General features: G+C 61.6%; 60 protein-coding genes and 2 pseudogenes (2 of these 62 only partly in view). 50 read left to right on the top strand and 12 right to left on the bottom strand.

What is annotated here, in order from left to right; genetic code table 11:
* The 11 genes in view from BC1002_RS35365 to BC1002_RS35315 are tightly spaced (at most 51 nt apart) and all read left to right on the top strand, a layout consistent with a single transcriptional unit that may run on beyond the window.
* Window positions 1–822, top strand: partial view of a TadA family conjugal transfer-associated ATPase gene (locus BC1002_RS35365; protein ID WP_013094738.1) — the 3' portion only. 225 nt of this gene lie to the left of the window's left edge; the window shows 822 of its 1,047 coding nt (coding positions 226–1,047); its start codon lies off the left edge, out of view; the stop codon is at window positions 820–822.
* Between the two features lie 18 nt (window positions 823–840).
* Window positions 841–1,233 (top strand): hypothetical protein, encoded by a 393-nt coding sequence (locus tag BC1002_RS35360; protein ID WP_013094737.1) that lies wholly within the window; start codon window positions 841–843, stop codon window positions 1,231–1,233.
* A 51-nt stretch (window positions 1,234–1,284) separates the two neighbouring features.
* Window positions 1,285–1,548, top strand: a complete 264-nt coding sequence (locus tag BC1002_RS35355) for a hypothetical protein (protein ID WP_013094736.1) — start codon at window positions 1,285–1,287, stop codon at window positions 1,546–1,548.
* Window positions 1,542–4,004 carry a VirB4 family type IV secretion system protein gene (locus BC1002_RS35350; RefSeq protein WP_013094735.1) on the top strand — a complete coding sequence of 821 codons (2,463 nt, stop codon included), beginning with the start codon at window positions 1,542–1,544 and terminating at the stop codon, window positions 4,002–4,004. Before BC1002_RS35355 ends, BC1002_RS35350 begins: the two co-directional genes overlap by 7 nt.
* 10 nt (window positions 4,005–4,014) lie before the next feature.
* Window positions 4,015–4,749 carry a TrbJ/VirB5 family protein gene (locus BC1002_RS35345; protein ID WP_013094734.1) on the top strand — a complete coding sequence of 245 codons (735 nt, stop codon included), beginning with the start codon at window positions 4,015–4,017 and terminating at the stop codon, window positions 4,747–4,749.
* Between the two features lie 17 nt (window positions 4,750–4,766).
* Window positions 4,767–5,807 carry a type IV secretion system protein gene (locus BC1002_RS35340; RefSeq protein ID WP_238538107.1) on the top strand — a complete coding sequence of 347 codons (1,041 nt, stop codon included), beginning with the start codon at window positions 4,767–4,769 and terminating at the stop codon, window positions 5,805–5,807.
* Window positions 5,804–7,096 carry a TraI domain-containing protein gene (locus BC1002_RS35335; protein WP_013094732.1) on the top strand — a complete coding sequence of 431 codons (1,293 nt, stop codon included), beginning with the start codon at window positions 5,804–5,806 and terminating at the stop codon, window positions 7,094–7,096. The genes BC1002_RS35340 and BC1002_RS35335 overlap by 4 nt, the downstream gene beginning before the upstream one ends.
* Window positions 7,093–8,964 (top strand): conjugative transfer system coupling protein TraD, encoded by a 1,872-nt coding sequence (gene traD / locus BC1002_RS35330; RefSeq protein WP_013094731.1) that lies wholly within the window; start codon window positions 7,093–7,095, stop codon window positions 8,962–8,964. Before BC1002_RS35335 ends, traD begins: the two co-directional genes overlap by 4 nt.
* Window positions 8,965–8,974: 10 nt before the next feature.
* On the top strand, window positions 8,975–9,493 hold the full coding sequence (locus BC1002_RS35325) for a hypothetical protein (protein WP_013094730.1): 519 nt from the start codon (window positions 8,975–8,977) through the stop codon (window positions 9,491–9,493).
* A 22-nt stretch (window positions 9,494–9,515) separates the two neighbouring features.
* A complete protein-coding gene (locus BC1002_RS35320) occupies window positions 9,516–9,731 on the top strand; it encodes a hypothetical protein (protein ID WP_157874897.1) in 216 nt (71 codons plus the stop codon).
* The gene (locus BC1002_RS35315) at window positions 9,721–10,326 is read left to right on the top strand and encodes an IncC plasmid conjugative DNA transfer DtrJ family protein (RefSeq protein WP_013094728.1); all 606 of its coding nucleotides are present in this window, start codon (window positions 9,721–9,723) and stop codon (window positions 10,324–10,326) included. Before BC1002_RS35320 ends, BC1002_RS35315 begins: the two co-directional genes overlap by 11 nt.
* An 84-nt stretch (window positions 10,327–10,410) precedes the next feature.
* Here the strand turns inward: BC1002_RS35315 and BC1002_RS35310 are convergent, their stop codons facing one another.
* Window positions 10,411–10,812, bottom strand: coding sequence for a hypothetical protein (locus tag BC1002_RS35310; RefSeq protein ID WP_013094727.1), 402 nt, complete (start codon window positions 10,810–10,812; stop codon window positions 10,411–10,413).
* Window positions 10,813–11,116: 304 nt separating this feature from the next.
* Between BC1002_RS35310 and BC1002_RS35305 the strand changes: the two genes are divergently transcribed.
* Genes BC1002_RS35305 through BC1002_RS35295 form a run of 3 tightly spaced genes read left to right on the top strand, consistent with a single transcriptional unit; the run spans window position 11,117 to window position 14,408 of the window.
* Complete coding sequence (locus BC1002_RS35305; protein WP_013094726.1) at window positions 11,117–12,004, top strand: hypothetical protein; 888 nt, start codon at window positions 11,117–11,119, stop codon at window positions 12,002–12,004.
* A 13-nt stretch (window positions 12,005–12,017) separates the two neighbouring features.
* Window positions 12,018–13,724, top strand: a complete 1,707-nt coding sequence (locus BC1002_RS35300; RefSeq protein ID WP_013094725.1) for an ATP-dependent helicase — start codon at window positions 12,018–12,020, stop codon at window positions 13,722–13,724.
* A gap of 18 nt (window positions 13,725–13,742) precedes the next feature.
* On the top strand, window positions 13,743–14,408 hold the full coding sequence (locus BC1002_RS35295; protein WP_013094724.1) for a hypothetical protein: 666 nt from the start codon (window positions 13,743–13,745) through the stop codon (window positions 14,406–14,408).
* An 87-nt stretch (window positions 14,409–14,495) separates the two neighbouring features.
* Here BC1002_RS35295 and BC1002_RS35290 read toward each other — a convergent pair whose 3' ends face one another.
* From BC1002_RS35290 to BC1002_RS35275, 4 genes are read right to left on the bottom strand one after another with little or no spacing between them, the layout of a single operon-like run.
* A complete protein-coding gene (locus BC1002_RS35290) occupies window positions 14,496–15,005 on the bottom strand; it encodes a hypothetical protein (RefSeq protein WP_013094723.1) in 510 nt (169 codons plus the stop codon).
* 56 nt (window positions 15,006–15,061) lie between these two features.
* The gene (locus tag BC1002_RS35285; protein WP_013094722.1) at window positions 15,062–15,454 is read right to left on the bottom strand and encodes a bactofilin family protein; all 393 of its coding nucleotides are present in this window, start codon (window positions 15,452–15,454) and stop codon (window positions 15,062–15,064) included.
* A 10-nt stretch (window positions 15,455–15,464) separates the two neighbouring features.
* A complete protein-coding gene (locus BC1002_RS37420; RefSeq protein ID WP_238538106.1) occupies window positions 15,465–16,343 on the bottom strand; it encodes a hypothetical protein in 879 nt (292 codons plus the stop codon).
* Window positions 16,344–16,399: 56 nt separating this feature from the next.
* Window positions 16,400–17,023, bottom strand: coding sequence for a hypothetical protein (locus BC1002_RS35275; RefSeq protein WP_013094720.1), 624 nt, complete (start codon window positions 17,021–17,023; stop codon window positions 16,400–16,402).
* A 634-nt stretch (window positions 17,024–17,657) separates the two neighbouring features.
* Between BC1002_RS35275 and BC1002_RS35270 the strand changes: the two genes are divergently transcribed.
* From BC1002_RS35270 to BC1002_RS35235, 10 genes are all read left to right on the top strand, one after another.
* Window positions 17,658–17,924, top strand: coding sequence for a DUF7696 family protein (locus BC1002_RS35270; RefSeq protein WP_013094719.1), 267 nt, complete (start codon window positions 17,658–17,660; stop codon window positions 17,922–17,924).
* Window positions 17,921–19,324, top strand: coding sequence for a recombination directionality factor (locus BC1002_RS35265; RefSeq protein WP_013094718.1), 1,404 nt, complete (start codon window positions 17,921–17,923; stop codon window positions 19,322–19,324). The genes BC1002_RS35270 and BC1002_RS35265 overlap by 4 nt, the downstream gene beginning before the upstream one ends.
* A 132-nt stretch (window positions 19,325–19,456) precedes the next feature.
* Window positions 19,457–20,875, top strand: coding sequence for a metallophosphoesterase family protein (locus tag BC1002_RS35260; RefSeq protein ID WP_013094717.1), 1,419 nt, complete (start codon window positions 19,457–19,459; stop codon window positions 20,873–20,875).
* A gap of 217 nt (window positions 20,876–21,092) precedes the next feature.
* Window positions 21,093–21,683, top strand: coding sequence for a hypothetical protein (locus BC1002_RS35255; protein WP_013094716.1), 591 nt, complete (start codon window positions 21,093–21,095; stop codon window positions 21,681–21,683).
* Window positions 21,671–23,992 (top strand): nuclease SbcCD subunit C, encoded by a 2,322-nt coding sequence (locus BC1002_RS35250; RefSeq protein WP_013094715.1) that lies wholly within the window; start codon window positions 21,671–21,673, stop codon window positions 23,990–23,992. Before BC1002_RS35255 ends, BC1002_RS35250 begins: the two co-directional genes overlap by 13 nt.
* Before the next feature lie 86 nt (window positions 23,993–24,078).
* Window positions 24,079–24,285: a hypothetical protein gene (locus BC1002_RS37415; RefSeq protein ID WP_013094714.1), complete on the top strand. Its 207-nt coding sequence runs from the start codon at window positions 24,079–24,081 to the stop codon at window positions 24,283–24,285.
* Between the two features lie 61 nt (window positions 24,286–24,346).
* The gene (locus BC1002_RS38255; protein WP_157874890.1) at window positions 24,347–24,505 is read left to right on the top strand and encodes a hypothetical protein; all 159 of its coding nucleotides are present in this window, start codon (window positions 24,347–24,349) and stop codon (window positions 24,503–24,505) included.
* 120 nt (window positions 24,506–24,625) lie between these two features.
* Complete coding sequence (locus BC1002_RS35245) at window positions 24,626–25,645, top strand: hypothetical protein (protein WP_013094713.1); 1,020 nt, start codon at window positions 24,626–24,628, stop codon at window positions 25,643–25,645.
* A gap of 280 nt (window positions 25,646–25,925) precedes the next feature.
* Entirely contained in the window at window positions 25,926–26,414 is a 489-nt protein-coding gene (locus BC1002_RS35240; RefSeq protein ID WP_013094712.1) for a hypothetical protein, read from the top strand.
* Window positions 26,415–26,484: 70 nt separating this feature from the next.
* Window positions 26,485–26,922 carry a hypothetical protein gene (locus tag BC1002_RS35235; RefSeq protein WP_013094711.1) on the top strand — a complete coding sequence of 146 codons (438 nt, stop codon included), beginning with the start codon at window positions 26,485–26,487 and terminating at the stop codon, window positions 26,920–26,922.
* 288 nt (window positions 26,923–27,210) lie between these two features.
* Here the strand turns inward: BC1002_RS35235 and BC1002_RS35230 are convergent, their stop codons facing one another.
* Window positions 27,211–28,656, bottom strand: a complete 1,446-nt coding sequence (locus BC1002_RS35230; protein ID WP_013094623.1) for an IS1182-like element ISBusp4 family transposase — start codon at window positions 28,654–28,656, stop codon at window positions 27,211–27,213.
* A gap of 155 nt (window positions 28,657–28,811) precedes the next feature.
* Between BC1002_RS35230 and BC1002_RS35225 the strand changes: the two are divergent.
* The 21 genes and pseudogenes from BC1002_RS35225 to BC1002_RS37410 form a co-directional block, all read left to right on the top strand.
* Window positions 28,812–29,159 (top strand): annotated as a pseudogene (locus BC1002_RS35225) (SCO family protein); the annotation flags it as partial.
* A gap of 108 nt (window positions 29,160–29,267) precedes the next feature.
* A complete protein-coding gene (locus BC1002_RS35220) occupies window positions 29,268–29,630 on the top strand; it encodes a hypothetical protein (RefSeq protein ID WP_013094709.1) in 363 nt (120 codons plus the stop codon).
* Between the two features lie 89 nt (window positions 29,631–29,719).
* Complete coding sequence (locus BC1002_RS35215; RefSeq protein WP_013094708.1) at window positions 29,720–31,015, top strand: TolC family protein; 1,296 nt, start codon at window positions 29,720–29,722, stop codon at window positions 31,013–31,015.
* A gap of 11 nt (window positions 31,016–31,026) precedes the next feature.
* Window positions 31,027–32,568 carry an efflux RND transporter periplasmic adaptor subunit gene (locus tag BC1002_RS35210; protein WP_013094707.1) on the top strand — a complete coding sequence of 514 codons (1,542 nt, stop codon included), beginning with the start codon at window positions 31,027–31,029 and terminating at the stop codon, window positions 32,566–32,568.
* On the top strand, window positions 32,565–35,771 hold the full coding sequence (locus BC1002_RS35205; RefSeq protein WP_013094706.1) for an efflux RND transporter permease subunit: 3,207 nt from the start codon (window positions 32,565–32,567) through the stop codon (window positions 35,769–35,771). Before BC1002_RS35210 ends, BC1002_RS35205 begins: the two co-directional genes overlap by 4 nt.
* The gene (locus tag BC1002_RS35200; protein WP_013094705.1) at window positions 35,768–36,121 is read left to right on the top strand and encodes a copper-binding protein; all 354 of its coding nucleotides are present in this window, start codon (window positions 35,768–35,770) and stop codon (window positions 36,119–36,121) included. Before BC1002_RS35205 ends, BC1002_RS35200 begins: the two co-directional genes overlap by 4 nt.
* 89 nt (window positions 36,122–36,210) lie before the next feature.
* Window positions 36,211–38,070: a protein-disulfide reductase DsbD gene (gene dsbD, locus BC1002_RS35195; RefSeq protein ID WP_013094704.1), complete on the top strand. Its 1,860-nt coding sequence runs from the start codon at window positions 36,211–36,213 to the stop codon at window positions 38,068–38,070.
* A 3-nt stretch (window positions 38,071–38,073) separates the two neighbouring features.
* Entirely contained in the window at window positions 38,074–38,493 is a 420-nt protein-coding gene (locus BC1002_RS35190) for a hypothetical protein (protein ID WP_013094703.1), read from the top strand.
* Window positions 38,494–38,739: 246 nt separating this feature from the next.
* Window positions 38,740–38,943 (top strand): DUF2933 domain-containing protein, encoded by a 204-nt coding sequence (locus tag BC1002_RS35185; protein WP_013094702.1) that lies wholly within the window; start codon window positions 38,740–38,742, stop codon window positions 38,941–38,943.
* A gap of 95 nt (window positions 38,944–39,038) precedes the next feature.
* Window positions 39,039–39,611, top strand: coding sequence for a PCYCGC domain-containing protein (locus BC1002_RS35180; RefSeq protein ID WP_238538105.1), 573 nt, complete (start codon window positions 39,039–39,041; stop codon window positions 39,609–39,611).
* A gap of 61 nt (window positions 39,612–39,672) precedes the next feature.
* Window positions 39,673–39,990 (top strand): P-II family nitrogen regulator, encoded by a 318-nt coding sequence (locus BC1002_RS35175; RefSeq protein ID WP_013094700.1) that lies wholly within the window; start codon window positions 39,673–39,675, stop codon window positions 39,988–39,990.
* Window positions 39,991–40,074: 84 nt separating this feature from the next.
* Window positions 40,075–41,733 (top strand): multicopper oxidase family protein, encoded by a 1,659-nt coding sequence (locus BC1002_RS35170; protein WP_013094699.1) that lies wholly within the window; start codon window positions 40,075–40,077, stop codon window positions 41,731–41,733.
* Between the two features lie 78 nt (window positions 41,734–41,811).
* Complete coding sequence (locus tag BC1002_RS35165) at window positions 41,812–42,123, top strand: high-potential iron-sulfur protein (protein WP_013094698.1); 312 nt, start codon at window positions 41,812–41,814, stop codon at window positions 42,121–42,123.
* 219 nt (window positions 42,124–42,342) lie between these two features.
* Entirely contained in the window at window positions 42,343–42,867 is a 525-nt protein-coding gene (locus BC1002_RS35160) for a TlpA disulfide reductase family protein (protein WP_013094697.1), read from the top strand.
* Window positions 42,868–43,114: 247 nt separating this feature from the next.
* Window positions 43,115–43,789 carry a c-type cytochrome gene (locus tag BC1002_RS35155; protein ID WP_041736316.1) on the top strand — a complete coding sequence of 225 codons (675 nt, stop codon included), beginning with the start codon at window positions 43,115–43,117 and terminating at the stop codon, window positions 43,787–43,789.
* Between the two features lie 98 nt (window positions 43,790–43,887).
* Complete coding sequence (locus BC1002_RS35150) at window positions 43,888–44,445, top strand: TlpA family protein disulfide reductase (protein ID WP_238538104.1); 558 nt, start codon at window positions 43,888–43,890, stop codon at window positions 44,443–44,445.
* A complete protein-coding gene (locus BC1002_RS35145; RefSeq protein ID WP_013094694.1) occupies window positions 44,438–45,067 on the top strand; it encodes an SCO family protein in 630 nt (209 codons plus the stop codon). The genes BC1002_RS35150 and BC1002_RS35145 overlap by 8 nt, the downstream gene beginning before the upstream one ends.
* Window positions 45,068–45,394: 327 nt before the next feature.
* On the top strand, window positions 45,395–45,775 hold the full coding sequence (locus BC1002_RS35140) for a DUF2946 domain-containing protein (protein ID WP_013094693.1): 381 nt from the start codon (window positions 45,395–45,397) through the stop codon (window positions 45,773–45,775).
* A 106-nt stretch (window positions 45,776–45,881) separates the two neighbouring features.
* Window positions 45,882–46,814 (top strand): hypothetical protein, encoded by a 933-nt coding sequence (locus tag BC1002_RS35135; protein ID WP_013094692.1) that lies wholly within the window; start codon window positions 45,882–45,884, stop codon window positions 46,812–46,814.
* A gap of 2 nt (window positions 46,815–46,816) precedes the next feature.
* Entirely contained in the window at window positions 46,817–47,191 is a 375-nt protein-coding gene (locus tag BC1002_RS35130) for a copper resistance CopC family protein (protein WP_013094691.1), read from the top strand.
* 417 nt (window positions 47,192–47,608) lie between these two features.
* On the top strand, window positions 47,609–48,103 hold the full coding sequence (locus BC1002_RS37410; RefSeq protein ID WP_049870344.1) for a CopD family protein: 495 nt from the start codon (window positions 47,609–47,611) through the stop codon (window positions 48,101–48,103).
* 271 nt (window positions 48,104–48,374) lie between these two features.
* Here the strand turns inward: BC1002_RS37410 and BC1002_RS35120 are convergent, their stop codons facing one another.
* From BC1002_RS35120 to BC1002_RS39965, 4 genes are read right to left on the bottom strand one after another with little or no spacing between them, the layout of a single operon-like run.
* On the bottom strand, window positions 48,375–49,151 hold the full coding sequence (locus BC1002_RS35120; RefSeq protein WP_013094690.1) for an HvfC/BufC N-terminal domain-containing protein: 777 nt from the start codon (window positions 49,149–49,151) through the stop codon (window positions 48,375–48,377).
* A complete protein-coding gene (locus tag BC1002_RS39520) occupies window positions 49,135–49,407 on the bottom strand; it encodes a DUF692 domain-containing protein (RefSeq protein ID WP_260327100.1) in 273 nt (90 codons plus the stop codon). The genes BC1002_RS35120 and BC1002_RS39520 overlap by 17 nt, the downstream gene beginning before the upstream one ends.
* A gap of 1 nt (window position 49,408) precedes the next feature.
* Complete coding sequence (locus BC1002_RS35115; protein WP_260327101.1) at window positions 49,409–50,035, bottom strand: MbnB/TglH/ChrH family RiPP precursor modification enzyme; 627 nt, start codon at window positions 50,033–50,035, stop codon at window positions 49,409–49,411.
* A 7-nt stretch (window positions 50,036–50,042) separates the two neighbouring features.
* On the bottom strand, window positions 50,043–50,300 hold the full coding sequence (locus tag BC1002_RS39965) for a BufA1 family periplasmic bufferin-type metallophore (RefSeq protein ID WP_013094689.1): 258 nt from the start codon (window positions 50,298–50,300) through the stop codon (window positions 50,043–50,045).
* Window positions 50,301–50,612: 312 nt separating this feature from the next.
* Here BC1002_RS39965 and BC1002_RS37405 point away from each other — a divergent pair.
* Window positions 50,613–50,762: pseudogene (locus tag BC1002_RS37405) on the top strand (peroxiredoxin); the annotation flags it as partial.
* Window positions 50,763–50,915: 153 nt separating this feature from the next.
* The gene (locus tag BC1002_RS35105; protein ID WP_013094688.1) at window positions 50,916–51,533 is read left to right on the top strand and encodes a class I SAM-dependent methyltransferase; all 618 of its coding nucleotides are present in this window, start codon (window positions 50,916–50,918) and stop codon (window positions 51,531–51,533) included.
* Between the two features lie 878 nt (window positions 51,534–52,411).
* Here BC1002_RS35105 and BC1002_RS38250 read toward each other — a convergent pair.
* Window positions 52,412–52,735, bottom strand: coding sequence for a hypothetical protein (locus BC1002_RS38250; protein WP_041736314.1), 324 nt, complete (start codon window positions 52,733–52,735; stop codon window positions 52,412–52,414).
* Between the two features lie 309 nt (window positions 52,736–53,044).
* Between BC1002_RS38250 and BC1002_RS38600 the strand changes: the two genes are divergently transcribed.
* Complete coding sequence (locus BC1002_RS38600) at window positions 53,045–53,512, top strand: deazapurine DNA modification protein DpdA family protein (RefSeq protein WP_184144026.1); 468 nt, start codon at window positions 53,045–53,047, stop codon at window positions 53,510–53,512.
* Window positions 53,513–53,570: 58 nt separating this feature from the next.
* Here the strand turns inward: BC1002_RS38600 and BC1002_RS35090 are convergent, their stop codons facing one another.
* The gene (locus BC1002_RS35090; RefSeq protein ID WP_013094686.1) at window positions 53,571–54,038 is read right to left on the bottom strand and encodes a hypothetical protein; all 468 of its coding nucleotides are present in this window, start codon (window positions 54,036–54,038) and stop codon (window positions 53,571–53,573) included.
* Between the two features lie 304 nt (window positions 54,039–54,342).
* Between BC1002_RS35090 and BC1002_RS35085 the strand changes: the two genes are divergently transcribed.
* Entirely contained in the window at window positions 54,343–55,014 is a 672-nt protein-coding gene (locus BC1002_RS35085; protein ID WP_013094685.1) for a tyrosine-type recombinase/integrase, read from the top strand.
* A gap of 109 nt (window positions 55,015–55,123) precedes the next feature.
* Window positions 55,124–55,197, top strand: partial view of an AbrB/MazE/SpoVT family DNA-binding domain-containing protein gene (locus BC1002_RS35080; protein ID WP_013094684.1) — the 5' end (the start) only. Its footprint extends 175 nt past the window's final position; 74 of the gene's 249 nt are visible here — the first part of the coding sequence; it begins with the start codon at window positions 55,124–55,126; its stop codon lies beyond the right edge, outside the window.

Below are 55,197 nucleotides of genomic sequence, written 5' to 3'. Positions count from 1 at the left end.
GCGCTGGCGGCATCGGTCGACAAGTCGGCGGTCGCTGGCACCGCGCAGGGGATCATCAACGCAGGACACAAGAACCTGCGTATCGCATCGGTGATGCGGCCCACCGCGATCGACGGCAACGCGCTTTCGATACGCAAGCATCGCGACAAGCATCTCTCGCTGCACGACTACGTGGACATGGGTGCATTCTCGCTCGTGAACGCCCGCAAGGAAAAGGAACTCGATCTCTTCCCTCCGGGCATCCAGGACGATGCCTTGCGCGAGGCCCTGAGCGCGATGGTTCGGGCACGCCGCAATGTCCTCGTCGCCGGCGGCACGTCGTCGGGCAAAACCACGCTGCTCAACGCGCTCAATGCGCAGATCCCTGAGGACGAACGCGTCATCACGGTCGAAGACACGATGGAACTGAAGCTGACCGCGCCGAATCGCGTACGGCTTCTGTCGAACCCCGACAAGGGTGTCACGACCCAGCTGCTCGTCGCCCTGTGTCTGCGCTTCCGGCCCGACCGCATCATCGTCGGCGAAGTGCGAAGCGGCGAGGCCTATGACTTCATCCAGGCGCTGAGTACCGGTCACGACGGTGGTATGGGCTCGATCCACGCCAACGACGCGCGTGGCGGCCTTAGCCGCCTCGAAAGTCTCGCGATGCTCGGCGTGCCGCCTGGCAGCCGGTGGGAACTGGCAGATATGCGTAAGGCGGTGGCCGACTGCTTCCACTACGTCATTCATCTTCGCCGCACAGGCGAGCTGCGTCACGTTTCCGAAATCCTCGAAATCAAGGGTTTCAGGGACGGCGACTACGTTCTCAACCGCGTTTTCTAACCAATCGGAGTGCATTGAATGAAGAAGTATCTGTCTGAGTTTCTCGCTACCACGCGCGAGCGCACGCGAGCGTTGAGCCGCCTTATCTGGACGCGCTTCCTCACCCGTCGTGAGCTGCGTTCGACCGTCGTTGCTGCTTCGCTCGCCGCATTCGCGCCGTTCGCCTCGGCCGTCGACCTGACCGACCTCGGCTCCGCGACGGACGTCATCTGTCTGATCTCGTCCTACATTAGTGGCCCGTGGCTTTACGGCATCGGCATCGTGCTGATCATCGTCGGCGCGGTCGCGATCGGCAATTCGGAAAGCACCATCGGCAAGATCATTTCGACGGTCTTCGTCGGTCTCGGCCTTGCGGCGTGTGCGATCCCGATCGTAAAGAACCATCTCCACATCAACTACACATGCGCGTGAGCCGTGCGTAAGCCCACACGCGTGAGCCGTTCGCTTTCGCTGCCTCGCCAGATGGGCGGGGCAGATCGCGGTCTCGCGATCGCCAACGGCACGATGACCATGCTGCTCTGCTACACGAGCATGACGCCGACCTTTCTCGTCGTTGGCATCGCTGTTCACTGGCTGTTGCGCTGGAAAAGCGCGAAAGATCCGTGGTGGAAACAGGTCATGCTCGTCTACAACCGTTACGCGGACGTGTATGAGCCCCTGCCGACTGCGAAGTTTTCGGCCCGATTCAAACGTCCCTATGGATTTGATCAGGACCTGCCATGCTGAAGAAGAGCCTGAAGCGCCGCTCGATCCAGGAAATCGCCCCGTGGGCGACGATGGTCACGCCCGAACTGATCCTCGACAAGGACGGGTCGCTGCTGACCGTCTATACGTTTGAAGGCGTGGACGCGGACAGCCCGAACGCCTCCGATATTTCGGCCGCGCGCGACAACCTGGATCATGCCTGCAAGAATTTCGACCACCGGATCACGGCGTGGTGGAAGCTCTCGCACCGCCGCGTCAAGGGAGACATCGGTGGGACATTCGATTCCTCGATGGACGCGCGTGTCGACGAAATCAACCGCGCTCATGTCGCGAGCGGCCGGTATTTCCGCAACACGCATTCGCTCGCACTCGCCTTCACGCCCGAGACCGGCGTCAACAAGATCTTCGAGAAGGTCGCGTATCACATGACGGTGGGCGGCAAATCGATGCCGCTCGCGATCTTCGAGACGATCAAGGACTCGGTGCTTGCGCGCAGTGCCTTCGCCTTCGACATTGAGCGGCTCACGTCTGACATCAAGCGGTTCGAAGGCGTGATCGATGCGTTCAAGGGCGGTGTCACGCGCCTGAGGATGAAGCGGCTGCAGTTGCAGAACGCGCTCGCGTTCCTCCATCAGGCGGCCAACCCGTCGGTGCCGCCGCGGCGCGTGCGGTATCCCGTCACGATGCTCGATACGCACCTGACCGAGAGCGAAGTCACGATCGGTGCCGACACGCTGATGTTCGAATCGGCGCACGGCAAACGGTACGCGAAGATCATCGCGGTCAAGGAGTGGATGGGCTTTCAGGAAGCCGCACTGGACGTGCTCGCCGAAGTCGACGCCGAACTGGATGTGTGCGTGATGTTCCGCTTTCTGGACACAACGAAGGCGAGCGCGTACATCGAGAAAATCCGCAAGTTTTACAAGGTCGCAGCGTTCAACCCCTGGTCAATCCTCAAGGCCTATTTCTCGAAGGAGGAGCAGAAAAACGACGAAGGCCGCGAGCGTCTCGCTGATGAAGCGGAAAAGGCGCTGGCGAAGCTCGTTGCGGACGGGCAGCAGTATGGCTTTGCGAACGTTTCGGTGATCGTCTATGGCGATACCGTCGAGGAATGCGACGACGCCACGCGCGAAGTGATCGGCCGCATCGGCAACGCAGGCTTTGGCGTGATCCTCGAGCGGGACAATCTGTTTGCCGCCTGGCAGACGACACTGCCGGGCCGGTGGGACCAGCAGAGGCGATTGCAGTTTGTCGAAACGCCGGCCGTGTCCGATATCGCCCCGGTGCGCAGCGTATCGGAGGGCGACACGGTCAATGCGTGGCTCACGCAGCAGTCCGGTGAGAAGACCGGGCCGCTCACGATGCTGCCGACGCGTCACAAGACGCTGCAGCGCGTGAGTCTGCACCATCCGGGCGGCAAGTCGCACGCGCTCGTGATTGGCCCGATTGGCGCGGGCAAGTCGATCTTCCTGAATTTCCTGGTCTCCCAGACCGGGCGCCACAAGGCGCGGCGAATCCGGTTCGACAAGGACCGCTCGACCCGCATCCCGACCCTTCTCGCGGGCGGCCGTTTCGTCGACGCGACGGGGCGCTTTGAGGCCGGAACGTCGGTCAATCCGCTCTCGCTGCTGCACGATCCGAAGCACTTCCCGTACGTCGCCGAGTGGGTGCAGATGGCGATCGAGGACGATGACTTCAGATGCTCGCCGCAACAGCAGCGCACGATCTTTGAGAAGGTCACCGTCCTGGGAACGGGCTACCCGCGCGACCTCTGGACATTGTCCAACCTGAACGCGCTTCTGCCGATCGAGCTGCGCGAGCGGCTCGCCGTCTGGACCCAGGGCGAAAAGAACGGCCGGTTTTTCGACCACATCGACGACGCCTTCTCGCTGTCCGACGACATCTCGATCGAAATGGGCGATCTGTTCCAGAACTATCCGGTGGCCGCGGCGCTGTTCATGGATTACGCGTTCTACCGTATCGCGCAGTGGCTCGATGGCAAGCGCTATACGGTCATCGAAGTTGAGGAGGCCGGCTTCTTCTTCCAGTATCCGCGCTTCTATCAGCGGCTGGAGATCTGGGCGGTCACGATCCGGAAGCTGAATGCGACGCTATTGCTCGCGACGCAGTCGCTTTCCCAGGTGGCGCGGATTCCGAACTTCGAAATTCTCAAGGAAAACATTCCGAACATTTTCTATCTGCCCAATAAGGATGCGAAGAACAACCTGCATCTGTATCGCGACCTGTTCGGGCTGACGGAACACCAGATCGACATGCTGGCCAACGCCGTGCCGAACCGCGATTACCTGTGGGTGACGCCGGACCAGACCCGCATGCTGCAGGCGAGCTTCCCGAAGGAAACGCTCGCGGTGCTCCGCTCGGACGGCCGCGCGCAGGCGGTGCTCGACAGGCACTACACGTCCGGCGCACCGGACTGGCGCGAGGCCTACGTGCGCGAAATGCTGACTCTCGACTAGGAACCCCACGATGAAAATGATCCTTGGCCGCCTGACGCTCGCCGCAGGCCTGATGCTCGGTATGTCGCACGCTGCCCACGCCGTGCTGCCCGTCATTGACGCGTCTAACCTCGCGCAGAACATCATCACTGCGGCGAAGGCCGTGAAGACCGAGATCTATCAGGACAGCAACATCGTCTACCAGTACCAGATGATGGCAAACCAGCTGCTGCAGGCGACGAACCTCGACCCGTCTGCCATGAAGGCGCAATATGACCAGATCACGGGCGACATCAGCAAGTACACGCAGCTTAAAAGCACCCTGACTGACATGTACGGTGATCTCAACGAGGGCAGTCAGTGGATCAACCACGTCCAGACACTGATTTCCCGCTCGGGCAAGTCGAATTCGCAGTGGTTCTCCGACATGGCAACGCTCTACAACCAGCGTGATAACGAGGCCACGCGTCTGTTCCAGACAGGCAATGATGTCATGGTGCACGCCCAGACGCTGGCGAAGCGCCGCCAGGAACTGCAGTCGCAGATGTCGCTCACGCCGACGCAACAGGCAACCGCTGAGATGACGACGCATTACCTGGACATTGTGTCGAGCCAGATGAGTGATCTGCTGCAGATGACGGCTGGCAAGCAGCAGCAGGATGCGCAGAAACAGTCGATTGCCAACGAGGATGACCGGAACCGCTCCGCGGCCGCGAAAAGCTTCCTGGATCAACAGGACGCAGAACGCGCGTCCTATGGCTTCTGATGCGGGCAGGGCTGAACATGCTTCGCTATCTTAACCGGCTTTTTTTGACGGTGCTGGTGCCGCTGTGTGTGTTCGCGTGTCCAGGGTTTGCGCTTGCAGACGAACCTACGACCCTGCCGGACGGCACCGTGGTGCCCGCGTCCAATACACCCAGTCCGTCGAGCTCGGGCGCCACGGCTGCCTCGCTGGTCAAGCCGGGAGAACTTGGGCAGGCCAATGCGAATGCGATGGCGAAGCTCAACGCGATGTTTGCGGCGGTGGTCAGTGCCGCCGCTGATGCAAGCCAGAGCATCAGCCAGGAATCGGACAAGTTCGCCAGTGGCCTTGCGGTCATCACGATCGTGCTGGCCGCGATCCGCTTCGCCGCGACGAAAGACCCCGTCATGGCGTGGGTCGCGCTGTTCGAGGAACTCGGGATGCTCGGCATTTTTGCATCGTTCTACATCGGGTACGCGACCTGGGTGCCATCGTTCTACAAGTGGTTCCAGACACTGTCGTCAGAGATTGCCGGTGGCACGAACATGGGCAGTTCGGTCAGCATCATCGGCAATGCCGCCAGCCAGCTTTTCGACTCGGTCATCAAGGCTTTCAAGGGTGCCGCATGGACCGAGTACATCTCGGTGCTGATCGGCGTCATTCCGCTCCTTCTTGCGTGGCTCGTCCTGTCGATCACGGCCGTCGTCTTCGTGTTCTACATCAACGTGGGGCAGTTGCAGTTCGCGTGCGGCGCGGTGATGGGCCAGATCGCCTTTGCGCTCGGATTCTCATCGTTTACGCGCAGCTACTTCAAGTCGTGGCTCGACTTCATGATCACCGCGGGCATGTATATGGTCGTGGCCGCCATCATGATGAAACTCGTCACGGGCAGTCTGGTCAATGCGGTCCAGCTTGCGACCACGGCGGGGTTGACCACGTCACTCTCTGCCGGCTACGTCTTCGACCTTGCGTTTTTCGTGTTCCTGGTGTCGTTCGAGATTCCAAAGATCGCCGGAATGTTCGGGGGCGGCACCGGAGCTACCGGCGGGGCGCTGGCCAAACTCGCGAAGCCGCTGCTATGACCGCGCATACGCCTATGACCGAGGACGCGCTGATCGGCGAGTATCAGCGTCGCGTGGACCTGATTGCGCAGTGTGCGAACGAAGCCAGCCAGAGCGAGCTGGAGCGCAAGTGGCTCGCCGTGCTGCGCGCCTGCGCGTCGTGGTTCTCGTCGTTGCCACTGAGCCCGGATCTGTACCGCGAACCGGGCGGCGCCTTCCGCGCCACGATTGAGACCGCGTTCTACGCCATGCGGCTGGCTGGCGGCCAGAAGTTCGGCACCAATCTGCCTTCAGAAAAGCGCCGCCGCATCGAGCCGCAGTACAACCATGCGGTGTTTCTGGCCGCCGTGTGCTCGCGGCTTGACGAACCGTACCGCCATTTCGCCATCGAGCGGGACAGCGACCGTGCGCTGTGGAATCCACCGGTTCACGGTCAGTTCGGCCCGTGGCTGGCCGGATCGCCATATCGCCTCACCCGGCGCGACACCCCGCTGCCGGTCGAGCGGATGCGTACCGGCATGCTGGCTCAGCTGCTGGTGGGCTCCGGGCTGCTCGCCGGTCTCGACGCCGAGGTGCTCGCCGAACTCTTTGGCGCGATCAATCCGAACATGCGGCCGATCGAGGCCGAATCGCTGCTGCACAAGGTCGTCCGCCAGGGCGTGAGCACGGCCGACGAGTTTGACCGCAAGGCGCAGCGTGGCGTGTTCGCGCCGGTCCAGTTCGCCGTGCCGTCGGCTGTCCACGTCGCCGCAGAGCTCGAGCCAGTGTCATCGCCGGGAGCACCGGTACCAGGTGCGAGCGCGGCAGCACCACACAATCCGCCTCCAACGTCGGCTCCTCCAGTTCCAACAGCAACGCAGGCGGCGGCTGTTGTGACACCGGCAGGCATGACCGTCGAACCGTCGACGGGCGAGATTCTGCCCGCCACGCCTGCGGATACCCCGACTGTGCCGTCGCCGGCACCAGTGTCCGCCGCGGTCGATCCGACCGCCATGCGCCCATTAGCAACGACGGCGAGTCAACCGAAGCCGTCGAACGCGTCGACCTTCGACGAGGTTCTCAAAGGCGTCCCCGGCTCCGTGCGCGAATTTTTTCAGGCACTCAGTGAAGACGTCGCCAGTGGCAAGGCGGCAGTGCAGTGGACCGAAAAGGGGCTGGTCGTGCCCAAGCGGCTGATTGGGAGCTACGGCATCGCCGCCAGCACCCTTGTTGAACACATGCGCAAGCGCAGCCTGATGGTCGCCGATGCGCCAACCGAAGTCACCCTCGCGCCGCGCGCGGGACAACTCATACTCGCGAGCCCAGCGTGACCAGCTACATCAACCATTTCAGGCCAATCTACGAAGTTCGCGCAGCGGTGTTCTGGCTGGCGGCGATCGTGCTGTTGCCCATCTCGGGCATGCCCTACGGTTGGGCGTTCGCACTGGTCGCACTTGCGTTTCTGGCGCTGCGTTCCCAGCAGATCTGGAGCGCACTGACTTTCCGCATGGCTATCTCGACCAAATGGCTAACGACGCTCGAGGTGCCAAAGCTCCTTCAGATCCAGAAGCGGATGCGCGCCGAAGCGAACTCGATGTATCTCGGCATCGGCTACGAGTGGACGCAGAAGCATTGCCAGATCGCACATGACATCCTGCGCATGCCGACGACCGATATTCCCGGTCTGCCGCGCTGGCTCAACAGGACGAAGACGGGCCGCAGGATTGAAGAAGCCATCGAGGGCATGTTCGCGCCGAAAGACAGCATCCGCGATCGAATGCCGCAGGGTTCGTCGTGGATTCACGGCATGGAGCCGAAAAAGGCGCTGGTGCCGTTTCACTACAAGGCGATGGGTGGTCACACCCTGGTCGGCGGCACGACGGGCGCAGGCAAGACCCGCACCTATGAGGTGATCTCCACCCAGGTCATTCACCTCGGCGACGTGCTCATCATCGTTGACCCGAAAAACGACGCGGAGTGGAAGCGGCGCGTCGAGAAGGAATGCCAGCGCGCAGGCCGCAAGTTCCTGTATTTCAACCAGGCCAAGCCGTCCGAGTCGATCCGGCTGAACCCGATCGAAAACTGGTCGCAGCCGTCGGAAATCCCGAGCCGGATCGCCCAGCTGATGGAGGAGGGGCCGTTCCGGGACTTCGCGTTCCTGTTCATCGACCGCGCCGTGAAGGGCGAGCTCTACATCGGCGACAAGCCGACCCTGCGCTCGATCCTCAAGTATGCGCAGTCGGGCATCACGTCGCTGCTCGAAAAGGCGCTGAAGCGCTTCTTCGTTGAACAGGGGCTCACCGACTGGGAGCAACAGGTCGCCACGGAAACGACGCGGCAGGGTCAGCGCAACAATGCCGCCTCGCTCGTCGACGGGATGATCGGGCTTTACAACGCGCAGTTTGCGTCACAGGAGCGAGGCAACGAAGCGATCGACGGGCTGATTGCCACGCACGTGCACGACCGTGAGCACTACATGCGCATCATCGCCTCGGCGCTGCCGCTGCTGCAGATGCTGGCAACGGGTGAGACGGGCCTGATGCTCGCGCCCAAGGCGGATGACTTCGACGACGAGCGTGAGATCTGGGATATCGACAAGGTCATCAAGCAGAAGGCCGTCCTGTACATGGGTCTCGATTCGCTGTCGAACAACATTGTGCAGAAAGCGATAGCGTCGATGATCCTGTCCGATGTGGCTGCCGTGTGCGGCTCGATCTACAACTTCTACGATTCGCCGCCCGAAGTGGTGCTGATCATCGACGAGATTGCAGAAGCGATCAACGAACAGGTGATCCAGATTCTCAACAAGGGACGCGGCGCTGGCTTCAAGGCGTTCGTCGCATTCCAGGCGCGAGCGGATCTGGAAGCGCGGCTCGGAAACGCCGCCAAAATGCTGCAGGTTTTGGGCAATCTGAACAACCAGATCATCCTAAGATTGGAAGACAGCGATACCGCGCAGTGGTTTTCCGACAAGGTCGGGGAGACCGCGATTCGCAACCTGACGCTCACAGGCAGTACGAGCACGGGCAGCGAAGCGCATATCGGTGAATTTACCGGGTCCGTTTCACGTTCGCTTCAACTGGAGAAGGTTCCGCTGATCCCAACCCGCCTGATTCACGGCCTGCCCAACCTGCAATACTTCATGCGCATTTCGGGTGCCGCCGTCTATCAGGGCCGTATTCCCATCCTTCAAGGCTGAAAACCTACGCATGTCTGCCGTATTCAAAAAAATCATCCGCGAACACAAGCTGTCCTCCCGTCTGATCCCCGTCTTTACGGTGGCGCCGGAACTTGAACTCGCCTGCGCCCGCGTGGCCGATTTCATCGGGGAGAAGTTCATGGGCGAGAGTGAGCCGCTCGTCAAGGAGATGCTGGACTGCGGGCTCGCCGCCTACAAGCGCACCCGCAAGACGGGCGACCCGCACATCGCATTCATGCAGGGGTTATTTTCCCGCGCGCACCTGCTGTATGCGCGCCGCTACGTGGCGATCGACGGCGATCGCTATCACGTCTGGCCGCCGATGTTCGAACCGGTGACCACGTTCGAGGCACGCTATGGCAAGCTTGAAACCGGCATGTTCGACGAGCGTTGCCCCGAATCGGTCACGCAGCGCTCGGCCGCCTTCCAGCTGGCCGCGCGCGCGCTGACGGGCGAAAACTTCCGACTCTATTTCGAGGACTACGATGTCGCTCACGCCTTTTCTGATAGCGAAGCTATCGAGGGTTGAACCGGACGTCGTGCGCCGTGCGATGTCGACGGCCAGCGCGATCGACGAGATCGAAGGCGGGCGACCGGCCGAGTTCTCGCGCGGTCCGAACGCGATGGCTTTCGCACTGGCGCTCTTTGTGGCGCGGCGGCCGGTGCATTTCTATCTTGGCCTCGCGGGGCTCGTTGGCTTTCCGGTCTATCTTCTGGTGCGGATCGGGTCATTCCTGATCGGGTGGGTGCACATCCATGGCCAGTAGCCGCTTCGTCTCCCACGTCAAGTGGTGGTTCTTCTTCGTGCCGTTGCTTGCCGTGTTCATCATGCCGGCCATTCCTGAGCCGTCGCTGTTCTCGGTGCCGGCCGAGGAAGCGGAATCGGTCGCAGCAATCCTCGGTGTGGAGAGGGCCGACGAAGTGGTCGAGAAGACCAACGAACGGTTCAAGGCGTGGTTCGTGCAAACGGGTCTGGTCCGCGCAACCATCGACGCGACGGGAGGCGGCGATATTGGCGATGGGGGAGTGTCCGAGTTCGCCCACACCTGGGTCCACAACTTCTGGCGCGAGCTGTATCGGGTCGTGTACCGCGCGAGCGTCATGAAGCTCTGGATTTTCGGCACGCTGATCTTCTGCGTCGCGGCATTCTTCGACGGCGCGATGCGTCGCAAGATCAAGGCATCAGCGGCGGGCTTCGCCAGTCCACTGTCGTTTCACCTGGCAGGCCACGGCATCCTGCTGGTGTTCGGTGTTGCCTTTGCGGTCCTCGTCGCCCCGATTCCGGTGCTCGCGCCGTGCTGGATCGCTATCGCCGCGGTGCTCGGTGCGCTTCTGTGGCACGCGGCGTCGTCCTACCAGTGATCGGCTAGCCCGAAAGCTATATGGAAGACCGCATCTTTTCAGGTTAAGGCCGTCAGCCGGCTGACGGCACCCTGATTGTCCGTTTCATCTGGAGGGGCAGAGATTTTTCAGTGCCCCATACAGCCACGGTTCCTTGACCCGACCCCAGCTAGCCCCGTCAAACCGCTGTCTGGCTACCACCTCGCCCGATTCATCGAGCAACGTCGTTTCCGTGCGAATGACTGTCAGACGCTCGCAATTCACGATCTGTTGAGAGACCGCCTGACTGAAGAAGACCTGTTGCTGATATGTAGGCGGTAGCCGGGTGTTGACCGGGTTAGGAAAGGTTTCCTTCTCCAGGAAGCTTGTGAGCCCGTCCTCATGACGTATTGAATCGAAATCAATGTAGACGCGATGAGGCCTGTCGATCTGCTGAACCCAGTTCTCAGCATGGGCGGCGCCGGCACTGAAAAGCAGGCACAAACTAACGACTGTTCTTTTCATCATCTCGCTCTTTCCCCGTCCTCAAATTCCCCAGGTCAAAACACGTCATAGTTTACTCGACGGTGGATTGACGTTGAAATCGCTGGCGACTTCAGGCGCTCGCAGCCGGTTCCCGAGACCAGCGGTATTGATGGGCTCGCGGCTGCGAGCATGGACGGGTGAGTGGCACTCTGCCCGGGTACGATCATCAACTGGTCGGAAAGATGCTTCAAATCACACATGTTTTGACGGCCCGGGCGGCATGAGGCTCGCAACAATAGGGACATGCCGCGCGCGTGCGCGTGCACCTTTCCAAAGGACACCCTACATGAGCACCATCTCCGAAGAGACGAATACCGAAGCCCTGAGCCAGCCGTCGGCGACCGACATTCCCGCAGCAGCGGACGGCCCGGCTACCGGTGCTGATGTCGCAAGTGCATCGGCGGCAGACCAGAATGCGACGACGGATGGCGCGGACGGCGGCGAGGTCGAACTCGAGCTGCAACAGATGGAAGACGCGGCAAACACCCTTCAGAAGGAAGGGATGATCAGCGAGTCCGAAGCCGAGGAAAAGCGTGAGCAGGTCGCCCGTGCGCGCAAGCTGTTCCGCGAGCTGTCTCCGGCCGAGCGCGCAGCGATCGTGCGACGCCGCCGGGAAATCGGCCGTGAACTGATGGCGCGCCAGCTTTCCGGCGCGGCAGTAGTGACCGCGACAGTGCGGCTGAATCACACCCGCCTGAAGCCGCTGTTCGAACAGTGGTGGCCGTACCTGAACCGCATGAGCATCAACATGCAGCGCTTTGGCCGCTCGACGTTTGGCGCTGAGGATCAGGGCACGGTCACTTCCTGGCTCGAGAAGCAGGTTGCCGAACTCGAAGCGTATGTCGATGAACAGCTTGGCGTGGCCAAGGACTTCCGCGAGAAGACCGAGCAGAAACTGCGCGACCAGGGCGACATCGTGTTCGCGCCGACGGTGACGAAGCCGTCGCTCGCCATCGAGGTCGAGGCGTATTCGCGTTTCTCGATGCGTCTGCTGTCGCTGCTGATGAAGTTCGACAAGGTGATGGACAACTTCGACTTTCTCGTCTGGAACGGCATTCGCGACCAGTCGGACGTCGACGAGGAAACGGCGCGCTTTCTACGCAAATTCCATCCGGTTGGCGTGCGTGGGTACATGACCCACCTGCGCCTGATGACGACGGTGCGCGGCCGCTAGGCGCGACGCAATCATGCTTGACGGCCTGAATCCCCAGCAGCGCGAGGTTGCCGAGCACCGCCGGCACTGCGTCGCGATCGCGTGTCCGGGCGCGGGCAAGACGAAGACGATTGCCGCCAAGGCCGCGCTCCTCCTGACGCAGCCTGGCGCGATCGTCGGTGCCGTCACGTTCAGCAAGGACGCTGCGGTGGAACTGCGCGATCGCATCCTGGCGCTCTCGGGCGCCCAGGCAAAGAATCGGCTCATCGCCGGCACCTTCCACTCGCTGGCGTTCCGGCAGTTGGGCCAGCCCGGCGGAAAACGGCGGGACATTGCATCCGATGGCGATCGCATGGGCCTGATTGCCCGTGTCATCGCCGAACTCGGCCTCGAATGGAAGCCAGAAGAAGTCGTGCCCGTGATCGAGCGGATCAAGACCAACTTTGGTCGCGTCGAAGCGGGCACCGCCGATGCGCAACTCTATGAGGCCTATCAGGCAGCGCTTGAGCGCAACGGCAAGATCGACTTCCAGGACATGCTGCGCCTCGCGGTTGCAGGCATGGAGGCGGGCGATATCACACCGTATCGCTTCACGGATCTGCTCGTTGACGAGTTTCAGGACACGGACCCGTTGCAGTACCGGTGGGTCGAGCTTCATGCGAAGGCGGGCGCACAGGTGACCGTCGTGGGCGATGATGACCAGAGCATCTATGGCTTCCGTGCCGCGCTTGGCTTTCGCGGGATGGAGAGCTTCGCCGCGTCCTTCAATGCGCAACGGGTCGTCTTGGGCAGCAATTACCGGTGCCGCAGCGAAATCCTCTCGGCCGCCGACCGGGTCATCCGCAATAACGCCGATCGCATTCCAAAGGTGCTGCAGGCTGAACGCGGCGCCGGCGGCTCGGTTGCGACGAAGCGCTCCGACGACGAATATGCAGACGCCGTTGCCGCGGTCGAATTGCTGCAACCGCTGCTCGCGTCTGGCAAGTCGTGCGCCATTCTTGCACGCACGAACCGTATCCTTGATCCGATCGAGGCGGTTTGCCGCTCGCACGGCGTTCCCTATTTCCGCGCCTCCGGCAGCTCGGTACTGAACCGGCCACAGGGGGCGCTCATGTGCAACCTGCTCGAAATCGTCGAAGGCCGCAAGCAGAACGGGCTTGATGCGGTCCTGGGCTACATGGGGATGAATTCTGCCCATCTGGGCTCACTGCACCGCGACATGGGCTCGGCGCTTGTACAACGTCAGAAAAAGGATCTGATCGCGCTAGGTCTGCCTGAGGACACGGCCACTGCCTACCGCGCGTTCATGAAGCGCCTGGGCGAATGGCAACTGATGTGTGAGCGCCAGTTCTATTCGCTCGCGCTCGATGGCGTGCTGGAACTGATGATGACCTATGCGAAGGCCGATCCGGCGATTCGCGCAATCCAGGGCACCTATGATGTGCTGTCGCGGCTGAACGGCACGTTCGCCGAGCGGATCGAATATCTCAAACGGGACAACAACAAGCCCGCAGACGGCGCGCTCGTGCTGACCACGATGCACAGTTCGAAAGGGCTGGAGTGGGACCACGTCTGGATCACGCGCGCCGAAGAGGGTGTCGTACCGGACGAGAAAAGCACCGAATCGGAGGAGCGACGTCTGTTCTACGTCGCGATGACGCGCGCGCGTGACAGTCTTGTCATCGCCACGATCAGGAAAAATCCCGTGTCGCGATTCGTCATCGAATCGGAAGCACGCTGATCAATATCTGGAGTTTCCATGCTCGATCGACTGCTCCACATCGTGCCAGCGGTTGCGCCGCATCGACACCGGGCATCGGCCTTTGAGTTCGACAGGGCAAGTCTCGATGCCCTCTGCTACTCGTACAACGACGGCGACTTCTCCTACCTCGCCGTCGGACGCGATGACTGGGCGCCGCTCGCCGTCGCAGGTTTTTCGCTCGTGAGCCAGCCGCAATGCCGTACATGGCTGAACGAGAACCTGCGCTCACGAGTCTGGGTCGGAACGGACGCGCTGGAATCCTGGCACGCGGAGAACAGGCCAGTGTTCGCAAAGGTTGGCGCGCGACCCGACCGGCAGTTCGTGTCGCCGATGAATCTGGCGATGGCGACGGACATCAGGGAGATGGATCAGGTTCCGTTCCTGGAGGCCAGCGAGATTGCGGAACTGTTCGCGTTGGCGTGGCAGCGTGCCCGTGTCGCGTCGCCGTTCTTCTTTCTGGCCAATTCGGCGCAGTATGCCGCGTTGCTGGATCACCACGCACTTCGCTTCGCCTCTGAGGCGAACGAGCACGCACTCGAAAGAGCCATCGACTGGCTCGCGACCTGGTTTGAGGCACGCGGCCTGGCGGTTGACCGGAAGCGGTTGCTCATCAACCTGCCGGGCTATCGTGCGCTTTTCCATAGGGCTCCTGCACCGCTATGACGTGGACGCGGACGTGGTCCGGCGCACATGCAAAAAATAGGGCGCTTCCGTGACGGGAGCGCCCTTTGTTCTATCGTGGCCCGGTAATTACAGGTCCGCGTGGTGAAGCTTCAGCACAAGGCGATAATGGGCGTCGCCGAGCGGCACGTCCACGCTCTGGCCATCAGCCACGTCGAGCGTGACGTTGGTGGCTTCGAGGCCCTTCACGTCTACAACTTCAGAATGGCAGTCAGCCGTTCCGACGTCGCGCTTACCGACGAATTCCGTATCCTGTGCCGTGACCGACAGGCGCACCCTGTTCGCGTCAACATCGACGGGCTTCACCACCAGAGAGAGGCCGACGAAACGGCTTTCGCTCTGCAGGCGCATCGTTGCGCCTTCCACATGGCATGTCCCGAATCCGACGTGGGTACCGCTTGAATACACGAAAGGATTTTGCCCGAACTCGTGGGCGATGATCGAGGTCCCGGCCGAAACCAGGTGACCGTCCTTATAGAACGAGACGTCGACCTGTTGCGCCGGCGACGCGGCCGATGCGTTCGCGATGGCAGAAGCGCAAATCGCGATTGCGCCGAGGGTCTTCGAAATGCTGTTCAAGGTGGATGCTCCCTGTGAATTAGTGGGTGGTCGATTCTGCTTTGGATGATTACTGGTCAGACCGCCGCCGCAGTCCGCGAGAGCTGCTGGACGTTGCTCGCCGCGTTTTCGATGGTCAGATCGCTCTTGCGCCTGATCTGTCCTTCGAGCGATGCATGCTGGCCGAGCCGGATGGTGCCGTAATAGAACACGTTGCCTTTGACGCGGCCGTTAATCTCGAGAATGCCGCGGGCGTGCACGTCGCCCTCGACCGTGCCGTCAATCCGGACGTGCTCCCCCTGAACCTGCCCCTTGACCATGCCGCCCTGACCGACATGCAGGAGGCCGGTGTTGGAAACCACGTCGCCATCGACGATGCCGAAAAGGCTCAGGCCGTGATCGAGAATCACGCTGCCGTGCACGGACAGGCCTGCACAAAGCAGGGTGACATTGGGACCTGTTGATTTCATGGGGTGGCTCCTAGAACAGTTGAACGTCGCCGGATTTCGCGGCGGGCACTTTCGACGATGCAGGCGTTGTGGTCGATGGCGCGGCGGGCTCATCGTTCGCCGCCGACGGATGACGCGTAATGTGATGCAAAGGGCGTAAGGCTGACTTAGCTGATGCATGCGACTGCTCTGCCGGGACGGCCGCCGCCGTTGTGGTCGGTGTTGCAGTTGTGGGAGCCGGCGTGGAAGCGCTCTGCGTCGCTGTAGGTGCGGGCATCGGCGCCGCAACCTGCGCTGCGGCCGCTGGCTGGACTGTCTGTAAAGGGGCTGCCGCGCGGTGCGCATGGATCGCAGAGGCCGCTGCGCGCTGTTCCGGATTGGTGGATTCGGTTGAGGTGCGAGGCGCCATCCCTGGGGCCGCGACCGGCGTCGCGAACGAACGCGCGTCGACGCTCGCGAGGCCGGACGGTCCGGTCGCCTTCTGCACTTCGAAGTCACTCGCGGTCAGCGGCTTCGCGGGCGCCGCATTGATCGGCAACGTGCCATCATCCACCGATCGCGAGGCGGTGGGAAGCTGAGCAGATGCGGGAGCCACAGAGCTCGGTGCCGGGTGAAAATTCTCGCGCGTCGCGTGCCACACGCGCGCTGCGCTCATCCCCCCCAGACCAGCAAGCGCGGCAACGGCCACTGCGATCAGGGCAGGGCGTCTTGCCGTGCGCAGCGCCGCGGTTAGTGCGGCACCGTGCGAGCGTAGCGATTTGCCGCCTTCGGGTGCCGGTAGCGCCGGCATCGCGGCGGTGTGGCGGGTGATGTCGATGACGACGGGTTGCCCCGAATACTGGGCGTGCAGTGCCTGAATTTGCCGTAGATCCATATGTTCCTCACAGGGTGACAGGTCGAGCGTACCCATGCGGCCACGAAGTCAAGTGGGCCGCGATCTGAAGTAGGCGTGAGAGGTCGAAGCAGTCAGCTTTCGCGGCGCTGGCCGTCGAAGTCGTACTGGTCGTTGTCGGGCATGCACACCTGAACGATGTGTTTGAGCCGGCGCTCCGCATTCGCGAGAATGTTTGCGCGATCCTGGTCCGTGATCTTTCGCTCGATCATCCGCTCGGTGGATCGCACAAAGATCCGGTCATACTGCGTCAGGCATCGCACCAGCAGACCAGCGAGCGGACGCGTGACAGTCAGTTCGATCAGTTCGTGCGGCATTTCGAGCCGGCGCGCTTCGTGGCGGGCCAGCCATTCATCGGTCTTGCCGAGCCAGTTCGAGGTGTCGCGCAACGCCTTCTCCAGAGCCTTGACCTTGCCTCCGCGCGCGACGGCAATCTTCGACGCGCAGAAGTTGTAGTCGGACCTGATGTAGTTGCGGGCGAACTGCGAGCTGTACCGAAGCACCGTTTTCGCATCGGTCTCCGGATTGATCCGCTCAATGCGGCCGTCGCTCGTCAGGCGTTCGATGGGCTTCAGGCCGCTACCGGATGCTGACGGGGGTGCCTCGGAAGCAGGTGTGGCAACACTGAGCGCTGGACGACCGGTGTTGCCTTCCGGCTGCCGGTCGGGCTCGGGGGAAAGTTCAAGGACTGCGGCCATGGTCTATTCGGATGTGGTCTCTCTCACCGTCCATTGTCAACGCGAGTCCTCTGACGAATTCAGGCAAAAGCTATGCCGTTTTCGTGATCTTTCGGGGGATTTGAGGCAGGGTTTTGCGCAATACTGACTCTACTTCTCGCGTCCCTGACGCATCGACACTGACCCGGCTAGCCCGGAGTCCATCTTCTGTCCAAGTCGTGCCCTCGCGCATGCTCCGACCAGCCGGCAACTGGTGTGGAATCTTCTGCTGATGAGCGCCTAGCCCGCGCTCCCCATTCATTCAGTCATAAAACTCGTCGCCGGTCGCAGTCATTTGCGCCGCGACATCGTTCGGACCCGGATCATTCGGGTGTTCTCTCTCCAGAGCCCGTCTGGGTAGAACGATCGTAGTGGACTGATCCGTGATCCTGCGGCGGAATGAATTTTCCGAAAATGGGCTGTTGCGCAGCGTGACCATGCTGCGCGGGAACGACCTAACGTTCCCGACTGTGAGCCTCACGGCTCCCTGAGCGCCACGACCCCAGAAGGGTTGTGGCGCTTGGGTCATTTCATCCGAATCCCGAAGCGCGCTCCTCTGACCGAGGAACGCGCTTTTTTTTCGTCCTTTAGTTCCTGTCCCGTACGGAGGTCTTCCATGCTTCCCGACCGTCTTGACCAGCGCATTGCCCAGGCGATCAGCGACACGATCGCCCAGGAACGCGCATCTGCAGATACCGCGTCGCCAGCATGGCGCACGCGGTGCGAGGTAGCACGGTTCGCGACGTTCAGCGATCCCGAGCGCCGCGTTTTTCTTTCACATGTTGCTGAACGCCGCGGCGAGGCGGCGGCGCACGAACTGGAGCAGTCGGCCAGCGAGTTGCGCACCACAGCGATCTTTTTCCTTGCGAGAAAACCCTCATGAATGCAGTTCCCAGCATGCTCAACGGCCCTGTGCGCAGTGTCGTTGAAGAACGGGCCTTGCGCCCGCCGGTGATCGGACACATCCGGCCCGGCATCAAGGTGCTCACATCGAAAGCCCGAGCCAACAGTCGCGCCGTTGACATCTACAACGACATGGTTGCGGCGGGTGATTCGTTCGACACGATCGGCAAGGTGATCGAATCGAAGTGCAACCTGAAAAACGCACTCGCGCCCAAAAACACACCGTATTTCACGTGTCGCCGCTCGGACTTCACCAATCCCGACGTCGCCGACGAAATCCTCAGGCTGTATGGCGAGGATCGTGGCGAGGGTCTCAGGCTCTATCGCTTTCCAGTGCTGTTCGCGTTCAACGACTGGATGCAGAACCTGCCCAACCAGATGGCCGTGTACGGCGCCAATGGTCGAAAGTTTTTCTCGCAGTACGAACGCGATGGCATCCGCTATTGCATGACGTACGCGAAGATGGAGCGCGATCAGCGGGCGCAACGCGCGGTTCGCCACTTCGGCGGCCGCACCGTGATCCGGCGGCAGGATGAAGCGATTCCTGATGGCATCTGTGACCCCGAACAGTGTCCGCAGTATCAGGCGCGACATTGCAACCTGTCAGCGAGTTTCATCTTCGCTGTGCCGGACATCAAGGGGCTGGGCCTCATCGAGTTGCCGACGAATTCGATCTACGTGCTTCAGAAGGCTTATTCGGCCATGCAGACCGTGCAGCTTGCCAGAGGCAAACTGACCGGGACGCGTTTCTGGATCACGAAGCGCGAGTTCGACATCACGCGCATCAACGAAAACGGCGAAGCGGTTCGGGCAAAGCAGCTGCTCACCGTTCTCGACGCCGACATCGACATCGGTGCGCTGCTCGACGGCGCCGATGATGCGGTGCCGGCAATCGAAGCGGCTGGCCAGGCTGTCGCACTGCTCGAGGCCGGTGGCAACGTTGTTCCCCTTGGCGGTGGCTTTCCAGTCGCCGTTGCTGATGAGGGAACACGCGGTGAGAGCTCTGTCGACCACAGCGACCCGATGGCAGACCAACAGGCATCCGGGCAGCAACAGCCGGTACAGGTTGCAAGGGGTGCCGAACCGGGTCATGCATCGAACCCGCCGTCATCGCAAACTGACGCCAGCGCGGACGATGCAGTCGAAACGCTCGCCGACAAGCTGGACCGTATGTCGGACCTGCTGAAGCGTCTCGGGTTAAGCGCGGAAAACCGGAAGGAAGATTTCCGGGTCTTTGCGCACACCACCTATGGACGTGGATGGGTCGAGCGGCCGCAGGATGTCGACAGCATGAACGAGCGTCTGGAGAAGGCACTGACTGATCGCGCAGCCCTCGATCGCGAGATCGCGGCGACCAGGCAGACGACGTTCTTCGACTGACCGGTTTCGTCCCTTTCGACAACCTTCCGCCAGCCCTTCGGGGCTGGCTCTCTCCATACCCCTGCGTCCATCCGGGCGCGCATTCCAATATTGGCTGCCGTATGGCGGCCTTTTTTATTTCTGGAGGCGAAAGTGAGATTCGCACATTTTTCTGACCTGCATTACGCGCCCGACAGTCTGGCTGAGTCCGACCGTTGTTTCAGTTTTGCTGTTGGCAACGCGATCGACAGCGGCGCGCAGCTTGGCGTGATTTCCGGCGACTCGACCGATCACCGGCTCGATGCGCATGCGCCGTCGTTGCACGCGCTCGCGACCCAGATTCACCGGCTAGCCAACGCGATGCCAGTGCTGATGTTGCAGGGCACGTTCTCGCACGAGCCTCCAGGCACCCTCGATAACTTCGCCCTCATGGGCGGCGTTCATCAGATCCACGTTGCGGATCGCGTGTGTCAGGTCGCGCTCGTCGATGGGCGGTTCTGGGCATCGAACGGACCGGTCTTCTCGGATGACGAATTGCGCCAGTTCATCGGCGTCATGCCCGAAGTGGTGTTCACCTGCCTGCCCACGGTCAACAAAGGCCAACTGGCTGCGAGCGTTGGCGCGCTCGACGCCGGTACGGGACTGGGCGATGTGCTCGCCGCATATCTGGCGGCGGCGGGCCGGGTGAACAGGCAGCTTCGCGCAGCGGGAATTCGCACGGTGGGTGTCTCGCACGGTACGGTCAACGGCTGCACGACCGAGCACGGCGTGACGATGGCGGGCTTCGATCATGAGTTCTCGCTCACGGCGTTGTTCGAAGCCGAATGCGATGGCTTCATGCTGGGCCATATTCACAAGGAGCAGCAGTGGGAGCGCGACGGCAGGCTGGTCGCATATCCGGGTTCGATTGGCCGGTTTCACTACGGTGAAGAGGGCGAGAAGGGCTACCTGTCGTGGGACGTTGAGCCGGGCAGCGCGTCAGCAACGCTCGTCGCAACGCCTTCGCGACAGATGATCTGCATTGACTTCGACGGGCCACCGGACATGGCAAAGCTTCGGGAGCTCGCTGCGGACGCGGCCGACAAGTTCGCGCGTGTGCGCTGGCAGATCGACGAAGAACATCGTCAGGTAGTCGATCGGGAAGCGATCAAGGCGCTGTTTTCTGGCGCCGCGGGTCTGAAGGTCGAGTCGCGCGTACTGCCGGTGGTTCGCAGCCGCGCCCAGGGCATCAGTCTGGAAACGACCGTCGAGGGGAAACTCGCGCGCTGGTGCGAACTTTCCAGCGTTGACGCCAGCCCGCTTCAGGACCGGTTGCAGCTGCTCGCCTCTGGCGATGTGGAAGCGATCGCGGCCGGTGTGCTCGCCAGTCTCGCTTCCAGGCCTGGATTGCAGCCCGAATCGCAGCCTGAATCGCCGCCTGAAATGCCGGCGCTCGCCACGGTGCTCACGCACCCCGCCGCATTTGTGGAGACGGCGGACGAAGTCACGGCCGCACCGGTCGGGACTGACACGAAGGCGACCGTTACACCCGCGGCGCTCGACTGGCTCAACGACGATCTGTTTGCGGCCTAGCCGCCATGGTGAGAGTGGCCCGTATGGCACTCTCGCGCGGAACACAGCTGTGTTCCGGAAGCCCGCCCGCTACGACAGGACCGCGGGCTTCCGGAACAAGGTTCACCCGCGTCCCTGACGCATCGATCGCAGTCTGCTGCATCCAATTTTTCTATAACCCTGGCGGGGATTCATCCCCTCAGGGATGCACTCCGCCCATCTTCTGTGGAGTGTCATCATGTTTGGTCTTTATCCCGCCGGCACCCAATGGGTCCGGCATTTCACTGCAAACCGCTCGCCGCGCGAGATCCAGAAGGTCCTCACCGACCACGCGGGTTATCGCGCGAGCATCTTTCATCTTCCCTTTGGAGAACATCGCGGCGCTATCATTGCCCAGTCGGACCGCTTCCTGATCCTGACTGCTGCCGTCAACGCGGCAACGGCGGATCTGGCCGTTGTACCCGACGTGCAGCTGCAAAACCTGCTGTGGTCGTTCAACACGGGCTATGCAAACCAGTGGGGCTCACGCGAGCTGCTCGCGCTCACGGGCGTCGACAACTGGGACGCGCTTATCCGGCGTACCAGCGCGGCCTATGCCGCCGTCTGCAGGACCGTTGGCGAAGTCGTCGACGGGTCACTGGAAAAAAGGGCGGCGGAAGAGGCCGCCCGAGTGGCCGCCCAGGCGGCTGCGAAGGCTGCTGAGCCGCCTGCGCACGTGCCTGATCCGATCGTTGGAAGGATGTTTTCCAACGACGATGACGCGCCGTGGTTGCCATCGGACTATCCGTACGATGCGCCGCTTCAGGAGGTGCCGACATGCGCCCACTGAAACTGACGCTGACGGGCTTTATTGGTGTTCGTGACGGCATGAAGCGCGACACCATCACGCTCGAAGTCGAATCGCTTCCGGCAGGCCTCATCGCGTTGACCGGTCCGAACGGTGCGGGAAAGTCCACGATCATGGATAACCTCCATCCGTACCGGATCATGCCGTCGCGGGCCGCGAAAGTGTCGGTGGATGCGTTCTCTTACTGGGACCACGTCTACGGCGCGCACGCGCTCAAGGAGTTCGAATGGGAGCATGGCGGTGTGCGGTACCGCTCGTCATTCGCATTCCGCAAGCCCGGCAAGACGGGCAAGGCTGAGTACTACCTGGCCTGGCGCGACGCGGACGGAAACTGGCAGCCCATGCAGTCTGGGGACGGTACCGTCTCTGATGGCAAGGCGGAAACCTATGACCTGTGCGTCGCGTCGGTGTGTGGCTCGCTGGAGTCGTTCTTTACCAGCGTCTTTTCTGCGCAGAACCGGCGTCCGCTCGCATCGTATGGTGCGACCGAGATCAAGGCACTGCTCGCGGAACTGCTGCATATCGATGACCTGCGCACGCTGTCGGCGAAAGCCGCGGATGTCGCCAAGGTGCTCAGTCGCGCGCTCGACACCACGCAACAGCAACTCGTTGCGCTTGGATCGAAGCGCGATCGCGTCACCCAGATCGATCAGGCCATCGCTGCCGATGCACAGTCCGTCACCGCAACTCGCGAGAGCCGGCAGACGCTGAACGCAAAGGTGGCCACCCTGACCGACCAGCGCGCCGTTCTCGCTGCAAGGCAGACGGCCAATGCCGGTGCGCAGGCCCGCCTGCGGGAACTCGGTACGCGGCGAAGCCAGATTTCGTCGGCTATGCAGGTCCTTGTGACAGACGCGAGCGTCGACGAACGGCGCCTGAACCAGCGGCGCGCTTCGTTGCGCTCGTCCATCGAGGAACACAACGCAGTGATTGCGCAACGTGAAGCGATTCTGGGTGCCGCCGCGGCACGTGATACCGCCGAGGCACGTATCGCGAGCGAGGAGGCGCGTGTCGAGCCGATCCAGAGGGAGATTTGTGCCCTCGAAGAGAAGCAGCTTGCGCTGACCGCGGCAACTTCCCGTCTGAATGGTCTGGAGTCGGAAGGCACGTCGAAGATGACGCTTCTGAAGTCGCTGGAACAGCAGGCGAGTGTGATCAGTACCGTGCCCTGTGCCGGTCATGAGATGCACAACACCTGTCCCTTGCTTGCGCAGGCCCGCCAGGCGGACCTACAGGTTCAGGAGCACCGCATTTCGCTCACGAATCTGCGTGCGACGTTTCGTGCCAAACGCGATGAGGTCGCGCTGCTGACGCCTCAGGTGCAGCATCTTGCGGGGAGGCGGGCGGAGCTGAAGGCGGTCAATGATGCGATCGCGGCCGCGCGCCGTGACCTTCAGAAAGCTGTCGATCTCGCCGCACGCAAGCCGCTGCTTGATGCCGCAACCGGGGGTCTGGGCAAAGCCAGCGAAGAACTGGCCGCGCTCGAGACCGAGGAAGCCACGCTGCGTGCACGCCGCGAGGCGCAGCAGGCCCGTCTGTCGGAGGAAGCAAAGGAACTGGACGCGGAAGTCGCACGCCTCGGCGTCGACGACGTGACCGGTGCCATTGCCGATATCGACCGGCAGCTAACGCAGTGCCGCGAAGCCATCACCGCGGCCGATGCCCGGATCGAATCACTGATCCGCTCGCAGACGACGCGTGAGGTCGAGCGACAGGCGATCGCAAAGGAGCTTGCGGGATTCGACGCGACACAGTCGCGTGCGAACCGCATCTCCGATGAGATCGCCCGGTGGAAGCTGCTCGCGAGAGGCCTCGGCAACGAAGGCGTGATTGCATTGACGATCGACGATGCGGGCCCCGCCCTCACGAAGATGGTGAACGACCTGTTGCTCGCATGTTACGGCATGCGCTTCACGGTCGAGATCCAGACGCAGCGGGCGCTGGCGAGCGGCGAACTGCGCGAGGGGTTCGAAATCCTCGTGCATGACGCCGATCACGACAGCACCAAGGCAGTCACGGTGATGTCCGGCGGCCAGAAGGTCTGGATCAACGAGTGCCTGACACGCGGCATCGCCCTGTATCTGGCAAGCAATGCTGGCCAGCCCTACCAGACGCTGTTCAGCGACGAGTCCGATGGTCCGCTCGATCCGCAGCGCAAGCTGCAGTTCATGCGGATGAAGCGGGAAGTGCTGCGGCAGGGCGGGTACGAGCGGGAGTTTTTCATCTCGCAGACCCCCGATCTGGTTGCGGAAGCGGATGCCGTCATTGACGTCGAGGCGCTCGCTGCCTGAGCGCTGTCATTTTCTGTCATTTCTTCACCCTGTGGGGAACGTCCCCACAGGGGCGTTCCCTCGTCTTTTTTACAACGAGGAATCCCATGCAAAACCTGTTGTTGCTGCTCATCGCAGCGAGCAGTTCGTCGCTGTGCGCGTGCACGGCTCAACCTGTGGCACACGTTGAGCCGGCCAGGCCAACACCGACGATCGTCGTCCGCAAGCCGCGAGGCGAGTCGGGCGACTTTGTTCTCTGCAAGGATGGTCGCGTCCTGGTCTTCCCGGCCGCGCATCCGCAAACCTGTTCCTGATCGCGCGAAGCCCCGTCCTCGGAAGAGCGTCGGGGCTTCGTGCGCAAACATGGAGGTGACCATGAAGAAGCAGATCGCAGCCGCAACCGTGATCGGGGCAATGCTTGCACTTGTATGCCTGCTCTGGGAACAGCAGTCGCTTGCTGGGCTTCACAAACATCAGACGCGCGTACCAGCCAATAGTCTGTCGCCATTCGACCGGCAACTTCGTCGCGCCTGACTGCCGCAATCAGATTTTCTTTACCCCAGCCGGGCAGACCTCCCGGTTGGGGAGGTCTGCCCGGCATCCCCCAAGGAGCCGAAATTGACTTTCTCGTGTAGTGATTTTCTAGATGATGTAATGCGCAGTCTCGTCCATTCACAGGCGATCACAGAGGCCGAAATTCCTGCCGATGATCCTGGCAAAGCCGCAGACGTTGCGACCGCGGCAATCGTGGCGATGCATCGTGCAGGCCTGTTCGCACGTTTCATGCGCGAGCTGCTGAACGCAGTGGAAACGTTGGGAGCGATCGCTGAGACCCACGGTGTCGACGCGCTGGTCTTCCTGTTCGATCTGCAGGCGGCGATTCTCAACGATACCTCCGTCGATGCGCACGCAGGCATCGACGGTCGCATCGTCGAACTCGTATCTCAACCGCCGTCGGCCGCCGAATGGATGAAGCATATCCGGAAGGAAGGGCATGAGATCGACACCCGCTTTGGGGCTAATGCGCTGCTGGAGAGCCGCAGAGTGCTCGAAAGCGGAGATTGTCGATCGCCGGACCACGAGTTCAAAAACTTCCACCGGCTGCTTTGCGAGCGCTTCGACTACCCGCACGATGAGATCGACTGGAGGCGCGATCAGCTTTCGCTGATCGAATGGATCGCGAATCGCCAGTCGACACCGGTCAGTGTGCAGCCTGTTCCGACCATCCGGGTCAGAGCGGACGGCGACGCGAATTTCTATCATCTTCTGGACGGCGAGGACTGGGTTGCCGCCGTGCAGATGAATGGCAGGTTCACGGTGCCGATGCAGGAAGCCATGCTGCAGACGTTTGCCGGGGTGTTGCGCAATCCATGCGGTCCTCACTCGCCGGACATGAACGACGCAGTTCCTGATCATGTCCGGGACCGGGTGAAATGGGCTCTGAGCCGGTTGCGTGAACATGAGGCCGCGCTTCAGGGAGTTCAGCTGGCGCGCGGGAACGGCCATATCCTTGCACTGGAACTGAACGATCGGGAAGAGGCAATCAGGCACGCAATGGAACGGATTAACGAATTTCGGGGCATGGCTGCGAAAAATGGTGTGGATGCTGAAGCGTTTATCCATTCCATTGGCGGTCTTCCCGATCTGGAGAGGTTCGGATACCGGACCAGCTAACCGGTACTACCATGAAACCGCCCGTCGAGCGTCCCCATCCAGGGGTCGCCCGACGGGCTTTTTTTGGGTACTCGCGCAGTCGGCGCCGGATTTGCGGCACGTCTCCGGTCGAAAGAGACCACTATTTCCGCATCTTTTCCCGTGGCCACGCCCGCGCACTGGAATTACCCTTTGTGAATCTTCTGCGCCACTGGCGCATCGACCAGCCCGCCTCGCGGGCTTCTTTTTCCCCCTGGGAGCTTCTCCCACCGGGGAAGGCTCCCGTCCTACTGGAGCCTTCATGAAAAGCACTCAACGCAGCGCCAATCGTTACCGTTCTGCTTCCTGGGAGCGGGTCTGCACTGCATCCACCCGGGTTCCCGCGGATTTCGGGCGTCACTTGCGTGACATCGCCCGCCCGCTGCAGATCGCCTATCAACGTCTCATGTCTTCGTATGACGGTCATCCCGCCGGTATCGAGTGCCGCATGGAAGATCGCGAGTCCTGGGCATTCGTGCTTCCGGATGCGTCAGGCTCAAAGGCGTGGCGCATTCAGCAGTTCGGCCTGGACGGGTTCATCGGTCATCTCTGCTTCGACTCCCTCAACGAGGCGATCGAAGAAATGCTTCGCATGCGCTACTGCGTGACCGATCCCGGAGCACTCGATCGCATCGGCGCGACCGACCGATGGGCACGGGGTGTACGCCGCGCAGCGCTCATGCAGAAGCATCAGGAAGGCCTCATCACCTACCGTCAGATGATCGACGAGATGTCTGCACTGCCCCACTGACCTGTCAACTCATTAACCCCTGTGGGAGCCGCTCCCTTAGGGGGCGGGCTCCATCAAACCGGAGCCAATCATGTTTGATGAAATTCTTGAAAAGATGGAGGCGGCAATCGCCGTCCTCATGGGCCTGATCCGTGCCGGCCATCCGTTGTGCGGCACGGCCAGCGGCAAGGACTCGACGTGCGCGACGATTCTCATGCTCGAAGCCGTGCGCCGCGTCGCGGAAGAAGGCCTCGCCCAACCGGCGCACTACATTTCATCGGCCAACACCACGATCGAAAACAGCAGTCTTGCGCGGCATATCGAGACCATGCTGGAGGAGGTCGACGATCACGCGGCCGCACATGGGCTCGGCGTGACGACGCACATTGCCACGCCGTCACTGGCCATGCAGTTTGTCGTTTCCACCATCGGCCGCGGCACGCTGGTGCGCACCGTCGAAAACGGCGTGCGTGCCGGCAAACGCACGAGAGCGTGTGCGACTTATGTTGACCCGTCGAGTGTAAACTGACTCGTCGACACACTCACCACAAGGATCTGAAGCTATCGCGATTCGCGAGTCACGCCGAAAATGTCAACAACTTTGCGCGTACGGCCATTGATAGGTGGATTTTGTTGACGGTGCTCGTCACAGCGAAAGCGGCGGGGGTGCAACCGGTTGCCCGTGCGTCGCTGACCGGCCGAGGGTGTGTGGAAACCGTTCTACGGCTATGCAGGGGAAGTTGCCGGACAGGCCGGCCGTAGTTGGTGGCTTTGCGACAGTCTAAGGTTGTAAGTATCAAGAAGGCCCCGCAGGACCTCAGCTTCCAGCCATTCGTATCGCCCTCATCGTTTTCGCAACGCCGAGTATCTTCATGACTCGCTTCAGGTTGTAAGCCAACACCTGAAGGCTCATCTCGGTGCTCACTCGTGCGAGGGTTCTGGTCTGGAAGTGCGTGGCACCCATCCAATGTTTGAGCGTGCCGAACACATGCTCAACGGTGCTGCGCCGGATCGTCATTGCGTCTGGATTCCGGTCGAGCCGTCGCTGCATGGCTTCCAGTATCTGTTCGTGTTCCCAGCGTCGAATGCGTCGGTAGTCGCTTGGAGAACATCGCTCCTTGAGATGGCAATGCGGACATGCGCTGGGCCAGTACACCTTCAGATTCATGCCATGTTCGACAGTCGTGAACCGATGAATGGCGCGCTCGCCGGCCGGGCAACGATAGACATCGTCTTTAGCGATGTAGATGAAGTCGCGCTTGGTAAAAAGGCCTTTCTTTCGGGATGCAGACGTCAACGGCTTCGGTACATATGCCTTGATACCCGAGAGTTCGCAGGTACGAATATCCGGGCCACTGAAGTAGCCCCGATCGGCTAGCACCCTGAGTCCGGATTTGCCCATCGCGTCTCTTGCTGCGAGCGCGATCTTGCTGAGCTGCCCGTGATCTCCTCCGACATTGGTCACCTCGTGTTCAACGATCAGGTGATGTTTCGTGTCTACGGCAGCCTGTACGTTGTAGCCGACTGTTCCGGTCTTTTTGCCGCTGCTGGTCATCGAACGCGAGTCGGGATCTGTCAGTGACAGCTGTCTGTCCGGTTGCGTCTTCAGTTGCTTCCGGATCTGCTCGAGCTCGCGCATCCGTTGCCGCAGCAAAGCGACCCTCTCATACAGGCGTACGGTCTTCACATCGAAACCGGTCGGACTGACGCGATCCGCGGTCTCAATCGCGTCGAGGTACCGCTGGATACTCTCCTCGATCTGCTGCTGACGCTTGTCGATCTTGCCAGCGGTGTAGTTCCGGTCGCGGCTGTTTACGGCTTTGAACTTGCTGCCGTCGATGGCCACCATGTCGCTGGAAAGAAGCTTCAGGCCGCGGCACAGTTCGACGAAGCGCCGGCACACGTTGCGAATGGCGGCACCATTGTCGCGGCGAAAGTCGGCGATCGTTTTGAAGTCCGGTGCCAGGCGTCCCGTCAGCCACATCATCTCGAGATTTCGCTGGCATTCCCGTTCAAGACGCCTGCTGGAAGGCAAGCGATTCAGATACCCGTAGATGTAGACCTTGAGCATCACTGCAGGATGATAAGACGGCCGACCGGTGAGAGCGGGCGAAGCCCCATCGAAGCCGAGTTCCGCAAGATCGAGTTCGTCGACGAACACGTCTATGATCCTCACCGGATTGTCCTGCCCGATGTAGTCATCGATGCATTCGGGAAGCAGTGCGACCTGCTTGCGGTCATCGCCTTCAACGAATCGCTTCATGAGTCACCCGATCTCAATGCGTTGATTCAGTTTAGGCGATGAGTGCGTTTTCACACACCCTCGGCCATGAAGCGTCGTTCGCACGCACCTTCGCTCAGACATTCAGGCGTCGGTTCCACTCAGAAACCGGCCCAAGGTTGAACGTTCACAAAACCATGGGGCAGGGCGTTGGCGACCGCGGCCGTGAGCACGATGCGGCGGCCCATTATGCACTCGCGCACGACGATGCCGATCTGCATGCCCACCACCTTATGATGCTAGACACGATTACATCAACGGCGGACTACACGCTCCCGTCCGTGATGCTGGTGCGCGATGACGGCCAGACCGTCTCGCTGAAGAATGAGCTGGACGATGGCCGTCTGGTAGTCCTGACTTTTATCTACACGTCCTGCACGACGATCTGCCCCGTGACAAGTCAAACGCTCTCGCAATTGCAGAGCGAACCCGGCCGGGACCGGGATAGGGTGCGCATCGCTTCGATCTCGATCGATCCGGAGCACTGGCGCAAATACCCGCTGTGGCCAACTGCACCATCGCGTCGAGCTGGGCGGCCCGACCGGTAGACGACGTCACAAACTGGCTATATTTTTCACGCTATAATCGCCGCCATGAAATTCCTCCGGACATTGTTCCTGCTGCTGCTCTGCGTTGCGCTACCCGTCAGTGGGCTGGCAGCGAGCGGGCTGACGGGCGCGTGTCCGATGCAGATGAGCATGGACGCCGGTGAAAGCAGCGCAATGTCATCGGACATGGCTGGCTGCGAAAACATGAAGTCTGCACCGTCCGGGAAGACCAAAGGTTTTTCATGCAAGGTGACGGCGCAATGCCAGATCGGCAGCCTCTATCATCCGGTCTCCGGCACCAGGGTGACCCGTCCCGCCGGGCGCTCCAGCCCCGTCGTTTTCCATTACGCACAGTCGCTGTCCGTCCGTGAGCCGGGCGGTTTCTGGCGACCGCCCCGCGCAATCTAAGCCCCTTGTAATTTCGCCGCGTTCGCGGTGAGGTCGTCCTGCGTGCAGGACGTGATTCCCTATGGGATTCGACCGTTTGGGGTTAGAACATGTCTTTAACATTCGGCGCGCCGTCGATACGGCGCGCAACGGTGCACGCGCACACGCTTTTCGCCTTGCTCGCCTTTGCGAGTGTGGCAGCGCACGCCCAGCAGGCCGCACTCACACTTGATGCCGCATTGCAATCCGCGACGGATCGCTCGGCTGCGATGCAGGCCGCCCAGTCATCCGTGCGAGCCAGCTCAGAGCTGGTGATCAGTGCCGGCCAGTTGCCTGACCCAATGCTCAAGGCGGGCGTCGACAACCTGCCGGTGAACGGACCGCAACGATTCACGATCGGCCAGGATTTCATGACGATGCGGCGTATCGGCATCGAGCAGGAATGGGTCTCGCCTGAAAAGCGCCGGCTACGGTCGGCGCTGGCGAACCAGGTCGTCGACCGCGAGCGGTCGGGCTATCTCGCGCAATACACCAAGGTGCGTCAGCAAACCGCGACCGCGTGGCTGAACGCGGCCTACGCAAAAAAAACGGTGTCGTTGCAGCAGGAGCTTGTCATGCACATGACGCATGAGCTTGCGGCCACGCAGGCCTCCTACAGGGGAGCAAAGGCGTCGGCAGGCGACGTGACGCAAGCCCAACTCATGCTGGCGCAGACGCAGGACCAGTTGCTCAAATCACAACAGACGTTGCAGACCGCACTGATTGCGCTGTCGCGATGGACTGCCGCACCGGTCACTGACACAGCCGGCGAACCGCCGGCGCCCCAGTCGTTCGTTACTTCCCTGCCGCCCGAAGAACTGCAGCACGTGGAGCCGGCGCTCATCGCGGCATCCGCAGAGATTGCGGTCGCTGATGCCGACACCGCCGTCGCGAACAGCAACCGCAGCCCCAACTGGACCTGGGAAGTCTCATACCAGCAGCGCGGCGGGGCGTATTCAAACATGGTGTCGGTTGGGGTCAGCATCCCGCTGCCCATCCATCGCAAGAACTACCAGGACAGGGACGCGGCCGAAAAAGCGGAACTCGGGACCAAGGCCCGCCTGATGTATGAGGATACCCAGCGGCAGGTCGAAGCGGATGTCCGGACGCTGTCCGCCACCCTGGCTAACGGCCGCGAGCGCATTGCCAGTCTCAATCAGGCCTTGCTGCCGGCGGCCGACCAGCGCGTGCAACTGGCGACGGCGGCGTACAAGGCCGGCACGGGCTCGCTCGCCGACACATTCGCTGCCCGACGTGGGCAACTCGACGCGCAACTGCAGGTGCTCGACCTCCAGCGTGATGTATCCCAGACGTGGGCGCAGCTGGAATACCAGGTCGTGCCCGCCACCATGTCCGCCGCTCAGTGAAGGAGAACCCAATGCAAACGAATCAACTGGTGCGCGTGGTTCTTGCTGTGTTTGCCGCTGCCGCGCTCGTGGGTACAGGTTACGTTGCGGGCACGCATCGCACGGCAGCAGCCGGTTCGGCCGCCACCACGGCAGCGTCCGCCTCCGGCGACAAGGTCGACCCGAAGACGGGTCGCAAGGTGCTGTACTGGCACGACCCGATGGTGCCGAACCAGCACTTCGACAAGCCGGGCAAATCGCCTTTCATGAACATGCAACTCGAGCCGGTCTATGCGGACGAAGGCGGGTCGAGCGGCATCAGGATTGACGCAGGGCTGCAGCAGAATCTGGGTATTCGATACGCCACGGTACGGCGGCAGGACACGGCAGAAAGCTTCGATGCGGTGGGCACGACGCAGTTCGATGAGTCGATGGCGGACGTCGTCCAGTCGCGGGTGACGGGCTATATTGACCGCCTTTACGCGAGCGCGCCGATGCAGCGTGTGGCGAAGGGGGCGCCCATTGCGTCGCTGTTCGTTCCCGACTGGCTGGCACCGCAGGAGGAATATCTGGCGCTCAAGCGTGGTGGCATGGACGACGTCATGCTTGCGGCGTCGCGCGCTCGCATGCGGGCGATGTCGATCCCGGAGGGCGTGATCGCCAGTCTCGACCGGACTGGCAAGGCACAGACACACGTCACGCTGTCCGCGCCTGCAACCGGCGTGCTGACCGAACTCAATGTGCGCGATGGCGCGATGGTGTCGCCCGGCCAGACGCTGGCCAAGGTATCCGGGCTGAGCAGACTATGGCTCATCGTCGAAGTGCCCGAGGCGCTGGCCCTTCAGGTGCGGCCCGGGATGACTGTCGACGCGGTGTTTGCCGGTGACCCGACGCAACACTTCACGGGACACATTCGCGAAATCCTGCCCGGCATCAGCACGAGCAGCCGTACGCTGCAGGCGCGTCTCGAAATCGACAATGCCGGGTTGAAGCTGACCCCAGGCATGCTGATGCGCGCGCGTATCGGTGCAGCGAAACCTGTGTCGCGCCTTCTCGTACCTTCGGAAGCGGTGATTACCACCGGCAAGCGGTCCGTCGTGATCGCCAGGAACAGTCACGGGCGGCTGCAACCCGTTGCGGTCACGGTCGGCAACGATGCCGGCGACAGCACGGAAGTGACGGGCGGCCTGACGGAAGGTCAGCAGGTCGTCGCCTCAGGCCAGTTCCTGATCGACTCGGAAGCGAGCCTGAAGTCAATCCTGCCGAAGCTGGAAGGAGCCGCCGCGCCCAGCGCCAGCGCGTCTGCAGCGGTGCCTGCGTCCACCGGCGCTGGGACCACTGCCCAAACCTACGAAACGACCGGCAAGGTTGAAAAGGTCACGCCTGGCGACATCACATTCTCGCACCAACCCGTGCCGGCACTGGGCTGGGGTGCAATGACGATGACCTTCGGCAAGCCATCGCCGACGGCTTTTCCGGACGTGAAGGCGGGCGAGACCGTGCATTTCGTCTTCAGGCCGTCGGATGACGGATACATGCTGACGAAGGTCGAGCCAGCCGGAGGTGTCAAATGATTGCCCGCCTGATTCGCTGGTCCATTCACAACCGGTTTCTGGTGCTGCTCGCGACCCTGCTCGTCACCGCCTGGGGCGTATATTCATTAACGGAGACTCCGCTCGATGCGCTGCCCGACCTGTCGGACACGCAGGTCATCATCAAGGCGTCGTATCCCGGCAAGGCGCCGCAGGTTATCGAGGATCAGGTGACCTATCCGCTCACGACGACGCTGCTCGGCGTGCCGGGCGCGAAAACCATCCGGGCGTACTCGTCGTTCGGTGATGCGTTTGTCTACGTGCTGTTCGACGACAAGACCGACCAGTACTGGGCACGCTCACGCGTGCTCGAATACCTGAACCAGGTGCAGAGCCGCCTGCCGCCCGGCGCGACCGTGTCGCTTGGACCGGATGCAACTGGTGTGGGCTGGGTGTACGAATATGCGCTCGTCGACCGGACCGGACAGCACGACCTCGGGCAACTGCGTGCACTGAATGACTGGTTCCTGAAGTTCGAACTGAAGTCAGTGCCGGACGTCTCGGAAGTGGCATCCATCGGCGGCATGGTGCGCCAGTATCAGGTCGTCCTCGACCCGGACAAGCTGCGCGCCTACAACCTGACGCAGGCCACCGTCGCGGACGCGCTTGGTAAGGCGAACCAGGAATCGGGTGGTTCAGTGGTGGAACTGGCCGAGTCCGAGTACATGGTCAGGTCCTCCGGGTATCTGCGTTCACTGGATGACTTCCGCAACATCGTACTGCGCACCAACGAGGCGGGGACGCCGGTGCTGCTCGGGGACGTCGCGCGCATCCAGATCGGGCCGGAGATGCGCCGCGGCATTGCTGAGCTGAACGGCGAAGGTGAAGTCGCGGGTGGGGTGATCGTCATGCGTTCCGGCAAGAACGCGCTGACGACCATCGACGCGGTGAAAGCCAAACTTGCCGACCTGAAGAAATCCCTGCCACCAGGTGTCGAGGTCGTCACGACCTACGACCGCTCCCAGCTCATCGAACGTGCCGTCGACAACCTCAAGGACAAGCTTATCGAGGAGTTCATCATCGTCGGGCTGGTCTGCGCGGTGTTCCTGTTCCACCTGCGCAGTGCGTTCGTCGCGATCCTGTCGCTGCCGCTCGGGGTGCTGGCCGCATTCATCGTGATGCGCTATCAGGGCGTCAACGCGAACCTGATGTCGCTCGGTGGTATCGCGATCGCCATCGGTGCGATGATTGACGCCGCCATCGTGATGATTGAGAACGCCCACAAGCACCTGGAAGCATACGACCACGACCATCCGGGGGAACCCATCACAACGGCACAGCGCTGGGAGCTCATCGCGACATCTGCAGCGGAGGTGGGGCCGGCACTGTTCTTCTCGCTGCTCATCATCACGCTGTCGTTCATCCCGGTCTTCTCGCTCGAAGGTCAGGAAGGGAAGCTCTTTTCGCCGCTGGCATTTACCAAGACATACACGATCGCCGCTGCGGCTGGCCTCTCGGTAACGTTGGTGCCGGTGCTGATGGGCTACCTCATTCGCGGCCGGATCCCGCACGAGAACGCCAATCCGATCAACCGTGTGCTGATCAGGCTCTATCGCCCGCTGCTCGAAGCGACGCTGCGCCGGCCGTGGGTGGCGATCGGACTGGCGGTCGTCGCGCTCGTCATCACGTCGATTCCGGTGTCGCGGCTCGGTGGCGAATTCATGCCGCCGCTCGACGAGGGCGACCTGCTCTACATGCCCACTGCGCTACCGGGCATCTCGGCAGACAAGGCGGCCGAACTGCTGCAGCAGACGGATCGCCTGATCAAGACGGTCCCGGAAGTGGCCACCGTATTCGGCAAGTCAGGCCGCGCGGATACTGCGACCGACCCTGCGCCGTTCGAGATGTTCGAGACCACCATCCAGTTCAAGCCACGTAGTGAATGGCGCCCCGGCATGACACCGGAGAAGCTGGTCGATGAACTGGATGCACGGGTCAAGATTCCAGGTCTGTCGAACGTCTGGGTGCCACCGATCCGCAACCGGCTGGACATGCTGTCAACCGGCATCAAGACGCCAGTGGGGGTCAAGATTTCCGGCGCAGATCTCGGGCAGATCGACAGGATCGCCACGCAGGTCGAGGCTGCAGTGAAGCACGTTCCAGGCGTCACGTCCGCGCTGGCGGAACGGCTGAACGGCGGGCACTACATCGACGTCGACATCGACCGCCTGGCGGCGGCCCGCTACGGCCTGTCGGTCGCTGACATCCAGTCAGTCGTGTCGTCGGCGGTCGGTGGCGACAATGTCGGCGAGGTCATCGCGGGTCGCGAGCGTTTCCCGATCAACATCCGCTATCCACGCGAGGTCCGGGACTCGGTCGACAATCTGCGCCAGTTGCCGGTTGTCACGGACCGGGGCGCACAGATCACGCTGGGCGACGTCGCAACCATCAGGATTGCCGATGGCCCACCCATGATCCGCAGTGAAAATGCGCGGCTATCGGGCTATGTCTATGTCGACATTCGCGATACGGACCTCCAATCGGCTGTAAAGGCAATGCAGCAGGCCGTGTCGCAGAGCGTCGTATTGCCGCCGGGCTATTCAATCGCCTGGTCCGGCCAGTTCGAGTATCTCGAACGCGCGGCAGCCAAGTTGCGGACCGTGATTCCGGTCACGCTCGTGGTCATCTTCGTGCTGCTCTTCCTGACGTTCAACTCGGCAGCTGACGCCCTGCTGCTGATGTCGACCGTGCCGTTCGCACTGGTCGGCGGCTTCTGGCTGATCTGGATTCTCGGCCACGCCGTGTCTGTCGCCACCGCGGTGGGATTCATCGCGCTCTCAGGGGTCGCGGCCGAGTTCGGGGTCGTGATGCTGCTCTACCTGAAGGGGGCGCTCAACAGCCGGCTTGAGCGAGGCGAAGCGTTCACGGAGGCGACGCTCGTGGACGCCATTCGTGAGGGCGCCGTGCTGCGGGTCAGACCGAAGGCCATGACGGTCGCCGTGGTGCTGGCGGGTCTCATCCCGATCATGCTGGGCCATGGTGCCGGGTCGGAAGTCATGCAGCGCATCGCCGCGCCGATGGTGGGCGGAATGGTGACGGCGCCGCTGCTGTCGATGCTCATCATTCCGGCCGCCTGGTCGCTGCTGCAACGCCGTCGCGTTATCCGTGCCAAAAAAGCTTCTCAACCTCATGCAGTACCTATCGGCACGTCCGTGCCGCAAACCCTCCCTGGAGAAAACCAATGAAGAAGTTGATTATCGTATCCGCTGTGTTCTGTGCCGCCAGTGCGTTTGGCGGCGCCGCGCTGGCAGCCGACCAGATGGCAGGCATGATGAAGACAGGTGCCATGGACGCAGCTTCATCGAAAGACGCCGCACTCACTGACGCGGAGGTCAAGAAAGTCGACCCGTCGACCGGCATGTTGACGCTGAAGCACGGCGCGCTGAAGAACGTTGGCATGCCGCCGATGACGATGGCATTCAAGGCGAAGGACACTGCGATGGTCAAGCAGGTCAAGGAAGGCGAGAAGGTCAAGGTCCGCGTTGAAAGCGTCAACGGCACGCTAACCATCGTGAAACTGGAAAAACAGCAGTAATGGGGCGCTGACGCCATCACTCCAGGTCCGTCGCGTAACGGCGGGCCTGGGGGCGCGTTTTCGCTCACGGCCTGCGTAGGAGCATTGCCATGCGAATCACCTCATCCAGTGCACGCCGCGGCACTTGCTGTCTCGCGGAAACGCTGAACCGGGCGTTGCGCATGGTGTTCGCCTTTCTGCTTGTGCTCGCTCCAGTCGCTGCGTATGCAGTGAGCGAGTCCGATCTGCTGTCACCCCGTGATGCCTTCCCACTGAAGGTCAGTCTCAGCGGGCCGCAGCAGGTGACGCTCGACTTCGGTACAAAACCGGGGTACTACCTGTATCGCGACCGCTTCAGCTTCGCTGTGGATGGCGTGCCCGTGAAACCGGCCGGGATGCCGGCGTCAGAATCGAAGAATGATCCAACATTCGGGGTGGTGCAGGTCTATCACCGGCCGGTACAACTCCAGCTTCCTCTTCCTCATGTCATCGCATCGGGCATCGTGCTTTCCGTCACGTCGCAGGGCTGTGCGGACCTGGGAGTGTGTTACCCGCCGCTGACGCGAACCTACCGGATCGCGGCCGACGGGACCGTCACCGCCATCGTGCAGGACGGAACCGCAAGGGCAACGACAGGCCCGGGTGAAACCACGGTTGCTGGTGAGAATCGGACGCTTACTGTTTTCGGTCTGAATCTGCGACCGGCGAACGGTCTAGGTGTATCTGAATTACTGGGCTTCCTCCTGGCCGGCCTGTTGATGGCGGGCACGATGTGCATGTATCCGCTCATCCCGATCGTGACGCGCATTGTCGTAGGTAGTGAGAGTGCAGGGAAGCCGTGGCGGGGGTTTGTGCTGACCCTGGCCTATGTGCAGGGGCTGGCGTTGACCTACGCGTTCGCGGGCACCGTCGCTGCGCTGCTCGGCATCCAGCTGGTGCTGCTCACGCAGATGCCGTGGGTGCTGGCGGCTTTCGGGCTGCTTATGATGGTCTTCGCGCTGGGCATGTTCGGCGTTTTCCGGCTGCAGCTGCCTGGCAGCTGGCAAACCCTGGTTGCCGGATGGAGCGGCCGGCTACCAGGCGGACGGCTTTTCCCGGCGGTCCTGATGGGCGCACTCTCCGCGCTCATCGTTGGTCCATGTTCGACTCCGGCGCTGGCCGGCGCGCTGCTCTACATCGCCAACAGCCGCGACGTGGTCTCGGGTGCGTTGAACCTGTATGTGATGGCGCTCGGGTTGGGATTGCCGCTCCTGCTTGTCGGCACGTTTGGTGCGCGCTTCCTGCCGAAAGCAGGACGCTGGATGGCCGCCGTGCAGAACACGCTGGGCGTGATGCTGCTTGTCGCCGCATTGTGGTTTGTCTATTCGCTGCTGCCTGACTGGTTGCTGATGCTGCTGGTGGCGGCGCTGCTAGCCGGTTGCGGAATGATGCTGCGCGCGCTCGATCCGTTGGCACCGGACGCTACAGGGATCCACCGGGTGGGCAAGGCGCTAGGCGTCCTGCTGGTCGCCGCCGGCATCGCTGAAATGCTGGGTGTCGCGTCCGGCAATGACGACCTGCTCCGGCCGCTTCGGGGCATGAGTACGGCGCCGCCGGTCACCAGCGCCGCGTCGGTGCAATTCGAACCGGTAAGGTCGGTTGCCGAACTGGACGAGGCCCTCAAGGCAGCACGCGGTCAGCCGGTGATGCTGGATTTCTATGCGGACTGGTGCGTGACGTGCAAGGAACTCGAGCGTTACACGTTTGCCGATCCGCGCGTGATGCGTGAATTCGCTCACTGGAAACTGCTGAAAATTGATGTGACAAAAGGCACCTCCGAGGACGTCCTGATGTTGCGACGTTACGGACTCTTCGGGCCGCCCGCGCTGATTTTCTATGACCGCGGTGGCGAACGGCACGATGAAGCACAACTGGTGGGATTTGTCGGTGCCGACGCGTTCCTCACGCATCTCAAGCGATGGGACCGGTAAGTCATGAAGTGCTTTCTGGGTCGCCGGCATGGCGTGGCAACGCGCAGCCACAGCGCCTATACTGAACCCATGAAATTCTGGACCCGCTTCGTCGCCTGCTTCCTGATCGCGTGGTTGCCGCTGCTTGGTTACGCCGCGCAAGCGGGCGCGTGTCCGGAAATGACGTCTTCGGGCATGCCGCCACCGGCGGGCGTTTCCTCGATGACAGGGATGGCGCCCGATGCGCAGAAGGCGTCCGCGCACGCCAGCGGTGCCTCGCTGGTCTGTCATGGTTCTGGCGGTCTGTCGTGTGGCGCGGCTATCTTGCCGGCTACGCATGCCGCGCTCGACATCCCTTCGCTGCCGGTGTACCGGGCAACGATTCCGTTCCTCTTCGGGCAGTTCATCCCCGAACCGCTTCAGCCTCCTCCGCGGACCCTGTAGTCCGTCATCAACACCTCTTCGATTCCGCCCTGCCTGTGTGGCAGTGCGAGTGTGCGCACGTGCGCCACAGGCGACGTTGCCCAGGAAGTTGCTTGCTCACACCCGTCACGCCTGCGCCGACTGGCGTGATGAGGGCGACGGGCGATGTCAAGTCCAGGTATGCCGACATAGCCGGCATACCGCCGTCGAAGTGATGTGGCGACATTCAGGGTTCAAAAGGCACGCCATGTGTCGGGAAGACATTCCATGAAACGCAACGTGAAAGCGACGGTCCCGATGGTGTTGGGTCTCGTGGTCCTGGTCGCGCTGGGATATTGGCTGCTACCACGGCTCGGGGTTTCCTGGCTGAACCTCATCGTTTTCGCCTGCGTGGTGGTCTGCCCGCTGTCGATGCTGTTCATGATGCGTGGCAAGCGGCCCGACAGGGATCGAGCGGACCACGAGGACTGATGTGAACTTGAGCAGGACCAATCGCATGCGCTTCTGCAGTGCGGCTACGCATTCCGCGTTGTAGCAGGCGTCTTGTGACGACGAGAGAGGCTGTAGTGAAACATCGAGATCACAACCGGAAGACGGCGGGTACGCAGCGGCCGGGCACACCCGCCGCGCCGCGCCGTCCCGATGGCAGGAGATGGCGCCTGCTGGCACTGCTTATCCTGGCGTTCGCTGTCTTCCCCGCTGCTTTTGCCTTGCTGCCCCTCATCACGCGGCACCGGTTGCTCAGCCTTGCCACCGCGAAACCGGATTCACCTGCGGCGCCTCAGTCAAAGTGGCAGGTTGGCATGCTGCGCCCGAACGGATTGCGCATTATTCCACGCGGACGGTCGGATGCATCTCACGTTCTTGATCCGAACCAGTTTTCCGACAAGGACATCAGGCACTCCTACTGGGTGGCGACACAGATACCCGCGGTACTGAACCAGCTCTACTGCTGGTGCGGCTGTGAAAATCGCGGCGTCCATCGCTCCAACCTGCAATGCTTCGAAGACAAGATGGCGGTCGACTGCGCGGTGTGTCAGGGGACCGCGGAAATCGCCTGGCAGATGACGCAGAACGGGGTTCGGGACGCCGGGAAGATTCAGGCCGCGGTCGATGTGAAATGGGCACCGAAAGGCTGACCTCAAAGCTGACGCATGTAGCGTGAATAGCGCTCAGTCATCCGCTACTCAGGAGGAAATCATGGAATTCAGATGCGTTGTCGCTATCGTCAGGTCTGACATGCTGGAGAGGCTCGAAAGGCGGCTCGGCGCGATTCACGTCCACGGTGTCACGGTCAGCAAGGTCAAAGGATTCGGTGCACACCCGAACCTCTTTTCCAATGACTGGACGACTGAGCACATCAAGATCGAGATCTTCACTCAGGAGACGAATGTCGACGCCCTTGTCAGGGAGATCACGGCGATCGCGCACGCGGGCGCGGGAGGGGACGGAGTCGTCGCGGTGTTCCCGGTCGAACGGTTCTTCCGTATCAGCACCGCGTCCAAAGCCACGCCTTGAGCCGCAGCCCGAACCCGCCGTCAGCGACGAACCGGGTAGACCGTTCAATTATCGAATCTGAAGGCCACCGGCACGGAGAACGATATGTTACGACTGGAGGATGCAACGCGGCGTACCTTTCTGCGCGCGTCCACTCTGTCCTGCCTTGTCGCAGCCAGTGCGTCCGGGCTACTGACGCTGCGTCCCGCGCGGGCGCAACAGGGCGTCGGAAACCCACAGTTCGTTCCGGACCTTGAGGTCCAGATGCGCGCGAGGGAAGACCACGTGCAGATCCTGCATGGAGAACCCACCCGCGTCTGGCGTTACGACGGCAAGGTCCTGAAGGGCGATCCTGGCAGTCTCGGTTTCCTGTCGAACGGCTACCTGCCCGTGTTGCGCGTGCAACGCGGGCAGAAAGTGAAGATCGACCTCGTCAACGAATTGCCCGAGCCGACGATTATCCACTGGCATGGCCTGTATGTGCCGGCAGCGATGGATGGGCATCCGCGCACTGCTATTGCGACCGGCCAGCATTACGTCTACGAGTTTGAGGTGCTCAACCGGGCGGGGACGTACTGGTTCCATGCGCACCCGGATGGGCGTACCGGCGCGCAGATCTACTTCGGCCAGGCGGGGCTCCTGATCGTCACAGATGACGAGGAGGCAGCCCTCGGCTTGCCCGGTGGTGCGTACGATGTACCGCTGGTGATTCAGGACCGCGTGCTCGACGGCCAGAACCAGTTCACGTATCTGTCCGACAGCGACGGCGGAATGATGGGGCGCGGAATGATGGGGCGCGGCATGATGGGGCGGGGGATGATGGGCGGCGGCGGGATGATGGGTCGAGGCATGATGGGTGGTGACGGCATGGGGCAGATGATGGCGCGAATGATGGGTTTTCTGGGCGACCGGATTCTGGTCAACGGGAAGCCCGATTTCGTGTTGCCGGTAGCGACCCGTGCGTACCGCCTGCGGCTGCTGAACGCCTCGAACACGCGCATCTACAAGCTGGGGTGGAGCGACCGCGCGCCTCTCGCGATTATCGGTACCGACGGTGGACTGCTGGACAGGCCGGTGATACGTCCGTACGTCACGTTATCACCCGCGGAACGCGCGGACATCTGGGTGGATTTCAGTCAGCGATCGATTGGAACTGAACTCACGCTGCAAAGCCTGGCGTTCGATGGCGAGATGGCAATGGGCGGCATGATGGGTAATGCGTCACTACCGAACGGTGCGTCGTTCCCCGTCCTGAAGGTCCGGGTCGAACAGCGCGTGAATACAAAGGCCGAACTTCCAAAGCGGCTCGCGTCGTTACCGGTGGCTTTGCCTGGGGACGCGATCAATGCGCGAGCTCCGAAGGTGTTCAACATCACGATGGGAATGATGGTCTGGGGGATCAACGGGCGCAGCTTCGACATGGACAACGTGACGAAGGCGGAAACCGTGAGGCGCAACAGCGCGGAACTCTGGGAATTCCGTAACGAGAATTCGATGATGCTGATGGCTCATTCGATGCATGTGCACGGCCTTCAGTTCCGTGTGCTGGGCCGTACCGTACCGCCTGACTTTGTTTCCGCGCATCGCACCGTGGCCGCGGGACTGGTCGACGATGGGTGGAAAGACACCGTGCTGCTGATGCCTGGCGAGCGCATCCGGTTGCTGCTCCGGTTCGAGCACTATGCAGGCATGTTTCTCTACCATTGCCACATGCTGGAGCACGAGGATTCCGGCTTGATGCGCAACTATCTGATCGCGACGTAGTGAGGTGCCACCCGCTATCTGCGACTGCGCTACCCGGTCGCGAAGCGCAAACAGTGGAACGTAATCCGGAGTGAAGCCATGAAATCATCCCGCCGTAGTTTCATGATCAGTGTTGTGGGCGCTGCGTCGTCGCTCGTGCTACCGCACGAGGTATGGGCCGACGCCGCGCCAGTCCTCGAGTCCGATGCGAACGCACAGGCGCTCGGGTACAGAACCGATGCAGGGAAGGTCGACCGTGCGAAGTACCCGAAGTTTCAGACGGGGCAGGCCTGCGCGAACTGCCAGTTCTTCCAGGGCAAGGCTGGCGATGCAACGGCGCCCTGTACGATTTTTACGGGCAAGCTGGTGAACGCGAAAGGCTGGTGCAGCGCATACGTAAAGAAGGCGTGATGCGATTGCGATAGCAGCGCGGTCTGTGGGCGCCGGCGGCCCTGATTGGCGGTCCAGGTGCAGGCTCGATTTCAGGCCCTGGCCGCCGCAACGCTGGCCGCGCAAACAGCAACATCGGTCATCCGGTGCCAGATGCATTGCGTCGCGATGGTCTGTGCGGTATGCCGGCATCCGGAGCCCGAAACGCTGACCGGCCGGTTGTTGTTTGGGAGCTCTATCATGACAGGCGTTCGCAGGTTCAGGTTTACAGTTAGCGGGATCCTCGTGGCTTTCGTGATCGCCGTCCTTGCCGCAGCGGCGTATATGACTCTGGGCAGGACAGAAGCCGTTCCCGACGCGACGTTCACGTTGATGTCTGGGCAAAAGCTGAGTACCGCCGACCTGCGCGGCAAGGTATATCTGGTCCATTTCTGGGCCACGAGTTGCGCAACCTGTATCAAGGAAATGCCGCAGATGGTCCAGACCTACAACCGGTTCAGGGGCGAACACTTTGACTTCGTCGCAGTGGCGATGAGCTATGACCCGCCGTTGTATGTCAGGAACTACGCAGAGACCCATCATCTGCCGTTCAGGATAGTGATGGACGCGGACGGCAGCCTCGCACAGCAGTTTCATAACGTGCAACTCACTCCAACAACGTACCTGGTCGACGGAAAAGGCAGAGTCCTCAAGCGCATTCTTGGCGAGGCCGATTTTCCCGAACTGAACCGGATGATTGGCGAAGCGCTCTCGCAGTCGACGTAAGGAGAGCGCGGTAAAGACGCGAGGTCGGGCCACCTGCTGGGACCTGGTTCAAGATTGGACGGATCTGTGTAAAAGAGCCGCCGGAAGGAGCGACATCATGATACGGCCACACGATACGATCGCCGCTGCGCTGTTTGCACTTGCGCCAGCGGTTCTGGCAGACGCAGCCGCGACCCGGCACGCCATTGCGCGGCTACGCCCACCTCACGGTCAACGCCTGGTCTCGTGCACAAACTGGATCTCTCGAATGAAGTGGCAACCTTGCCGATGCGCGATCCTGGTCGCACTGGCCACGTTTGCCTTCGGTGCGCCAGCTCACGGCGAAGGCGACCTCGTGCGCGGTGGACAAGCCGCCCGCGCCTGCATGGAATGTCATTCGTTTGCACCGGGGCGGCACATGACGGGGCCGAGTCTGGCCGGTGTTTGGGGTCGCAAAGCGGGTACCGCCGCCGGTTTCGCGCGCTATTCGGATGCGCTGAAGCGATCGGGTCTGGTGTTTGACGAACGGCACCTGGATGAGTGGCTCACGAACCCTGCGGCGGTGGTTCCAGGCAATGCGATGGACTTTCCCGGCATTGCCGATGCACGCACTCGAGCCGATCTGCTCGCTTACCTCAAGGCGGTCTCCACCGGTCGCGTGTCCCCGCCCGACCGGGGCCTGCCGAACCTGAAGGAGGCCGACGCGGCTTCGCAGGTCACTGCGATCCGTTACTGCGGCGATACCTACCGCCTCACTATGGCGGACGGGAAAATCCACGCCTTCTGGGAGTTCAACCTGCGATTCAAAACAGATGGCAGCGTCGACGGCCCGCTCGCCGGCAAGCCCGTACTCCTCGGCACCGGCATGCGTGGCGACCGGGCCGCAGTGGTCTTTTCGCGCCCCGAGGAAATCTCGGGTTTCATTCGGAGGCAATGCGCGTGAACAACGAGCCCCCCGGCCACTCCGATGCGCCAATGCCTCCAGGCGACGCCAACGCGAAACCTGGAGCCGGACGCAACCGGCGCACGACGAGAAGATCCTTGCTTGCAGGGCTCGGAGTTGCGGGCCTGGCCGCCGGCGCGACCGCATACTGGCGCCTCCTGTCTGATGACATCGCAGGTGGCGTCGAAGTCCATTCGCGTGCGCGCGAGTTGCCGCCGCTGCGATTCACGGATGGGAACGGCGCAGCGATAAGCCTCGCCGCATTTCGCGACCGAGTCGTGCTGCTCAATGTGTGGGCGACCTGGTGCCCCCCGTGTCGTGAGGAGATGTCAACGCTCGATCGCCTGCAGGCAGCGCTGGGCGGACCGCGCTTTGAAGTCGTCGCGCTGTCCATTGACGCGGGCGGCTTGCCGGTGGTGCAAGCATTCTTTCGCGAGACCCGCGTCAAGCACCTGCATCCGTATCTGGATACCTTCTACGACGCAACGGCCTTGATCACGACCGGCATTCCGATCACCCTGCTGGTCGACCGTAACGGCCGCGAGGCGGGGCGCAAGCTGGGGTCCGCAACGTGGGATGATCCGCGGATGCTACGGCTGATACGACGCTACCTGCCGGCGCAGACCGTAGGAGAGGAGACGAAAATCCATGAGTAAGTTGCCGACCGACCGACGCCTGTCCATCGTCAGGGGCGTCCTTTCCGTCGTACTGGCGTTGGCACTGGTCGCCTGCGACGACCACGCCGGCTCTCCATCGACACCACCAGGATTCGTGTCCGGCGACATCACCGGCGTCGGCTGGGGGCGCGATTTTCATTTGATCGATCACAATGGCAAACCGCGGAGCCTCGCCGACTTCAGGGGCAAAGTGGTGATGCTCTTCTTCGGCTACACCCATTGCCCCGACCAGTGTCCGACCACCATGGCCGAGATAGCGGAGGTTCGCGGCAAGCTGGGGGAAAACGGTCGCCAGGTGCAGGGCCTTTTTGTTACCGTCGACCCTGCGCGTGACACTCCGCAGGTGCTTGCGCAATACGTTTCCGCGTTCGCCCCGACCTTTCTCGGCCTCTACGGCGACGAAAGGACCACCTCGGCGCTCGCCAGGGAGTTCAAGTTCTACTACAGCGCACAGAAGGCCGATGCGCATGGCAACTACAGCGTCGATCACGGCAGCGCGATCTACGTGTTCGATCCGACAGGCCGTCTGCGTCTATTGATGAACCCGGAGATGAGCATCGATGCGATGGCGGCCGATGTTGGGCGTCTGCTGAAGGAGTGAACAATGGTGGCGACGCAAGCCATTCACATGCCTGAGGCCGCCCTGGCCGCGAACGCCTAGTTTCAGCGCTGACTGCCATGTCTCGAAAACCCACGGCTGAACTGTCGTTGTCGACCCTCAGCTGACTGTCTCATGCTAGCGAAGTCGACCTTCGTGGACTTCACTGAACGGGCAGAAGCCGCACGACCCTATGAACGTGCGCCCCGGCCAGAAGGTTTGCCCGCTCCCCGCCTACCCTTTTGTAGGGCATTTACCCATCGGAATCGTCAAATCCGGATGACATAATTCGCCGCAATACTCGAGCCCGTCCGCCACTCCGTCACGGCCATGCGTCGCTTTTTCCACCGCGGGATCGGCAGCGTTCTGGGATTGCTTGCAATCCTGATGGCGACGCTCGCGCCAACGGTCTCGCATACCCTCGCGGCCGATCAGCGTTTCGACGCGATCCCGAGTGCGTTGTGTTCCGCGCAAAGCGGCACCAGCATTGCCGGGCCCGACAGGTCGCCGTTGCCCGAGAAGGCGGTGCATTGGCAGGCGTGCGCGTACTGCGGGCTGATTGCCCACATGCCGTTTTTACCGAGCGGGACCTCGGAGGTCCCGCCGACGGGTAGGGCAACGCAGCCAACAGCAAATTCCCTGCTTCAGGCGATTCGCCGGATTTTTCCGTTCGCCGCAGCGCAGCCGCGCGCACCCCCGCTTTCATCCTGATTGAGTCAGCAACGCGACGATGCATGACACAAGCATCGTCGCGCCGTCGCGCGTCTTCTGACAGACCCGTGAGCACGCCAATACGACTATTCACAAAGGGTGAATCATGCGCATCATTCGAGCACGCGTCGGTATGCCGACGCTTGTGGCTTTAATTGTTCCGGCTGCCGCAGCCGCCACGCTTCTCTTTCCCTCATTTGCAACTGCGCACGCCGTTGCAGGCAACCGCGTTTTTCCGGCGACGATGGCGGTCGACGACCCCGGCGTCGGCGATGAAGTCAATCTGGAGTTCGGTCACGTCAAATCTCTGACCGATGATGGCGACAACCAGAACACCAACACGACGACACTCGAATGGGACAAGCTGATCACGCCCAGCTTCCAACTGTCCGTGACGGGGACCTACGTGAACGTCAATGCGCCCAATGGCGGTTCGGCTCGCGGTTTCGACAACTTCGCTGTTGGCGCCAAATATCGCTTCTACGTTAATGAAGCGCATGAGTTCATGGCGTCGGTCGGCGTGATCGCCGAGTTGGGTGACACCGGCTCGAAGGCGATCGCCAGCCCGCATTCGGCACTCACGCCGACGCTTTATGCCGGCAAGGGATTCGGCGACCTGCCGGATAGCCTGAAGTACCTGAGACCGTTTGCCATCACTGGCACCGTCGGCCCGCGTTTGACGCTGAGCAGCTCCGAGCCCAACTCCATCGACTGGGGTGTCACATTGCAGTACAGCCTGCCGTATCTGCAGAATTTCGTGCAGGACGTGGGGCTCAAGGCGCCGTTCAGTAATCTGATTCCGGTCGTCGAATTCCCGATGAGTACCTGTACCGGCGGCCCCTGTTCGGGGCATACGACCGGGAGCATCAATCCCGGCCTCATCTGGCTCAATCGCTGGGGCCAGCTCGGCGCCGAGGCCGTGATTCCGGTCAATCATGCAAGCGGCAAGGGTGTCGGCGTTCTGTTGCAGGTGCATCTTTACCTGGATGACGTGCTTCCCAACTCCGTTGGTAAACCGCTTTTCGGCAAAGGAGACTAGAAATGAGTGTTTTTAATGGTCTTCGACGAGGCTGCGGCGTAGCCGCCATCGCGACCGGCGTCCTGATTCCGTCCGCAGCGTTCGCGCATGTGTTCCCGCAAACGCAGTCACCCTCGGCGGGTGCTGAAGTGCCCGCGCCGGAGAACGTGACAGTCGTGTTTGATGGTCCGCTCGAGCCGGCATTCAGCTCGCTGACCGTAAGCAATTCGACGGGTAAGCAGGTGAATACCGCGAAGGCGCAGGTCGATCCGAACGACAGGAAAACGATCCATGTTGCGTTGCCCCCGTTGCCGCCGGACAAGTATACGGTGCATTGGGTAGCCGTCGCCTCCGATGGGCACCGTACACATGGCGACTATTCGTTCAGGGTGAAATAGTGGACCCAGCGACGATAACCGGTTCGATCATCGTGGCCGCCATCGCGAACGTACTGTTCGCATGTGCGGTGGGTGCCTGTCTTGCGGTGTTGATGCTGGACGATGCATTGCCGCGCATGCGGCACCGGCTGCGAGGGACCGTAGCCGTTTGCGTCGTCGCGTTGATCGTTGCGGATACCGTTAATTTGCTGTTTGAGGCTGCGCTGATGAGCGGGTCAGCGCCGGGTGCCGATTTTTCGGTGCTGATCCCGGTGCTGACCCAATCGCATTTCGGCACAGCGTGGTCTATCGGGTTTGTCGCCCTGATTGTGTGGGTGTTCGTGTCTGTTGTGCCGCGAGGGTTCGGCCGGCCGGCCCGGATGACTGTCGCGCTGTTCGCCGCAGCCGTCTTCGCGTTTAGTAAGGCGGCCTCGAGTCATGCGGCCGACGCCGGCGACTTTTTCGCTGCCCGAGTGGATTCACTGGGCGCATATCTGCGCGACGGCAGCCTGGGCCGGGCTCGTGATCGCGAGCGGACTCCTCGTGTTGCCCTGGCTGCGGGCCGACGCGACCGGAGAAGACCTCACGCATTTCACCGGACACCTGTCCACCGCGTCAACCGTTGCCTTACTGGCGGTGCTCGTTACCGGGATTTACAACGCCGATCGCGGACTGGGCGACTCTCTGTTGCCGCTCGCTCATAGCGACTGGGGGCTCATCCTCGACATAAAGCTAGGTCTTGTCAGTACAGCGATCGTATTGGGTGGGATCAACCGACTGGTTTATCTGCCGCGAATACGGCAGGGTAAATCGCACAGTGCTGGGGCCACGTTTCTGACGATTTTAAGAGCCGAGTCAGTCGTCATGGTCGGCGTTCTATCTGCTGCCGCAGTGCTTGCCCACGCCGTGCCGGGGGTACACCTTGGCATCTGATTGTGGGCATGAGCCACCGCTCCAGTAGATGATCGGTATCGTGAGCGGTTGCCGTCTTCGCCGAACGTTCGGAACCGCGCAAAGGCGCTGCCGACCGGGCAGGCCGCAGCTACCGGCCAACACACATAGTGGCGCCGACTGCCGCCTTTAACGGCGAAGCGCGCACGAACATTCCTGGCACCGCACCGGGAGATCCAGCGGCACCCCGTGACTATGGAGCAAGGCACCGACAGTTGCGCGCCAGCGTGCCAGGGTTCAACGTCGGCTCACGTTATCGTTTAAATGCGCCGACTACCGCGCCGCTCGCAAACCAGTGATGCCATTGGCTGGCGAAGTCGAACGCCGGGTCGATCGTGAAGGCCGCATCGAGCGCGTGATTCAGCGTATCGCCGCGTTGGAGTGCGACGAAGGCCGCGTGCGCCGCTGCGGGTTGCTGTATCACGTACGCACGCCAGCGCGGCCGGACGACCAGGGCGCAGCACGCGGAGTCAATCTGTGCGGGAAACGTGCCGCCTGGCTGGTGCGCATGCCAGATCTGAGCGACTGCAAAACGTGAGGTCAGCGCGACGCAGGCCGGATGGACGCCGATGCGTGCATCGAGCAGCCTGTCGTGACCAAAAGCTGACCATTGCTCCTGCGTGAACGGTGTCGCATCGGCGGCGAAATGCGCGCCATGCAGTGCCCATTCGAGCCGCGCGAGATCGCCGAAATAGCGAAAGCGTGCGTCAGCCTCATAGCATTCGATGAATTCTGGCAGCGTGCGACCGAAACGGTTCAGGTCACCACTTTGCGATGGATGTGCGCGATCGTACGCGCGCGCTAGCGCATCGAAGTAATCGTCACCGACCAGCTCAAGCAGTACCGGATACGCATTCGCCAGCGCGCCGCGCCCATGCGCCCACAGATTGCCGCGGTACAGCGCAATGCGGTGATGCAGGGGCGCTGGTGTGGCGGATGCCGCTACGGCATCGCTCAACGCGGGTTCGCATGCCGCATCAAGCAGCGCGTCAGCGAAGCGTTGCTGGGTCAGTTCAAGCGGCTGCGTCATCGCTGGCCTCGTTCGTCGCGACCAAACTCGCGAGCGCCTCGCGTGCGAGCCGTGCTTCATCGAGCAGCACGGGGAGTGCCGGCACGGCGGTGTCCCATTCGATCAGCGTCGGCATCGCACCGAAGCGGCGCAGTGCGTGCTCGTAGAGCGACCAGACCTCGGGGGTGACGCGCGAACCGTGATCGTCGATCACCACGTATTCGGTCACCTGATGCCCGGCAAGATGGATTTCACCAACGATCTCCCGCGACATCATTTCAATGGCCGCGAGCGCATCTTCGCCGTGGTTGCATGTGATTCACATACAGGTTGTTCACATCCAGCAGCACGCCGCAGCCGCTGCGTCTTGCCAGCTCGACGAGGAAGGCGCTCTCGGTGTACTGGTCGTCGCGGAAACGCAAATACGTCGATACGTTCTCGACCAGGATCGGACGGCGCAATGCGTCCTGCACCTGCCCGACTCTGCTGCATAACAGCGTGAGGGCTTCGTGTGTCAGCGGCATCGGCAGGAGGTCGTTGAAGTGGCGCGAAGGCACCGCGCCCCAGCACAGGTGTTCCGATACGGCGGCAGGCTCGATGTGCTCGACAAGACGACGCAGCTTTGACAGATGCGCGGGGTCGAGCGGCCGAGACGACCCGAGCCCGAGCCCGACACCGTGCAGGCTGACCGGCAGGTCGCGCCGCACCGTGTCAAGTACGTGCAGGTCGAGGCCGCCGTCGCCGAAGTAGTTTTCGCTGTGCACCTCGACCCAGTCGACCGGCGGGACGCTACGCAGGAAATCGTCGTAGTGCGCGTGCCGCAATCCGACGCCCACGCCACGCAGCGCAACCGCGTGAGCCTGTGCACCGGGCGGCGGGGCGGCTGAACGCAGGCCGGGCCTCATGACGAGTCTAGTAAGTATCGACCGTGCCGCCGAGCTTGCGGCACGTTCCCTTCGGCACGTTCCTGAAGTCGCCCTTGTCGTTGTCGACCTTCGCTTCGCCGGCGCAGCCATGGACGCCGGTCTTGCTCCCGCAGTCGTTCTGACCGGCTTTCGCAATGCCGTAGCACCTAACGTTGTCCTCTGCATGCGCGACGCCCATTCCTGCGGCGCCGAGACTGGCGAGGGCTGCGGCAACGAGGGCCTGGCGGGCGAGAGTTGGCTTCATCCTGGTGCTCCTGAAATGTTCCAATGGGATGGGTTGGGTTGCCTGTTCCGGGGCAATTCGTTTTTCTGGTGAGAGTCCGGCATCAGTAACGTACCATATCGAACGCAACTGAAATTGCGCGTGCGCGGCGCCCTTGATCTGCACGGTGGCCACGATCTCGCCTTCGAAAGAAGCACCAGAGTTCCACTTCGCCAAGCAGTCAGAATTCTGTCGCCCGCGCCGGCAAGTGCTAAAAAAATACCATACAACACGGTTGATAGGCCCCGTCACTCGTGTCACCAAAGACGGGTGACGGAGGCGTACGCCGAACTACGGGACACGGTGGCGACGCCTGTGAACTGCAAGCCGGGCGAAGACGTCATCATCCCGACGTCCGTTTCGGATGAGGACGCGAAGAAGAAGTACCCGCAGGGTTTCAAGACGCTCAAGCCGTATCTGCGAACGGTGTCCCAACCGAAGTGAGCGAAGCCAGAAGAGGCGCTAGCGCCGGCGATGCTGATGCCTCGCGACGGGTGTGCAGCCGTGCGCCGCGTGTAGCGTCGAGTCGCCGGTTCGCGGATTTCGGGGCGCGCGCCTGCCGGAAACGCCTTGCCATACTGGAGAGGGGGACAAGACATGGGGTTCTACCGCAACATCATCCTCCCGCACCTTTGTGATGTTTCGATGCGTAGCCCGCTTCTTCTGCCTTACCGGGAACGAGTCGTCGGTAGCGCGGAAGGAACGGTGCTCGAAGTCGGCGCGGGATCGGGCCTGAATCTGCCACTGTATGGGGCGGGCGTGAGAGAGGTCCTTGCACTAGAGCCCGATCCCAGGCTGCTGGAAATGGCGCGGCGCAACGCAAATCAGGCGAGGCGGCCAGTGACTTTTCTGGACGCTTCGGCAGAAGCCATTCCGCTGGAAGACAGAAGCGTCGATACGGTCGTCACAACGTGGACGCTATGCACGATTCCGGAGGCTGCGCATGCGCTGCAAGAGATGCGTCGCGTGCTGAAGCCAGCCGGACACTTGCTGTTCGTCGAACACGGCCTAGCGCGCGAAGAGAGCGTCTGCAGGTGGCAGAACCGTTTGACGCCGTTTTGGAAAAGCATCAGTGGCGGTTGCCATCTGAACCGCCCCATTCGGGCGATGATCGAGAGCGCCGGCTTCAGCATCGACCAGATCCACACGGGCTACGCGCCTGGTCCTAAGCCGATGACCTTTCTGTTCGAGGGAAGCGCCAGACCGAACCGATAAGCCGAATCTGATCATCGGCAGCGTATGGTTCTATGTAACGTATCTGGAGTACTGATCCAATGACCGAAGAAAAATATGACTCGCGGGCTTGAGCGAGCATAAATGCCGCTGGCGCAGGGGGCATCAACGGCAAAGCAGAGCAGGAGAATCTGCCATGGCACGTTGTCTATATGGACTTTCTCGGCTGCAAAATATTGTCGGAAATGAAGCATTGGCCGAGCAACATGCAGCAGACGCCACCTCGCTTTGCCGGGAAATGGGCATAATACCATTGCCTCGTTGACCCTCATGTCGCCTCCCACCGTTCGCCGCGAACCGTTCCGTCGAAAGGATTGCAGATCAGAGCGGCGGCAAAATGTCAGTTGTACATCGGAAGCCGTCATTGATGTTCCGCCAGCCCGAAGGGCTGATGCGGGTCGTTCACGGACCGAGGCGCGCGCAGACCCTAGCGTGATAGCCGCTCAGTTGCAAAGCCCGGCCGACGACGGCCATCCGAAATCCCCGACGATTTTCTGGCTGATCGCACGAGGACGAACGACCTTATCGAAAGTGGCGGCCAGATGTGACGTTTCCGGTCCGATTCGTCGGGGGAAGCGGCCGGTTAAGAAAGTCTTCAGTCAAACCGCGAGACGCAGCGTTGTAGGCCCAGCGAACGAACTGTTCGAGCAGCAATGCCTCTCGGTTTCGGAGCTCCATATTCTCCTGCTGCAACCGTTTTGTCCGCTCAAGACATGAGTTAAGCGCAGCAGGCAGTGGGCGACCGCCTGGTGTGTCGCCGGCACGCGTCCGGTAAGTTTCATACGCGATCCGAATCCGTTCGTGCCTGAAGAGCGCTTGCCGCGTGTAGGTGGCGTGGAGTCGCGTTCTCGCTACCTTGATCAGCGCAGCCCAGGTGAGCCGAGGTTTGCGAAGCTTTGCTGCTTCATCCAGTCGCTAAACAATGGCGAACGCGGTTCCAAATCCTGGTTCAAAGCGATGACTACGACGGTCCCAATCAATGCTGGCAAGAAGAAACCGAGCACGAAGGACTTGTCAGCGAGTTTCGACATACCACTGAACATGGCAATCGCCTCAATCGTTCTTGGGATCAGGTGGCGCCGGTACTTTAGACGGTCGCGGCGGGTAGGCGAATCCACACCATGCGAAACACGTGCTCTCTGAGCGAACCAGGCCAATTCCGCAACAGCCCACAACAGAATCAATGCTTCATATCTCGAAGTTCGTATCCGACGTCGGCTTTGGTCGAACTTCGGTTATTCGATAGGACTAGGCGAACGCCTCTTATTGGCCGCTACCCGCCCGATGCGCAATGCGTTCACGGCACCATTTCAATTGTTCATCACCTGTCGAAGTGAATGTTCACGAACTACCGTCCGTGATGTGCACGTGCCGCGGGAATATGCATTTTGTTTCTCGGCACGTCCATCTGGTATCTGAAGCAAGCTCGAATTCCGTCCATTTCCTCGACTTTGTGATGGACGGTGCGCCCCTGGGCGTTCCCTTGATCTGGTTTGTTTTTTGGCGTGTCCATCGCCGGCAAACTTTTCCGTAAGGGTTGGTCCGTTGATGACTACAGGCGCAGCATCGATCTGATGATGCAGGTGTGGGAGCGATGGATGCCCTGGATCGCGCCCCCCGTGCTGATCGGCCTTGGCTCTGTCTGTCGACGGCACCTGACCGATCCGCGGCATGGGCTGCTTGCCATTCTGGAGGGGCTGGAGGGGCATCTTCCCGCAGGGGTGGGTGTCCACCTGTTCGGCGTCAAGGGACTGGCGCTAGCTCGCGTGAAAATGTACCCGTGGGTGGCCAGCGTCGATTCGATGGCCGGGGATTTTGCTGCGCGTGTGAAAGCGCGACAGGCTGGGATCTCAAACACGATTGCGCACCGCGCTGCAGAAATGAATCGCTGGATGGCGGCCGCCTCACGGCGCGCTGCAACGGCAACTGGCGACCAGTTCCGTCTTGGCTTCAACCACTGAATGCAGCATCCGTTTTATCGACCCAGCCCGCGCGTTCTCACGAACGGCGGGTTTTTTTCTATCGCAAAGCATCCGCAATGTCCTTCGGCACACGGACAGGTTTCGCGTGAGCGGTATGCACACAGGCCCGACCGGCAATGACTGATTCTGAGCGGATCGCGACGCGTTCGGAGAATGTTCCTCTGCCCGTCGTGATATGGGTGGCGTCGTACGGATTGCCGCGCGCGATGTAGTCGTGGATGTCGACCTCAAAGGCGAAGAGCGCCAACGTCTCACTGTCCTCGACGATCAGTCGTATTGCATTTACGGCCACGCCGCGCAGATAGACGTCCAGGATTCGGTTTAGCAAGTGGTCCCGCACAATTGAAGAAATCAGCGGACTCTGGTGCTCCTGATTGACGTGACGAAGATGAATGATCGCAAGCCGTTCAGTCGTTGAGGTGAATGCAATCCTAAACTGAAGCGCACACGGACGCCCATACTCATCTGGATAAATCACCGGAAGGAACGGTGTTTGATAAGGCATGCGGAGGCTCCAGACGGTGAGTTGCGTCGATCCGGATGAACCGACACAACCCAGCCTACGGAGCGCGACGCAAAGTCAAGTCAACACCTGGTTAAATCGAACATGATATTGCGCGGACGATTGGGAGTACGCATCGCGAGTTCCTGAGTCGTGAGCGCGTCATGCGTGCGATGCCGGTTGCGGAGCATCGAAGCCCGCCGGTTTTTCCGAGGAATCGAATAAACAAGCCGTGATACGCTTGAAAAAGACCCTCGCCAAAGCTCTCTCTGAATACGTCACTAACCGATCCCATTCAGAGGGGCGCATGGCACAAGCTGCAACACTTCGACCGGCTCAAATCCGGCATCTACTCGCCGTCACATCAGCAACATCGCGACATCCTGAGCGCGATTGCCTCGTTCTTCTGCTTGGCATTACGTGCGGAATGCGTGTCAGTGAAATAGCTCAAGTCGAGGTTCAAGACGTGCTGTTCCCTTCGGGCGCGATCCGTTCAGAGGTGAATCTTCGGGCCGCAATAACGAAGGGCTGTCGGCAGCGATGCATCTATCTCACGCATCCGAAAACGGTTTCGGCGTTGGAATGCTATCTGAACCATCGCATCGCATGCGGCATCGGGACCGAGCTAACCGCAGAGCGTTATCGCGGACTCTCGCCGTCAACTTGCCTGGTCCTTGCTGGCAAGGGCCGCAAGTTTGCGATGAATACCAAGCGACGCATCAACGAAGCCGGGGAGCACGTTGATTACTTTGCGTGTGACAGCCTCCAATCCCACGTCACAAAGCTCTACAGGGATGCGGGGATACGCGGTGGATCATCCCATTCTGGGCGGCGCTCGTTTGCCAGCAACCTTATTGCGCAGGGGCACGACATTGAGACGGTGCAGCAGCTTCTCGGTCATGCGGAACTCGACCACGTTTTGCCCTATCTGGCCGTGTCCGATAAGAGGCTGCGACAGATGTTTTGCGAGGTGTTATGAGAGTCATCCGACCCGGTGCGACGGGCGAGGCAGGCGACGCCACGCGTAATAACATTGTCTTTACTTCCTCCCCGATATGGTGTAACATTGTTCTTACTTTGGAGGTTTCATGAAGACGACGATTCGCAGAATGGGGAACTCGCAGGGCGTGCTAATTCCCAAGCCGGTCCTTGCGCAACTCGG

It is taken from the genome of Paraburkholderia atlantica, from assembly GCF_000092885.1.
Classification (GTDB): Bacteria; Pseudomonadota; Gammaproteobacteria; order Burkholderiales; family Burkholderiaceae; genus Paraburkholderia; species Paraburkholderia atlantica.
Note: the sequence above shows the minus strand (reverse complement) of the source record. Positions and strands in the feature narration are given on the sequence as shown.

Excerpts from the sequence above, each read along its gene's own strand:
- BC1002_RS35360 (WP_013094737.1), top strand. The coding sequence starts at position 841 with ATGAAGAAGTATCTGTCTGAGTTTCTCGCTACCACGCGCGAGCGCACG.
- BC1002_RS35355 (WP_013094736.1), top strand. The coding sequence starts at position 1,285 with ATGGGCGGGGCAGATCGCGGTCTCGCGATCGCCAACGGCACGATGACC.
- BC1002_RS35350 (WP_013094735.1), top strand. The coding sequence starts at position 1,542 with ATGCTGAAGAAGAGCCTGAAGCGCCGCTCGATCCAGGAAATCGCCCCG.
- BC1002_RS35345 (WP_013094734.1), top strand. The coding sequence starts at position 4,015 with ATGAAAATGATCCTTGGCCGCCTGACGCTCGCCGCAGGCCTGATGCTC.
- BC1002_RS35340 (WP_238538107.1), top strand. The coding sequence starts at position 4,767 with ATGCTTCGCTATCTTAACCGGCTTTTTTTGACGGTGCTGGTGCCGCTG.
- BC1002_RS35335 (WP_013094732.1), top strand. The coding sequence starts at position 5,804 with ATGACCGCGCATACGCCTATGACCGAGGACGCGCTGATCGGCGAGTAT.
- BC1002_RS35325 (WP_013094730.1), top strand. The coding sequence starts at position 8,975 with ATGTCTGCCGTATTCAAAAAAATCATCCGCGAACACAAGCTGTCCTCC.
- BC1002_RS35320 (WP_157874897.1), top strand. The coding sequence starts at position 9,516 with ATGTCGACGGCCAGCGCGATCGACGAGATCGAAGGCGGGCGACCGGCC.
- BC1002_RS35315 (WP_013094728.1), top strand. The coding sequence starts at position 9,721 with ATGGCCAGTAGCCGCTTCGTCTCCCACGTCAAGTGGTGGTTCTTCTTC.
- BC1002_RS35310 (WP_013094727.1), bottom strand. The coding sequence starts at position 10,812 with ATGATGAAAAGAACAGTCGTTAGTTTGTGCCTGCTTTTCAGTGCCGGC.
- BC1002_RS35305 (WP_013094726.1), top strand. The coding sequence starts at position 11,117 with ATGAGCACCATCTCCGAAGAGACGAATACCGAAGCCCTGAGCCAGCCG.
- BC1002_RS35300 (WP_013094725.1), top strand. The coding sequence starts at position 12,018 with ATGCTTGACGGCCTGAATCCCCAGCAGCGCGAGGTTGCCGAGCACCGC.
- BC1002_RS35295 (WP_013094724.1), top strand. The coding sequence starts at position 13,743 with ATGCTCGATCGACTGCTCCACATCGTGCCAGCGGTTGCGCCGCATCGA.
- BC1002_RS35285 (WP_013094722.1), bottom strand. The coding sequence starts at position 15,454 with ATGAAATCAACAGGTCCCAATGTCACCCTGCTTTGTGCAGGCCTGTCC.
- BC1002_RS37420 (WP_238538106.1), bottom strand. The coding sequence starts at position 16,343 with ATGGGTACGCTCGACCTGTCACCCTGTGAGGAACATATGGATCTACGG.
- BC1002_RS35275 (WP_013094720.1), bottom strand. The coding sequence starts at position 17,023 with ATGGCCGCAGTCCTTGAACTTTCCCCCGAGCCCGACCGGCAGCCGGAA.
- BC1002_RS35270 (WP_013094719.1), top strand. The coding sequence starts at position 17,658 with ATGCTTCCCGACCGTCTTGACCAGCGCATTGCCCAGGCGATCAGCGAC.
- BC1002_RS35265 (WP_013094718.1), top strand. The coding sequence starts at position 17,921 with ATGAATGCAGTTCCCAGCATGCTCAACGGCCCTGTGCGCAGTGTCGTT.
- BC1002_RS35255 (WP_013094716.1), top strand. The coding sequence starts at position 21,093 with ATGTTTGGTCTTTATCCCGCCGGCACCCAATGGGTCCGGCATTTCACT.
- BC1002_RS35250 (WP_013094715.1), top strand. The coding sequence starts at position 21,671 with ATGCGCCCACTGAAACTGACGCTGACGGGCTTTATTGGTGTTCGTGAC.
- BC1002_RS37415 (WP_013094714.1), top strand. The coding sequence starts at position 24,079 with ATGCAAAACCTGTTGTTGCTGCTCATCGCAGCGAGCAGTTCGTCGCTG.
- BC1002_RS38255 (WP_157874890.1), top strand. The coding sequence starts at position 24,347 with ATGAAGAAGCAGATCGCAGCCGCAACCGTGATCGGGGCAATGCTTGCA.
- BC1002_RS35245 (WP_013094713.1), top strand. The coding sequence starts at position 24,626 with ATGCGCAGTCTCGTCCATTCACAGGCGATCACAGAGGCCGAAATTCCT.
- BC1002_RS35240 (WP_013094712.1), top strand. The coding sequence starts at position 25,926 with ATGAAAAGCACTCAACGCAGCGCCAATCGTTACCGTTCTGCTTCCTGG.
- BC1002_RS35235 (WP_013094711.1), top strand. The coding sequence starts at position 26,485 with ATGTTTGATGAAATTCTTGAAAAGATGGAGGCGGCAATCGCCGTCCTC.
- BC1002_RS35230 (WP_013094623.1), bottom strand. The coding sequence starts at position 28,656 with ATGAAGCGATTCGTTGAAGGCGATGACCGCAAGCAGGTCGCACTGCTT.
- BC1002_RS35220 (WP_013094709.1), top strand. The coding sequence starts at position 29,268 with ATGAAATTCCTCCGGACATTGTTCCTGCTGCTGCTCTGCGTTGCGCTA.
- BC1002_RS35215 (WP_013094708.1), top strand. The coding sequence starts at position 29,720 with ATGTCTTTAACATTCGGCGCGCCGTCGATACGGCGCGCAACGGTGCAC.
- BC1002_RS35210 (WP_013094707.1), top strand. The coding sequence starts at position 31,027 with ATGCAAACGAATCAACTGGTGCGCGTGGTTCTTGCTGTGTTTGCCGCT.
- BC1002_RS35205 (WP_013094706.1), top strand. The coding sequence starts at position 32,565 with ATGATTGCCCGCCTGATTCGCTGGTCCATTCACAACCGGTTTCTGGTG.
- BC1002_RS35200 (WP_013094705.1), top strand. The coding sequence starts at position 35,768 with ATGAAGAAGTTGATTATCGTATCCGCTGTGTTCTGTGCCGCCAGTGCG.
- dsbD (WP_013094704.1), top strand. The coding sequence starts at position 36,211 with ATGCGAATCACCTCATCCAGTGCACGCCGCGGCACTTGCTGTCTCGCG.
- BC1002_RS35190 (WP_013094703.1), top strand. The coding sequence starts at position 38,074 with ATGAAGTGCTTTCTGGGTCGCCGGCATGGCGTGGCAACGCGCAGCCAC.
- BC1002_RS35185 (WP_013094702.1), top strand. The coding sequence starts at position 38,740 with ATGAAACGCAACGTGAAAGCGACGGTCCCGATGGTGTTGGGTCTCGTG.
- BC1002_RS35175 (WP_013094700.1), top strand. The coding sequence starts at position 39,673 with ATGGAATTCAGATGCGTTGTCGCTATCGTCAGGTCTGACATGCTGGAG.
- BC1002_RS35170 (WP_013094699.1), top strand. The coding sequence starts at position 40,075 with ATGTTACGACTGGAGGATGCAACGCGGCGTACCTTTCTGCGCGCGTCC.
- BC1002_RS35165 (WP_013094698.1), top strand. The coding sequence starts at position 41,812 with ATGAAATCATCCCGCCGTAGTTTCATGATCAGTGTTGTGGGCGCTGCG.
- BC1002_RS35160 (WP_013094697.1), top strand. The coding sequence starts at position 42,343 with ATGACAGGCGTTCGCAGGTTCAGGTTTACAGTTAGCGGGATCCTCGTG.
- BC1002_RS35155 (WP_041736316.1), top strand. The coding sequence starts at position 43,115 with ATGAAGTGGCAACCTTGCCGATGCGCGATCCTGGTCGCACTGGCCACG.
- BC1002_RS35145 (WP_013094694.1), top strand. The coding sequence starts at position 44,438 with ATGAGTAAGTTGCCGACCGACCGACGCCTGTCCATCGTCAGGGGCGTC.
- BC1002_RS35140 (WP_013094693.1), top strand. The coding sequence starts at position 45,395 with ATGCGTCGCTTTTTCCACCGCGGGATCGGCAGCGTTCTGGGATTGCTT.
- BC1002_RS35135 (WP_013094692.1), top strand. The coding sequence starts at position 45,882 with ATGCGCATCATTCGAGCACGCGTCGGTATGCCGACGCTTGTGGCTTTA.
- BC1002_RS35130 (WP_013094691.1), top strand. The coding sequence starts at position 46,817 with ATGAGTGTTTTTAATGGTCTTCGACGAGGCTGCGGCGTAGCCGCCATC.
- BC1002_RS37410 (WP_049870344.1), top strand. The coding sequence starts at position 47,609 with ATGCGGCCGACGCCGGCGACTTTTTCGCTGCCCGAGTGGATTCACTGG.
- BC1002_RS35120 (WP_013094690.1), bottom strand. The coding sequence starts at position 49,151 with ATGACGCAGCCGCTTGAACTGACCCAGCAACGCTTCGCTGACGCGCTG.
- BC1002_RS39520 (WP_260327100.1), bottom strand. The coding sequence starts at position 49,407 with ATGATGTCGCGGGAGATCGTTGGTGAAATCCATCTTGCCGGGCATCAG.
- BC1002_RS35115 (WP_260327101.1), bottom strand. The coding sequence starts at position 50,035 with ATGAGGCCCGGCCTGCGTTCAGCCGCCCCGCCGCCCGGTGCACAGGCT.
- BC1002_RS39965 (WP_013094689.1), bottom strand. The coding sequence starts at position 50,300 with ATGAAGCCAACTCTCGCCCGCCAGGCCCTCGTTGCCGCAGCCCTCGCC.
- BC1002_RS35105 (WP_013094688.1), top strand. The coding sequence starts at position 50,916 with ATGGGGTTCTACCGCAACATCATCCTCCCGCACCTTTGTGATGTTTCG.
- BC1002_RS35090 (WP_013094686.1), bottom strand. The coding sequence starts at position 54,038 with ATGCCTTATCAAACACCGTTCCTTCCGGTGATTTATCCAGATGAGTAT.
- BC1002_RS35085 (WP_013094685.1), top strand. The coding sequence starts at position 54,343 with ATGGCACAAGCTGCAACACTTCGACCGGCTCAAATCCGGCATCTACTC.